The organism is Mesorhizobium sp. M0119, from assembly GCF_040322615.1.
Taxonomy (GTDB): domain Bacteria; phylum Pseudomonadota; class Alphaproteobacteria; order Rhizobiales; family Rhizobiaceae; genus Mesorhizobium.
The window spans coordinates 169,832-223,272 of record NZ_JAMYTU010000005.1 but is presented as its reverse complement, the minus strand read 5'-3'; the positions used below and the strand labels follow the sequence as shown (position 1 = coordinate 223,272).

Annotated in this window: 62 protein-coding genes and 1 tRNA gene (2 of these 63 running past the window's edge); 24 read left to right on the top strand and 39 right to left on the bottom strand. The window is 61.8% G+C overall.

Features of this window, described 5'->3' with window-relative positions:
- The 8 genes from NKJ40_RS07580 to NKJ40_RS07545 form a co-directional block, all read left to right on the top strand.
- Positions 1–1,100, top strand: the 3' portion of a protein-coding gene (locus NKJ40_RS07580; RefSeq protein ID WP_352465560.1) for a glycosyltransferase. 25 nt of this gene lie to the left of the window's left edge; only the last 1,100 of its 1,125 coding nucleotides appear in the window; the start codon falls outside the window, past its left edge; it ends in the stop codon at positions 1,098–1,100.
- A 122-nt stretch (positions 1,101–1,222) separates the two neighbouring features.
- Positions 1,223–2,758, top strand: a complete 1,536-nt coding sequence (locus NKJ40_RS07575; RefSeq protein WP_352465559.1) for an undecaprenyl-phosphate glucose phosphotransferase — start codon at positions 1,223–1,225, stop codon at positions 2,756–2,758.
- Positions 2,755–4,044, top strand: a complete 1,290-nt coding sequence (locus NKJ40_RS07570) for an O-antigen ligase family protein (RefSeq protein ID WP_352465558.1) — start codon at positions 2,755–2,757, stop codon at positions 4,042–4,044. The genes NKJ40_RS07575 and NKJ40_RS07570 overlap by 4 nt, the downstream gene beginning before the upstream one ends.
- Before the next feature lie 36 nt (positions 4,045–4,080).
- Positions 4,081–4,157, top strand: a tRNA-Pro gene (locus tag NKJ40_RS07565).
- Between the two features lie 389 nt (positions 4,158–4,546).
- The gene (locus NKJ40_RS07560; protein ID WP_352465557.1) at positions 4,547–4,807 is read left to right on the top strand and encodes a hypothetical protein; all 261 of its coding nucleotides are present in this window, start codon (positions 4,547–4,549) and stop codon (positions 4,805–4,807) included.
- 17 nt (positions 4,808–4,824) lie between these two features.
- Positions 4,825–5,022 carry a hypothetical protein gene (locus NKJ40_RS07555; protein WP_352465556.1) on the top strand — a complete coding sequence of 66 codons (198 nt, stop codon included), beginning with the start codon at positions 4,825–4,827 and terminating at the stop codon, positions 5,020–5,022.
- Between the two features lie 596 nt (positions 5,023–5,618).
- On the top strand, positions 5,619–5,849 hold the full coding sequence (locus tag NKJ40_RS07550) for a hypothetical protein (RefSeq protein ID WP_352465555.1): 231 nt from the start codon (positions 5,619–5,621) through the stop codon (positions 5,847–5,849).
- Between the two features lie 147 nt (positions 5,850–5,996).
- Entirely contained in the window at positions 5,997–6,191 is a 195-nt protein-coding gene (locus NKJ40_RS07545; protein ID WP_352465554.1) for a hypothetical protein, read from the top strand.
- Positions 6,192–6,228: 37 nt separating this feature from the next.
- Here NKJ40_RS07545 and NKJ40_RS07540 read toward each other — a convergent pair whose 3' ends face one another.
- Both NKJ40_RS07540 and NKJ40_RS07535 read right to left on the bottom strand, forming a co-directional pair.
- Entirely contained in the window at positions 6,229–6,687 is a 459-nt protein-coding gene (locus tag NKJ40_RS07540; RefSeq protein WP_292658621.1) for a YbaK/EbsC family protein, read from the bottom strand.
- A gap of 119 nt (positions 6,688–6,806) precedes the next feature.
- On the bottom strand, positions 6,807–7,085 hold the full coding sequence (locus tag NKJ40_RS07535) for a helix-turn-helix domain-containing protein (RefSeq protein ID WP_352465553.1): 279 nt from the start codon (positions 7,083–7,085) through the stop codon (positions 6,807–6,809).
- Between the two features lie 317 nt (positions 7,086–7,402).
- On the opposite strand from NKJ40_RS07535, the gene NKJ40_RS07530 reads away from it, so the two are divergent.
- A complete protein-coding gene (locus NKJ40_RS07530) occupies positions 7,403–7,594 on the top strand; it encodes a hypothetical protein (RefSeq protein ID WP_352465552.1) in 192 nt (63 codons plus the stop codon).
- Between the two features lie 124 nt (positions 7,595–7,718).
- Here NKJ40_RS07530 and NKJ40_RS07525 read toward each other — a convergent pair whose 3' ends face one another.
- The 7 genes from NKJ40_RS07525 to NKJ40_RS07495 all read right to left on the bottom strand — a co-directional run bounded on the left by NKJ40_RS07525 (position 7,719) and on the right by NKJ40_RS07495 (position 12,653).
- Complete coding sequence (locus tag NKJ40_RS07525) at positions 7,719–8,060, bottom strand: hypothetical protein (RefSeq protein WP_352465551.1); 342 nt, start codon at positions 8,058–8,060, stop codon at positions 7,719–7,721.
- Between the two features lie 74 nt (positions 8,061–8,134).
- Positions 8,135–8,677 carry a MerR family transcriptional regulator gene (locus tag NKJ40_RS07520; RefSeq protein ID WP_292658631.1) on the bottom strand — a complete coding sequence of 181 codons (543 nt, stop codon included), beginning with the start codon at positions 8,675–8,677 and terminating at the stop codon, positions 8,135–8,137.
- A gap of 244 nt (positions 8,678–8,921) precedes the next feature.
- On the bottom strand, positions 8,922–9,245 hold the full coding sequence (locus NKJ40_RS07515) for an integration host factor subunit alpha (RefSeq protein ID WP_023717292.1): 324 nt from the start codon (positions 9,243–9,245) through the stop codon (positions 8,922–8,924).
- 104 nt (positions 9,246–9,349) lie between these two features.
- A complete protein-coding gene (locus NKJ40_RS07510) occupies positions 9,350–10,321 on the bottom strand; it encodes a beta-ketoacyl-ACP synthase III (protein ID WP_292658633.1) in 972 nt (323 codons plus the stop codon).
- Positions 10,322–10,330: 9 nt separating this feature from the next.
- Entirely contained in the window at positions 10,331–11,401 is a 1,071-nt protein-coding gene (gene plsX / locus NKJ40_RS07505) for a phosphate acyltransferase PlsX (protein WP_352465550.1), read from the bottom strand.
- A 123-nt stretch (positions 11,402–11,524) separates the two neighbouring features.
- Positions 11,525–12,073 carry a YceD family protein gene (locus tag NKJ40_RS07500; protein WP_352465549.1) on the bottom strand — a complete coding sequence of 183 codons (549 nt, stop codon included), beginning with the start codon at positions 12,071–12,073 and terminating at the stop codon, positions 11,525–11,527.
- Between the two features lie 22 nt (positions 12,074–12,095).
- Positions 12,096–12,653, bottom strand: a complete 558-nt coding sequence (locus NKJ40_RS07495; protein ID WP_352465548.1) for a ubiquinol-cytochrome C chaperone family protein — start codon at positions 12,651–12,653, stop codon at positions 12,096–12,098.
- A 114-nt stretch (positions 12,654–12,767) separates the two neighbouring features.
- Here NKJ40_RS07495 and NKJ40_RS07490 point away from each other — a divergent pair, with 114 nt between their 5' ends.
- A complete protein-coding gene (locus NKJ40_RS07490; protein WP_352465547.1) occupies positions 12,768–13,301 on the top strand; it encodes an outer membrane protein assembly factor BamE in 534 nt (177 codons plus the stop codon).
- A 121-nt stretch (positions 13,302–13,422) separates the two neighbouring features.
- Here NKJ40_RS07490 and NKJ40_RS07485 read toward each other — a convergent pair whose 3' ends face one another.
- On the bottom strand, positions 13,423–15,564 hold the full coding sequence (locus tag NKJ40_RS07485; RefSeq protein WP_352465546.1) for a sodium-translocating pyrophosphatase: 2,142 nt from the start codon (positions 15,562–15,564) through the stop codon (positions 13,423–13,425).
- Positions 15,565–15,817: 253 nt separating this feature from the next.
- Positions 15,818–16,315 (bottom strand): DUF2165 family protein, encoded by a 498-nt coding sequence (locus NKJ40_RS07480; RefSeq protein ID WP_352465545.1) that lies wholly within the window; start codon positions 16,313–16,315, stop codon positions 15,818–15,820.
- An 88-nt stretch (positions 16,316–16,403) separates the two neighbouring features.
- Between NKJ40_RS07480 and NKJ40_RS07475 the strand changes: the two genes are divergently transcribed.
- A complete protein-coding gene (locus NKJ40_RS07475; protein WP_352465544.1) occupies positions 16,404–16,628 on the top strand; it encodes a hypothetical protein in 225 nt (74 codons plus the stop codon).
- A gap of 24 nt (positions 16,629–16,652) precedes the next feature.
- Here the strand turns inward: NKJ40_RS07475 and NKJ40_RS07470 are convergent, their stop codons facing one another.
- The 15 genes from NKJ40_RS07470 to NKJ40_RS07400 all read right to left on the bottom strand — a co-directional run bounded on the left by NKJ40_RS07470 (position 16,653) and on the right by NKJ40_RS07400 (position 30,396).
- Positions 16,653–17,402, bottom strand: a complete 750-nt coding sequence (locus tag NKJ40_RS07470) for an ABC transporter permease (RefSeq protein WP_352465543.1) — start codon at positions 17,400–17,402, stop codon at positions 16,653–16,655.
- Positions 17,399–18,337: an ABC transporter ATP-binding protein gene (locus NKJ40_RS07465; protein WP_352465542.1), complete on the bottom strand. Its 939-nt coding sequence runs from the start codon at positions 18,335–18,337 to the stop codon at positions 17,399–17,401. Before NKJ40_RS07465 ends, NKJ40_RS07470 begins: the two co-directional genes overlap by 4 nt.
- Positions 18,334–19,509 carry an ABC transporter permease gene (locus NKJ40_RS07460; protein WP_352465541.1) on the bottom strand — a complete coding sequence of 392 codons (1,176 nt, stop codon included), beginning with the start codon at positions 19,507–19,509 and terminating at the stop codon, positions 18,334–18,336. The genes NKJ40_RS07465 and NKJ40_RS07460 overlap by 4 nt, the downstream gene beginning before the upstream one ends.
- Before the next feature lie 43 nt (positions 19,510–19,552).
- The gene (gene osmF / locus NKJ40_RS07455; protein WP_352465540.1) at positions 19,553–20,464 is read right to left on the bottom strand and encodes a glycine betaine ABC transporter substrate-binding protein OsmF; all 912 of its coding nucleotides are present in this window, start codon (positions 20,462–20,464) and stop codon (positions 19,553–19,555) included.
- A 159-nt stretch (positions 20,465–20,623) separates the two neighbouring features.
- Positions 20,624–21,841, bottom strand: a complete 1,218-nt coding sequence (locus NKJ40_RS07450; protein ID WP_352465539.1) for an MFS transporter — start codon at positions 21,839–21,841, stop codon at positions 20,624–20,626.
- Complete coding sequence (nusB, locus tag NKJ40_RS07445; protein ID WP_352465538.1) at positions 21,838–22,338, bottom strand: transcription antitermination factor NusB; 501 nt, start codon at positions 22,336–22,338, stop codon at positions 21,838–21,840. The genes NKJ40_RS07450 and nusB overlap by 4 nt, the downstream gene beginning before the upstream one ends.
- A complete protein-coding gene (gene ribH, locus NKJ40_RS07440) occupies positions 22,335–22,829 on the bottom strand; it encodes a 6,7-dimethyl-8-ribityllumazine synthase (protein WP_352465537.1) in 495 nt (164 codons plus the stop codon). Before ribH ends, nusB begins: the two co-directional genes overlap by 4 nt.
- A gap of 130 nt (positions 22,830–22,959) precedes the next feature.
- Positions 22,960–23,577 carry a riboflavin synthase gene (locus NKJ40_RS07435; protein ID WP_352465536.1) on the bottom strand — a complete coding sequence of 206 codons (618 nt, stop codon included), beginning with the start codon at positions 23,575–23,577 and terminating at the stop codon, positions 22,960–22,962.
- A 30-nt stretch (positions 23,578–23,607) separates the two neighbouring features.
- A complete protein-coding gene (gene ribD / locus NKJ40_RS07430) occupies positions 23,608–24,738 on the bottom strand; it encodes a bifunctional diaminohydroxyphosphoribosylaminopyrimidine deaminase/5-amino-6-(5-phosphoribosylamino)uracil reductase RibD (protein WP_352465535.1) in 1,131 nt (376 codons plus the stop codon).
- A gap of 2 nt (positions 24,739–24,740) precedes the next feature.
- Positions 24,741–25,250 (bottom strand): transcriptional regulator NrdR, encoded by a 510-nt coding sequence (gene nrdR / locus NKJ40_RS07425; RefSeq protein ID WP_292658679.1) that lies wholly within the window; start codon positions 25,248–25,250, stop codon positions 24,741–24,743.
- A gap of 153 nt (positions 25,251–25,403) precedes the next feature.
- On the bottom strand, positions 25,404–25,985 hold the full coding sequence (locus NKJ40_RS07420) for a hypothetical protein (protein WP_352465534.1): 582 nt from the start codon (positions 25,983–25,985) through the stop codon (positions 25,404–25,406).
- Between the two features lie 69 nt (positions 25,986–26,054).
- Positions 26,055–27,368 (bottom strand): serine hydroxymethyltransferase, encoded by a 1,314-nt coding sequence (gene glyA / locus NKJ40_RS07415; protein WP_352465533.1) that lies wholly within the window; start codon positions 27,366–27,368, stop codon positions 26,055–26,057.
- A gap of 299 nt (positions 27,369–27,667) precedes the next feature.
- Positions 27,668–28,921: a L,D-transpeptidase family protein gene (locus NKJ40_RS07410; RefSeq protein WP_352465532.1), complete on the bottom strand. Its 1,254-nt coding sequence runs from the start codon at positions 28,919–28,921 to the stop codon at positions 27,668–27,670.
- A gap of 338 nt (positions 28,922–29,259) precedes the next feature.
- A complete protein-coding gene (locus NKJ40_RS07405; RefSeq protein WP_352465531.1) occupies positions 29,260–29,778 on the bottom strand; it encodes a hypothetical protein in 519 nt (172 codons plus the stop codon).
- A gap of 27 nt (positions 29,779–29,805) precedes the next feature.
- Positions 29,806–30,396: a hypothetical protein gene (locus NKJ40_RS07400; protein WP_352465530.1), complete on the bottom strand. Its 591-nt coding sequence runs from the start codon at positions 30,394–30,396 to the stop codon at positions 29,806–29,808.
- Positions 30,397–31,222: 826 nt separating this feature from the next.
- On the opposite strand from NKJ40_RS07400, the gene NKJ40_RS07395 reads away from it, so the two are divergent.
- Positions 31,223–31,930, top strand: coding sequence for a hypothetical protein (locus NKJ40_RS07395; RefSeq protein WP_352465529.1), 708 nt, complete (start codon positions 31,223–31,225; stop codon positions 31,928–31,930).
- A gap of 170 nt (positions 31,931–32,100) precedes the next feature.
- Here the strand turns inward: NKJ40_RS07395 and NKJ40_RS07390 are convergent, their stop codons facing one another.
- The 4 genes from NKJ40_RS07390 to NKJ40_RS07375 form a co-directional block, all read right to left on the bottom strand.
- On the bottom strand, positions 32,101–32,751 hold the full coding sequence (locus NKJ40_RS07390) for a hypothetical protein (protein ID WP_352465528.1): 651 nt from the start codon (positions 32,749–32,751) through the stop codon (positions 32,101–32,103).
- A gap of 142 nt (positions 32,752–32,893) precedes the next feature.
- Positions 32,894–33,409, bottom strand: coding sequence for a transcriptional regulator LdtR (gene ldtR / locus NKJ40_RS07385; protein WP_023674486.1), 516 nt, complete (start codon positions 33,407–33,409; stop codon positions 32,894–32,896).
- A gap of 202 nt (positions 33,410–33,611) precedes the next feature.
- Entirely contained in the window at positions 33,612–34,034 is a 423-nt protein-coding gene (locus tag NKJ40_RS07380; protein ID WP_352465527.1) for a DUF6163 family protein, read from the bottom strand.
- Positions 34,031–35,074, bottom strand: a complete 1,044-nt coding sequence (locus NKJ40_RS07375) for an enoyl-CoA hydratase/isomerase family protein (protein ID WP_352465526.1) — start codon at positions 35,072–35,074, stop codon at positions 34,031–34,033. The genes NKJ40_RS07380 and NKJ40_RS07375 overlap by 4 nt, the downstream gene beginning before the upstream one ends.
- A 145-nt stretch (positions 35,075–35,219) precedes the next feature.
- Between NKJ40_RS07375 and NKJ40_RS07370 the strand changes: the two genes are divergently transcribed.
- The 3 genes from NKJ40_RS07370 to NKJ40_RS07360 all read left to right on the top strand — a co-directional run bounded on the left by NKJ40_RS07370 (position 35,220) and on the right by NKJ40_RS07360 (position 38,212).
- Entirely contained in the window at positions 35,220–36,044 is an 825-nt protein-coding gene (locus NKJ40_RS07370) for a DUF8605 domain-containing protein (RefSeq protein WP_352465525.1), read from the top strand.
- Between the two features lie 86 nt (positions 36,045–36,130).
- On the top strand, positions 36,131–37,162 hold the full coding sequence (gene hemB, locus NKJ40_RS07365) for a porphobilinogen synthase (protein WP_352465524.1): 1,032 nt from the start codon (positions 36,131–36,133) through the stop codon (positions 37,160–37,162).
- A 402-nt stretch (positions 37,163–37,564) separates the two neighbouring features.
- Positions 37,565–38,212, top strand: coding sequence for a dihydrofolate reductase family protein (locus NKJ40_RS07360; protein ID WP_352465523.1), 648 nt, complete (start codon positions 37,565–37,567; stop codon positions 38,210–38,212).
- A gap of 48 nt (positions 38,213–38,260) precedes the next feature.
- Here the strand turns inward: NKJ40_RS07360 and ppk2 are convergent, their stop codons facing one another.
- Positions 38,261–39,181: a polyphosphate kinase 2 gene (gene ppk2, locus NKJ40_RS07355; protein ID WP_352465522.1), complete on the bottom strand. Its 921-nt coding sequence runs from the start codon at positions 39,179–39,181 to the stop codon at positions 38,261–38,263.
- 280 nt (positions 39,182–39,461) lie between these two features.
- On the opposite strand from ppk2, the gene NKJ40_RS07350 reads away from it, so the two are divergent.
- Both NKJ40_RS07350 and NKJ40_RS07345 read left to right on the top strand, forming a co-directional pair.
- Entirely contained in the window at positions 39,462–40,505 is a 1,044-nt protein-coding gene (locus NKJ40_RS07350; RefSeq protein WP_352465521.1) for an aldo/keto reductase, read from the top strand.
- Between the two features lie 123 nt (positions 40,506–40,628).
- Entirely contained in the window at positions 40,629–40,790 is a 162-nt protein-coding gene (locus NKJ40_RS07345) for a hypothetical protein (RefSeq protein WP_352465520.1), read from the top strand.
- Between the two features lie 48 nt (positions 40,791–40,838).
- On the opposite strand, the gene NKJ40_RS07340 is transcribed toward NKJ40_RS07345, so the two are convergent.
- Positions 40,839–41,096, bottom strand: coding sequence for a DUF982 domain-containing protein (locus tag NKJ40_RS07340; protein ID WP_023674477.1), 258 nt, complete (start codon positions 41,094–41,096; stop codon positions 40,839–40,841).
- A 97-nt stretch (positions 41,097–41,193) separates the two neighbouring features.
- Positions 41,194–41,856: a GntR family transcriptional regulator gene (locus NKJ40_RS07335; protein ID WP_352465519.1), complete on the bottom strand. Its 663-nt coding sequence runs from the start codon at positions 41,854–41,856 to the stop codon at positions 41,194–41,196.
- A gap of 197 nt (positions 41,857–42,053) precedes the next feature.
- Here NKJ40_RS07335 and NKJ40_RS07330 point away from each other — a divergent pair, with 197 nt between their 5' ends.
- Together NKJ40_RS07330 and NKJ40_RS07325 are read left to right on the top strand one after the other, a co-directional pair.
- Complete coding sequence (locus NKJ40_RS07330; RefSeq protein WP_352465518.1) at positions 42,054–43,304, top strand: multidrug efflux MFS transporter; 1,251 nt, start codon at positions 42,054–42,056, stop codon at positions 43,302–43,304.
- 53 nt (positions 43,305–43,357) lie between these two features.
- On the top strand, positions 43,358–43,729 hold the full coding sequence (locus NKJ40_RS07325) for a DUF423 domain-containing protein (RefSeq protein WP_352465517.1): 372 nt from the start codon (positions 43,358–43,360) through the stop codon (positions 43,727–43,729).
- A 69-nt stretch (positions 43,730–43,798) separates the two neighbouring features.
- Here NKJ40_RS07325 and NKJ40_RS07320 read toward each other — a convergent pair whose 3' ends face one another.
- Together NKJ40_RS07320 and NKJ40_RS07315 are read right to left on the bottom strand one after the other, a co-directional pair.
- Positions 43,799–43,942, bottom strand: coding sequence for a hypothetical protein (locus NKJ40_RS07320; protein ID WP_352465516.1), 144 nt, complete (start codon positions 43,940–43,942; stop codon positions 43,799–43,801).
- A gap of 57 nt (positions 43,943–43,999) precedes the next feature.
- A complete protein-coding gene (locus NKJ40_RS07315; protein ID WP_352465515.1) occupies positions 44,000–44,143 on the bottom strand; it encodes a hypothetical protein in 144 nt (47 codons plus the stop codon).
- Between the two features lie 166 nt (positions 44,144–44,309).
- Here NKJ40_RS07315 and NKJ40_RS07310 point away from each other — a divergent pair, with 166 nt between their 5' ends.
- On the top strand, positions 44,310–45,392 hold the full coding sequence (locus NKJ40_RS07310) for a LacI family DNA-binding transcriptional regulator (RefSeq protein WP_352465514.1): 1,083 nt from the start codon (positions 44,310–44,312) through the stop codon (positions 45,390–45,392).
- Positions 45,393–45,416: 24 nt separating this feature from the next.
- On the opposite strand, the gene NKJ40_RS07305 is transcribed toward NKJ40_RS07310, so the two are convergent.
- Positions 45,417–46,592 (bottom strand): OpgC family protein, encoded by a 1,176-nt coding sequence (locus tag NKJ40_RS07305; RefSeq protein WP_352465513.1) that lies wholly within the window; start codon positions 46,590–46,592, stop codon positions 45,417–45,419.
- A 28-nt stretch (positions 46,593–46,620) separates the two neighbouring features.
- On the opposite strand from NKJ40_RS07305, the gene NKJ40_RS07300 reads away from it, so the two are divergent.
- On the top strand, positions 46,621–47,472 hold the full coding sequence (locus tag NKJ40_RS07300) for an alpha/beta hydrolase (protein WP_352465512.1): 852 nt from the start codon (positions 46,621–46,623) through the stop codon (positions 47,470–47,472).
- Between the two features lie 9 nt (positions 47,473–47,481).
- Here the strand turns inward: NKJ40_RS07300 and sthA are convergent, their stop codons facing one another.
- Positions 47,482–48,870, bottom strand: coding sequence for a Si-specific NAD(P)(+) transhydrogenase (gene sthA / locus NKJ40_RS07295; protein ID WP_352465511.1), 1,389 nt, complete (start codon positions 48,868–48,870; stop codon positions 47,482–47,484).
- Positions 48,871–49,082: 212 nt separating this feature from the next.
- On the opposite strand from sthA, the gene NKJ40_RS07290 reads away from it, so the two are divergent.
- The 3 genes from NKJ40_RS07290 (at position 49,083) to NKJ40_RS07280 (ending at position 51,476) form a co-directional block, all read left to right on the top strand.
- Entirely contained in the window at positions 49,083–49,553 is a 471-nt protein-coding gene (locus NKJ40_RS07290; protein WP_352465510.1) for an RDD family protein, read from the top strand.
- A 138-nt stretch (positions 49,554–49,691) separates the two neighbouring features.
- A complete protein-coding gene (locus tag NKJ40_RS07285; RefSeq protein ID WP_023717252.1) occupies positions 49,692–50,456 on the top strand; it encodes an arginyltransferase in 765 nt (254 codons plus the stop codon).
- A gap of 123 nt (positions 50,457–50,579) precedes the next feature.
- On the top strand, positions 50,580–51,476 hold the full coding sequence (locus tag NKJ40_RS07280; RefSeq protein ID WP_352465509.1) for a DMT family transporter: 897 nt from the start codon (positions 50,580–50,582) through the stop codon (positions 51,474–51,476).
- On the opposite strand, the gene NKJ40_RS07275 is transcribed toward NKJ40_RS07280, so the two are convergent.
- Both NKJ40_RS07275 and parC read right to left on the bottom strand, forming a co-directional pair.
- A complete protein-coding gene (locus tag NKJ40_RS07275) occupies positions 51,464–52,684 on the bottom strand; it encodes an AI-2E family transporter (protein WP_352465508.1) in 1,221 nt (406 codons plus the stop codon). The genes NKJ40_RS07280 and NKJ40_RS07275 overlap by 13 nt on opposite strands.
- 249 nt (positions 52,685–52,933) lie before the next feature.
- On the bottom strand, positions 52,934–53,441 hold the end of the coding sequence (gene parC, locus NKJ40_RS07270) for a DNA topoisomerase IV subunit A (protein ID WP_352465507.1). Its footprint extends 1,745 nt past the window's final position; only the last 508 of its 2,253 coding nucleotides appear in the window; its start codon lies beyond the right edge, outside the window; its stop codon occupies positions 52,934–52,936.

Sequence of the window (53,441 nt, the reverse complement as noted above, 5' to 3'; positions counted from 1 at the left end):
ACTGCTTTCGCTCACCGGTCGGAGGCATCTTCCGGCATGTGCGCGACCTGACCGAGGCTCAGGTTGCCGCCGGCCATGCCGTCGGCATCGTCTGCGATTCGACGACTGGGGGCGATTTCGAGGAACGGCTGTTCGAACAGATGAAAGACAGCCTGGCGCTCGGTATTCACCGAACGCCGATGCAGCGGCATGTCGGGCCAGGCGATCTCGCCTCGGCCCGGCGCACCTATAGGATCATAAAAGAATTGCGGCCGGACGTGCTGCACGGGCATGGCGCCAAAGGTGGCGCCTATGCCCGTCTGTTCGGCTCATTGTTGCGGGTATCCAGGTCTCGCGTAGCCCGCCTTTATTCGCCGCATGGCGGCTCGCTCCACTATGACGAGACCACCGCCATGGGGAAGCTGTTCTTCGCGCTCGAGCGCTTCATGGCTCGCTTCACCGATTGCCTGTTGTTTGTTTCCGATTATGAGCGGCGGACTTATCGCAGGAAGGTCGGCGAGCCGCCCATTCCGAACGCTCTCGTCCACAACGGCCTGCGCGCCGCCGAGTTCGAGCCGGTGCGGACCGAGCACAATGCGGTTGACCTCCTCTATATCGGCATGATGCGAGACCTCAAAGGCCCGGACATCTTCATCGATGCGCTGGGGATAGCCGCAACGGGGCTCGGCCGCCCATTGAAGGCGCTGATGGTCGGCGATGGCGACGACCTGCCGCGCTATCGCGCCCAGGTGAATCAGCGCGGCCTGGACGTCGGCTTCCTGCCGCCGATGCCAGCCCGGCTCGCCTTCGCGCTGGCCAAGCTGGTCGTCGTTCCCTCGCGTGCGGAAGCCATGCCCTACATCGTTCTGGAAGCACTCGCCGCCGGCAAGCCGATCATCGCGACGTCGGTCGGGGGCATACCGGAAATCTTCGACACCGGCTCGCCTTCCCTGATCCAGCCCGACCCACGCGAACTTGGCGACAAGATAAGCACTGCACTGGCCGATCTCGACGCCTACAAGGGCCTGATGCCCGGCGCCGCCAACCTCAAGGCACGCTTCGGCGCCGATGTAATGGCCGCTGAAATCGAAAAAGCTTATTTCGCCGCGCTCAAACAATAGAGCAACTGGTTCCACTCGGCTGCAAAACGCCCTCGGTGAAAGCGTCTCCAAAGCCATCTGTTGTTTCAAGGGTTTCTTAGCTCTCTTTTGCTATTCACGTGAGGGAAACCTACGGACGCCCCATGAACGAAATCGACCCCGCGCGCCGTTTTTCGCTAGACGCGGTGCGCAAATTCGACGCCCCTGCCGAGAACAACACGGCCGGCGGCATGAACGACGTCGCCCGCCAGGTCGCCTCGCAATACCGGCGCGATACGATGTCGCCGATCATGGTGAGCGGCGTCCTGCGCATGGTGGAATTCGCGCTGCTGTTGGTGTCAGGTCTTGCCGTCTATTTCTATTACGTCGGCTTTTTCAACTATCTTGCCTGGCAATACTCACTGACGATCGCCGCCACCTCGTTCCTCGCGGTCGTTCTGCTCGACGTCACCGACTGCTACCAGATCGTCGCGCTGATGCGGCCGATCGCCAATTTCGGCCGGCTCCTGCTCGTCTGGGCCGGAACCTTCGCCTTGATGGCGCTCACCGCCTTCACCATGAAAATGTCGGAAGACTATTCGCGCCTGCTCTTCGGCACGTGGTTCATCGTCGGTTTCGTGCTGATACTGGGTCTCCGCCTGGTGATGTCGAAGCTGATTCGGCGATGGGCGCGCGACGGGCGGATGGAGCGCCGCGCCGTCATCGTCGGCGGCGGCAAGGCGGCGGAGGTGCTGATCCGCTCGGTCGAAAGGCAGCCCTACAACGACATTCGCATCTGCGGCATCTTCGACGACCGCGGCGACAAGCGGTCGCCGCCGGTTGTCGCCGGTTATCCGAAGCTCGGCACAATTTCCGAACTCATCGAATTTGCCCGCATCGCGCGCATCGACATGCTGATCGTATCGCTGCCGCTGACCGCCGAATCGCGCGTGCTGCAGTTATTGAAGAAGCTGTGGGTGCTGCCGGTCGACATCCGGCTATCGGCGCATTCAAACGCGCTGCAGTTCAGGCCGCGCGCCTATTCCTACATCGGCTCGGTGCCGATGCTCGATATCTTCGACAAACCGATCAACGACTGGGATTCGGTCGCCAAGCGCGCCTTCGACATTGTCTTTTCGATCATCGGCATCATCGTGTTCTCGCCGGTGATGCTGGCGACCGCAATCGCGGTCAAACTCGACAGCAAGGGGCCGGTGCTGTTCCACCAGAAACGACACGGCTTCAACAACGAGATCATCGAGGTCTACAAGTTCCGGTCGATGTACACCGACAAGGCGGACCCGACGGCGAAGCAGACCGTGACCAAGAACGATCCACGCGTCACCCGCGTCGGCCGCTTCATCCGCAAGACCTCGATCGACGAATTGCCGCAGTTCTTCAATTCGCTGTTCGGTTCGCTGTCGCTGGTCGGGCCGCGCCCGCACGCCATTGCCGCGCAGTCGCACAACCTCCTCTACAATGAAGTGGTCGACGGCTATTTCGCCCGCCACAAAGTCAAGCCCGGTGTGACCGGCTGGGCGCAGATCAATGGCTGGCGCGGCGAGATGGACACCAACGAGAAGATTCGCATGCGGACGGAATACGACCTCTATTACATCGAGAACTGGTCGCTCCTGTTCGACCTCAGAATCCTGTTCCTGACGCCGATCCGTCTGCTCAATACGGAAAACGCGTATTGAGCGCGACGGCCTACGAATTGCCGGCGGCGGCGGTCAACGCCAAGCTGATTGCACTGATTGCGTCGGGGGCGGTTTTCCTCGGCGTCTTCCTGTCCGGCTTCGTCATTGCCGAGCCCGCGCCGTACGACCTCTATATGATCGGGCTGATCGTGGTGTGGCCCTTGTTCGGCATGCGCATACAGCGCGCGGCGGTGCCGCTGCTGGTGCTGCTGGTTATCATGAACATCGGCGGTATGATCTCGATGACGCAGATGTCGGACCTCGCCGGCACGCCGCTCTATCTCGCCGTCTCGCTGTTCCTGGCTCTGACCGCGGTTTTCTTCGCTTCGGTAACGGCCGTCCAGCCCAGTCTCTATCGGGTGATCTTCGTCGCCTACGTGGTGTCGGCAGTGCTGACCTCGCTGGTCGGCATAGCCGGCTATTTCCATGCCTTTCCAGGAGCGGAGATCTTCACCAAATACGACCGCGCCGCCGGCGCCTTCCAGGACCCGAACGTGTTCGGGCCTTTCCTGGTGCTGCCGGGCATCTACCTGCTCTATCTGCTGCTTACCGGCTCGGTCGCGCGCATGCCGCTATTGGCGGTGCCGCTGCTGATCATCACCGCCGGCATCTTCTTTTCCTTTTCGCGCGGCGCCTGGGGCATGTTCGCCGTTTCGGCGATCCTGCTGACCGGTGCCTTGTTCCTGCAGAGCGCCAGCGGCAAGTTCCGGCTGCGCGTCGTCGTCATGACCATCGCCGCCGTCGGACTGCTGGTCATCGCGACGATCGTCATTCTGCAACTGCCGGGCGTCGCGGAGATGTTCTCGAACCGCGCACAGCTCGAACAAAGCTACGACACCGCCCGCCTCGGCCGCTTCGCCCGCTACACGATCGGCTTTCAGATGGCGCTGGAGCATCCGTTCGGCATCGGCCCGCTCGTCTTCGGCAAGATGTTCGGCGAGGACACGCACGACATCTGGCTGAAGATGCTGATGGATTACGGCTGGCTCGGCTTCGTGTCGTTCCTGACGCTGACGTGCTGGACGATCGCCGCCGGCTTCCGCATTCTGCTGCGCGACCGGCCGTGGCAGCCTTATCTTCTATGCGCCTACGTCGCCTTCATCGGCAATGTCGGGCTCGGCACCTTCATCGACATCGACCACTGGCGCCATGTCTACCTGCTGCTCGGCCTGATCTGGGGTGCCATCGCGCTCGAATACCGCCACCAGTGGCAGTTGCGGGCGGCGCAGCGACCGGCAATCCCCGTTGCTGTTACTTCAGGCAGGACAGCGACCGAATTCGGTTGACCGGAGCCGGTCTATCACGATACATCGCGACCGGTCCGGAGTGTAGCGCAGCCCGGTAGCGCACTTGACTGGGGGTCAAGGGGTCGTCGGTTCGAATCCGGCCACTCCGACCATTAAAATCCAAAGGCTTAGTTTCCCCCCAAACTGGCTATGCAGTCAGTAGCCGCATGGCACCGCCCAGCCGATGGGCCGCGGACGCGGTTTCGGCGGCCTTGATGTTGCGCTGACTGGGCCAGGAGGCGATGGCGCCCGGCTTTCAGACGATCACCGATTGCATGACCGAGGCCGGCTCGACGTGGGGAGATCATGCGGTCCCTCAGTCGGCTGATCGCGGCCGACAAGAGGCGGCCGGCGCCGGTACTTGCAATTTTACGCACACGGGAGAGCCCTAGGTGCAAAGACTATATTAGCCAGAGCGAACACAACCATTTCCGCGTTGATGCCGCAACGAAAGCTGCTTGCCCACGTTGCCATTGATCCGAAGCTCCACCAGGAGGACCACATGGCCGACGACAAGAGCACGCGCGACCGAGACCGCCTGGGGTCCAGCCAGGACTACGACGTGGAGCATTTCGCGCGGCAGAATGGCATCGCCGTGGACCAGGTCCCCGAACTGATCCGGGCCAATGACAACGACCGCGCGGGCGTTGCGGAAGCCACCAAGGCGCTCCGGCGGGCGGCCGGCCGGAGCGATCGGACGGCAAGGGAGATCCGCCAGGAAAGAGCACGAATGCACCTCGGCGAAGCGAAAGCTGATTGCTAAAAAAGGTGATTGTCACCATGGGCGAGGATGAGACCGACCGCGAGCGTATCAAGTATCTTCATGCGCGGCTGCTCGCCGATGAGACCGGCATAACGGAAGCGCAGGCGCGCGATCTCATCGAAATGATTGGAATTGATCACGCATCACTCGTGCGCGAGGCACGGATCCTGAAGTCAAGCCAGAAGCCCGCCGAGAAACCGCGCGGTAGTGGCTAGGTAAGGTTTGCCAACCTTCACCGCGAGCCTGTGCTCCACCTTCAATAAAAAAGGTCCCGCCGCACATGCCAGAACGGCGGGACTCGATCAGGCGCCTTGCATCAGGCAGGGGTGACTCGGGGGTTGGGCATGCCCGGTGCGCGCGGATCGTAGTGAACCCTAGGCGCATCAGCTGCAATGCGTCCACCAACCGTCGGTTGGAAAGGACTAGTTGAACGCCGGCGGCTGGCCTGGCCTGAACAGGCGCGCGCTCAAGGCTTAGTTTCTTCCCGGGGAGGAGCTTTTTGGTCAGGACAATCAGGATAGGGCAATTCTTCACACGGAGAGGGCCTGTCGCCAACCCTGCCATAATGTTCCACGAGTTTTGCGAAACCGTACGCGAAGGCGAAAAGAAGCGCGAGGACAACCGCTATTCGGACGGCCATACCGTATTGTAGCAGGATCCTCACATTGGAGCGCGGGCGGCGTTTTTAATACGTTCGAATGTTGAGTTCGAAAAAGATTGGCTCTAGTTGAATTGCCGTCGTCCGCAGTTGTAAGGGCGAGCGGACGCTTCGAAGATGACACGCCCTTTCGCCCTTTTCGGGAGAGATGCAATGTCGCTTCAAGGAGCTACCTGTCCTGCCGAGCTGACCATGTTGACCAAAGCACTTGATGCCCGATTCCGTGAACTAGGCCTCGCTGACGGCGATCCAGGCAGAGAAGTGCTCGGCCGCAGGGTGATGGATTTGTTCGAAAGTGGTCAGCTCAGCGCCGAAGATTTGAGACTGGTTCTGAGCGGCGAGATTTTTAACGCCAATCCTCCGGCCGGAGCCAGTGGGCTTTGATACGGCAAGCGGCTATCCGCGCAACCATTTGAATTGTTGGTCCAGCGTAGGCTTCCGTACACGCAAGAGCGCGTGTGAACAAATGTGATTTTGCGGTCGGTGCCAGACGGGCTAACTTTACCCATCGAACGAAAGAGGAGAATGATCATGAAGACATTCCTCGCAACAGCCGCGGCACTGACCATGTCCATATCAGCTGCCTCTGCGGATTGCCCCGCGCATTCCAAGGTCCAGGCATCGGTCGACACACAGACGAGGACAGCGAGCGTCGAGAAGGCCGATATGTCGACTGCCACGGACGCTCAGACGATCAAGAAAGAAGAACCACAGAAGACCGAATAGCGGTAACGCTCAGCGGTCCCACGCCCCGGATAAGGGGCTACTGGCACACATCCACCCATTCGGCGCCAACGAGTTCCGCCATGCGTTGCGGGCTGAGCCGCACGGCGGCGTTGGTTGCGCCTGCGGCGGGGACGACTTCGTCAAAGGCGCGCAGCGAGACGTCGCAATAGACCGGCAGCGGTGATGGCAGGCCGAACGGACATACGCCGCCGACGGGATGACCGGTCGCGGCGAACACCTGCTCGGCATCCAGCATTCGCGCCTTGCCGCCGAACCGGTCCTTGAACTTGCGGTTGTCCAGCCTGGAGACCCCGCCGGCCACGATCAGCATCGTCTGGTCGCCGGCGCGCAAGCAGATCGTCTTGGCAATCTGCGCCGGCGCTACGCCATGCGCTTCGGCGGCCAGAGGCACCGTCGCCGAGCTTGCCTCCGTGACAATGACGTCAATGTCGGGCGCGTGGGCGGCGAAGAAGGCGCGAACGGATTCGAGGCTCATCTCCAGCAATTTCCGTCTGGCGTCGCCGTGGCGGCCGGCAAGTCCACTACGTGGCCGGAAAAACGAAGCCCGCCAGGGCGACCCATGGCGAGCTCGTGGAACAAAAGCATGGTACGCCGCTACGACACGGATCGCCTTTTGGCAGGCAACACGGCTTCGTCAAACAGAGCGCTTTCCGGAAGTTGAAGCGCGGAGGCAATACGCCGACGTTTCGAAGGATCGGCATCCTTGCCGCTTTCAAGGTCGGCGATCTCATAGGCTGCCAGCCCGCACGCCAGGGACAGCTCTTCGATGCTGTATCCACGGGCTTCCCGGGCGGTTCGGACGGCACTGCGTTCAGGCGTAACCGCGCTCGCCGCCAGTTCGGAGTAAGGTTCGCGTTTTGCTATTTGGGGCATTGGCAACTCCGTGGGATGAAAGAGTTAGATCAAATCATGTTGTTGCCTGAGACGATCGGGAGAATGCCCGCTCGCCGGTGATTTGCCAAGCATCAAAGATAGCGTCACGGCATCGTGAACCGACGCCGGAATGAATGGCGGATGCCGGCGAGCTGACATCTGGCCGGATCGTCAGCAAACACAGTTCGGAAACAAAATTCTACAGGCCGGAAAAACTGCCGAAAAACTCCAAGGCGATAGTCCCAACCGCAGCGCTCGCGTCACCGACCTGAATCAGTGACGCTCAAATTCCGCCTGCGCAAAAAGGAAACGATGTCATGAACAAGCCGCTTCTCTCCGCCCTTGGACTTGCAATCGCACTTGCCCTCTCAATGCCGATCATCGGCGCAAGCAGCGCGAATGCAACGACGATGCACACCACCGTCAAGAAGCATCACCGCCATCACTACCATCACCGCGTCCACCACCATTACCGCCACCATCACAAGGTTGTGGCGAAGAAGTACTGAAAACATCCTCGGGCGAACAACCGGCAATCAGGCGTTGTGGTCCTTGATCAAGGCGGCGCGCTTGCCGGGCTTTCCGTGTCGGCGAAAAATGGCGGCGGTCCGCTGACCACGCCATTTGCTTATCTCAACGTGCCGATCTTGAACGCCCTCGCGGTGCTTGTTGCTGCCGGCCGCCGAGGAACAGACTGGCGACCAGCCCGACCAGAACCAGCCCGACAGCGGCCGCCGTCGCCGGATGATCTCGGGCGGTCTTCTCGATCGCCCGGCCTTGCCTTCTGATTGCCGGCAAGGCGTCGCCGAGGCGCTCAGTGATATCCGAATAATAATCCGACGCGGTATCGCGCCCGTCTTCGTAAAGGGCGCCGCCCTGCTTTAACACGGCTTTCTTCAAGGTGGCCAGTTCCCTGGTCAAGGCCGCGACCTGCTTGTTCAGATCGGTGTCGGAGATGCTCGAAAGCGATGCCATGACGTGCTTCCTTCATCTGTAGAAGGAAGCCTAACGCATGACCCTGAAGACCGTTCCGGTCAGCCCGGCGGGCTCTAGCGAACCTGATCGAGCAGGCGCTTGCATTCAAGTAGATCGAACAGCGCCTCCTGCAGCAATGCGCGATTGTCACGGGAAAGTTTTGACGTGTCCGGCGGAACCGGACCTTCCTCGTCGGTCTTGCCGATGCCGAAAAAACGACGGCTGGGTTTCACCCTCGGCTGGCCGACCAGCATTTCGTCGTCCGGGCCGCGCGGCTGCGCCGCTTGCGTCAGCGGTACCGTGTCAGCCTGTCGGCGCTGCGAGATCGCCTCGACCGCCGCCATGTCGCCACTGCCGAGGGCGATCAGAAACTGGTTGCCGTTCTCGCGCAACAGCTTCTGCACGCCCTTGATCGTATAGCCCTGATCGTAGAGCATATGGCGAATACCCTTGATCAGTTCGACGTCCTGCGGCCGGTAGTAGCGGCGGCCGCCGCCGCGCTTCATCGGCTTGATCTGGTTGAAACGCGTCTCCCAGAAGCGCAGCACGTGCTGCGGCAAATCCAGATCCTCCGCGACCTCGCTGATGGTGCGGAAGGCATCAGGGCTCTTGTCCATGGGCGAATCCTCACGCTAGAGCATGATCGCGAAAGGCGGGAACCGGGTTCGGGCGACATCACACTTAACAAGGCGAGCAGCTTTCCGTCCCGCCGGAGCGGATCACACCCAAATACCAATCCGGCCTACCGAATCGCATCTTATTTCAGCGGTTTATGAAACAATATTCAAGCCCGGCGCAAAAGCAGGGTTCGTTTTTCAACCGAAGTCTGGAGCATGATTCTCGGCAAAGTGGATCGGGCGTCTACTTGCTGCCCTTGGCTTTGCTGTTTTGATGGGAGCGCAGGATACGGTTCTTCAGCACGTTCGACGACTTGAAGGTCATCACCCGGCGCGGCAGGATCGGCACTTCCTCACCGGTCTTGGGATTGCGCCCGATGCGCTCGTTTTTGGAGCGGACGTGGAAGGTCGCGAAGGACGACAGCTTCACCGTCTCGCCGCGAACGATCGCCTCGCAGATCTCATTCAGCACCGCCTCGACAAGCTCGGCCGATTCAGTACGCGACAGCCCAACCTTGCGGTAAACGGCTTCGGCGAGGTCGGCGCGCGTAAGTGTCTTTCCCCCCATACGAACCGTCCCATCAGCTCAAAAACATAAATCGATACAAGCAACGGCAGAACCTAAGTAATTGATCCGTCAAGGTCAAGGACCCGAACCCGATAGTTCGGCACTTACCAGCGGAGCAGGACGGCGCCCCAGGTGAAGCCGCCGCCCATCGCCTCAAGTAGTACTAGGTCACCCTTTTTGATGCGACCGTCGGCGACGGCCGCGGACAGTGCCAGCGGCACGGAAGCAGCCGAGGTATTACCGTGCAAATCGACGGTCACCACCACCTTCCGCTCCTCTATCCCGAGCTTTTTGGCCGAAGCGTCAATAATTCGTTTATTGGCTTGATGCGGCACGAACCAGTCGAGATCGGCGGCGCTGATGCCGGCCTGTGCGAACGTCGCCTCGATGACGTCGGTGATCATGCCGACCGCATGCTTGAACACTTCGCGGCCTTCCATCCTGAGGTGCCCGACCGTTCCGGTGGTCGACGGCCCACCGTCGACGAAAAGCTTGTCCTTGTGGATGCCGTCGGAGCGCAGGCTGGCCGCCAGAACGCCTCGGTCGGCGATGCCGCCTGCCCCCGTGTCTGCTTCCAGCACCATCGCGCCGGCGCCGTCGCCGAACAAAACGCAGGTCGAGCGGTCGTTCCAGTCGAGAATGCGCGAAAACGTTTCCGAGCCGATCACCAGCACCCGTCTGGCCAAGCCGCCGCGGATATAGAGGTCGGCGGTCGCCACTGCATAGACGAAGCCGGAGCAGACCGCCTGCAGGTCGAAGGCAAAACCGTGGTGCATGCCGAGCCGGTTCTGGATCTCGACCGCGGTCGCGGGAAAGGTGTTGTTGGGCGTTGAGGTCGCCAGCACGATCAGGTCGATGTCGTCAGCCGTCAAGCCGGCGCTGTCGAGGGCTGCGCGCGCTGCCGCCTCGCCCAGCGAGGCCGTCGTCTCGTCGTCGGCCGCGATGTGGCGCTGGCGAATGCCGGTGCGCTGGACGATCCACTCGTCCGACGTCTCGACCATGCCTTCGAAATCGGCATTCTTCATAATGCGGCGGGGCAGCGCGGCGCCCGTGCCGCGCACGACTGATCTGATCAATGCTCTTTCCTATTCCTTTGCGTCGATGACGACGTCGGATTTCCGGATTGTCTGGGCATTCGGATTGCGGGCATGGAACAGGTCGAGATCGGCTTCGATGCGGTCAAGTAGATTGTTGCGCACCATGTCGTAGCCAAGCTCGATCGCCGCCGCGAAGCCATCCGAATCAGCCCCGCCATGGCTTTTCACCACGATGCCGTTCAATCCGAGGAAGACGCCGCCATTGGAACGGCCGACATCCATCTTCTCGCGCAGGCGATCGAAGGCGGACTTGGCGAAGATATAGCCGATCCTGGCCATCAGCGTCCGGTTCATCGCCGCGCGCAGATAGCCGGCGATCTGCCTGACCGTGCCTTCCGCCGTCTTGAGCGCGATATTGCCGGCAAATCCTTCGGTAACGACGACGTCGACACTGCCCTTGCCGATGTCGTCACCCTCGACAAAGCCATGGTAGTTCATCGAGGCCATGTTGGCCTCGCGCAGCATACGGCCCGCCTCCTTGACCTCCTCCTGGCCCTTGATCTCCTCGACGCCGACATTCAGCAGCCCGACACTCGGCCGTTCGATGCCGAAAACCGAGCGCGCCATGCCGGTGCCAAGAATGGCAAAATCAACCAGTTGATGCGCATCCGCGCCGATGGTAGCGCCGACGTCCAGTACCACGCTTTCGCCGCGCAAGGTCGGCCAGAGCGCCGCGATTGCCGGGCGGTCGATGGTCGCCATGGTGCGAAGGCAGAATCTGGACATCGCCATCAGCGCGCCGGTATTGCCGGCCGAGATGCAGGCATCGGCAGTGCCTGCCTTGACCGCCTCGACGGCCTTCCACATCGATGATTTCCAGCGACCATGGCGCAGCGCCTGGCTCGGCTTGTCGTCCATCCGGACTGCGATCTCGCAGTGGATGAACTCGCTCACTTCCGCCAGCTTGGGGAATTTGGCGAGTTCGGGCCGTACCACTTCTTCACGCCCATAAATGACGAAGCGTATATCCGGACGGCGGGTGGCGACAGTCATGAGCGCCGGGATGACCACGCTTGGCCCGTGATCGCCGCCCATGGCATCAATGGAAATCCTGATCACGCGGTGTTCATCTCACGGTTGCTTGGCCAGCGGGCTTGCCAAGGTACGGGGCTCGCGAAGGTTCGGCGAAAATAACGGTTTTGGGCTGCCGCACAACCAACTTTTCTCAAATTGGGTCAGCTATCAGGATTTTCCCAGCAGTGATCTGAGCTTCTGCTGGAATTCATTCTCCACAGGCTCGGCATCGCCGGCTACCTCCAGCGACACACCCGGCTTGCGCGGATAGGGATCGATCGCCAAGCCAAAGAACTGCTCGGCAAGCGCCCCGACGTCGATCGCGTCGCCGGAAAAGGTTTCCGGGCTGTCCGGCCCTTCGGCGTCGAGCAGGATCTCACCGCCGCCGTCGAAACCTTGCCGTCCGAGCTTGGATTGCTCCGGCAGGAACAGCGCCTCGACCGGCTCGTCGATATGCGCCTCGACCGGGTCGAGGGTGACGATGCAGGCCTGCGTTATATCGGCCTCGACATGGCCGCTGACTTTCACCCCGTTGCGCTTCCAGGGCTCGACCAGGAGTTCGGCGCGATAGTTCTCGACCGAAAGCAGCTCGTGCTCGACGGCCAGCAGGGCGCGCTGCCCGGCGTCGGCATCGATCACCACCGGCAGCCCCTTTTGCGGCAGCCGGGCGACATTTGCCAGGAATGACACTGGGCTGTGGGAATCAGGATGTTTCATCTTCGCCTCCACTTCGCCGCCTTCACTCGGCCCGCCATCGCTCAGAGTTGGCCACGGGAAATGCCACCGTGCCGGAAACGATCGATTCGGTCGGCTGTTCCGTGAGTTGCCTTGATGCATCGGCGGCATAGAGTGCCAGTTGCGACGCTTGCGGCCAGGCGCCGGCGTCGGGCCTGACATTGCGGGCAAGGGCGGCGGCAAGTGCATCATGGTCATTTCGTTGCAGCGCATCGTCATAGGCGGCGGTGCGGCCATAGAACATCTTCGCCAGTTTCCGCATGCGCTTCGGCACGCCGACGTCGCCAATGCCCAATTCCCGCAACGAATGTTCGACATCCATGAAGAACTCGTCGATCAGCACCTGCGCAACCTCTGCCGCAGCACCACCCTCGCCGCGCAACCGGTGCTGGAACAGGAACATGTGCAACGACAACATCTCGAAGCGGCCGAGCGGCGTGTCCGGCACGTTCCAGGCGGAATAAAACACCGTTTGCCGCGCCGCCGCCACGATTTGTGCGTAAAGCGCCTCGGTGATGGCGCGGTTGGCATGTCGTTCGCGGCCAAAGAGGCGCTGGAACATTTGAGGGTGGTCTCCCGGGACCGTTTGTTGAAGTGGCCTTGTTGCATCGGCAAGCAAGCTGGTTTACCGGTTTTGCGGCCCAGCGCAAGTTGCGGCCAGCTTATGGAGTTGTAGTTGCGCGCGCTGAAATTCAAGTCGACTTTCCTGCCCAGGCCCGCCGGTGCGGTTTCGCTGCTGGTGATCGCCGCGGCGCTTTCCGCCTGCAATTCGTCCAAGATGATCGGCGATCTCAATCCGAGCGAGACGCTGACGCAGGGCTACGTCATCGACCAGCAGGCGATCGACTTGGTGCCGGTCGGCTCAAGTCGCGAACAGGTGCTGCTGGCGCTCGGCACTCCCTCGACGAAGGCGACCTTCGACAACGAGGCCTTTTATTACATTTCGCAGACGCGCAAGCGCTATGTCGCCTTCGACAAGCCGCGGCTGATCGACCAGCATGTGCTGGCGGTCTATTTTGGCGATGACGGGCGCGTCACCCAGATCGCCAATTACGGCCTGAAGGACGGCAAGGTGTTCGACTTCATCTCGCGCACCACGCCGACCGGCGGCAAGGACCAGAACTTCCTCAGCCAGATCATCAGTGGCGCCAGCAAGCTGGCGCCTGGTGTTCCGGGCGCCAGCGGCGGCAGCACGCTCGGCGGCACCTGATCCACCCCGGCGGTATCGGCTTTCGTTCCTTTCGCTTCCCTGAAAGCGGCACATCTCAGGAAATGAAAAACCCGCGGGAGCGATCCCGCGGGTTTTTGTCTTAACGCCATAGAGACCGAGCTTAGCCGTGCGCGAGAACGGCCAGCAACAGCAGCGCGACGATGTTGGTGATCTTGATCGCCGGATTGACCGCCGGGCCGGCAGTATCCTTGTAGGGATCGCCGACCGTGTCGCCGGTCACCGAGGCCTTGTGCGCTTCGGAGCCCTTGAGGTGCTTGAGGCCGTCCTTGTCGACGAAACCGTCTTCGAACGACTTCTTGGCGTTGTCCCAGGCACCGCCGCCGGAGGTCATCGAGATGGCAACGAACAGGCCGTTGACGATGACGCCGAGCAGCGAGGCGCCGAGCGCGGCAAAGGCGGATGCCTTCGAACCGGAGATCAGGAGGACGCCGAAATAGACCACCAGCGGCGCCAGCACCGGCAGCAATGACGGAACGATCATCTCCCGGATCGCTGCCTTGGTCAGAAGGTCGACGGCGCGCGCATAGTTCGGCTTCGAGGTGCCGGCCATGATGCCCGGATCCTCGCGGAACTGCTTGCGCACCTCCTGGACGATAGCACCCGCGGCGCGGCCGACGGCGGTCATGGCGATGCCGCCGAACAGATACGGGATCAGGCCACCGAAGATCAGGCCGGCGACGACGTAAGGATTGGAGAGGTCGAAGGAGACGTCGCCCATGCCCTGGAAGTAGGGGTATTTGTCGCCATTGGCGGCAAAGAACTTGAGGTCGTTGGAGTAGGCCGCGAACAGCACCAGCGCGCCGAGACCGGCCGAACCGATGGCGTAGCCCTTGGTTACCGCTTTGGTGGTGTTGCCGACCGCGTCGAGCGCGTCGGTGGACTGGCGCACTTCCTTTGGCAGGCCGGCCATTTCGGCAATGCCGCCGGCATTGTCGGTGACCGGGCCGAAAGCGTCGAGCGCGACGATCATGCCGGCGAGGCCAAGCATCGTCGTCACCGCGATCGCCGTGCCGTAGAGGCCGGCAAGCTGGTATGTCGAGATGATGCCGCCGACGATGACGATCGCCGGCAACGCCGTCGATTCCAGCGAGACCGCTAGGCCCTGGATGACGTTGGTGCCGTGACCGGTGACCGAGGCCTGGGCGATCGAGTTCACCGGGCGCTTGTTGGTGCCGGTATAATATTCGGTGATCACCACGATCAGGCCGGTTACCAAAAGGCCGACCAGGCCGCAGATGAACAGGTTCGTGCCGGTGATGGCCATGCCGGCGACGGTGCCGATCTCGCCCCAGCCGATACATGCCGAAGTGGCGACGGCAAGGCCGACGATCGACAGCAGGCCGGTGACGATCAGGCCCTTGTAGAGCGCGCCCATGATCGAGCCACTGGAACCGAGCTTGACGAAGAAGGTGCCGACGATCGAGGTCAGGATGCAGGCGCCGCAGATGGCCAGCGGATAGAGCATAGCCGAGCTGAGAACGGCGGTGCCGCCGAAGAAGATGGCGGCGAGCACCATGGTGGCGACGACGGTTACCGCATAGGTCTCGAACAGGTCGGCGGCCATGCCTGCGCAATCGCCGACATTATCGCCGACATTGTCGGCGATGGTGGCCGGATTGCGTGGATCGTCTTCGGGAATGCCGGCTTCAACCTTGCCGACGAGATCGCCGCCGACGTCGGCTCCCTTGGTGAAGATGCCGCCGCCGAGACGGGCGAAGATCGAAATCAGCGAGGCGCCGAAGCCGAGCGAAACCAGCGAGTCGATGACGACACGGTCATCGGGCTGAAGGCCCATGAATTGGGTCAGGATCAAATAGTAGATCGAAACGCCAAGCAGGGCCAGGCCAGCAACCAGCATGCCGGTGATGGCGCCCGACTTGAAGGCGATCTCGAGGCCGGCAGCGAGGCTGTTGGAAGCGGCTTGCGCGGTGCGCACATTGGCGCGCACCGAGACGTGCATGCCGATGAAGCCAGCGGCACCCGATAGAACGGCGCCAATCAGGAAGCCGATGGCGGCGGTGATCGAAAGCAGCCACCAGGCGAGCAGCAGGACCACAACGCCGACGATGGCGATGGTGGTGTACTGGCGCGCCAGATAAGCCTGAGCGCCTTCGCGGATGGCCGCGGAAATTTCCTGCATGCGTGCATTGCCCTGATCGGCCGCGAGGACCGAACGTGTCGCCCAGATGGCGTAAAGGACTGAAAGCAGACCGCAGGCGATGACAGCAGAAATTATGGTCATTGCCGAATTTTCCTCGATTGGTGGCCCAAAAGAACCCCTCCCCGGGCCGTTGAGACAGGGGACGAATTTTCCGCAACCGGAATCCGTCCCTTCGCAGCGGCTTATGCGAAACAGGGCTCGGAACGTCAAGATATTGTTCGGTTCTTGTCCGGCTTTCGCCCAAAAGATCCCGGGTTTCGTCCAAAAGGCTGGACGGCAGTGCGCCTGTCGACACTGCCGTCCGGTTAGATCGATCGAAATCGGCGAACGGCCTTCAGGCTTTGCGCGGGTCGCCGTCCGGCTGGACGACGAAGACCAGCACCACCAGCATGGTCATGTAGAATTTGAACGCCGCCTCCTGACCATTCCAAGTCGAAGACTGCCACATAGCGAACCACTCGCCGCCAACCATGAAGCCGAAATACCAAACGAGGAAGCCCATGGTGGCGGCAATGATGGCGAACTTCTTGGCATCGTTGAAAGCCTGTCCGCTGGCGTTGCGCGCCTGCCAGAGTTGCCAGGCGGCGATCAAGTAGAGCAGGCAGGTCAGCGCCTCGCCAAGGATGATCAGCCAGTAGCCTGCCGTCCACAAGGCCGGGTTGGTGATCGAGCGGTACATCAGTGCGTTGCCGGGAAAGGTCGTGTCCATGCTCAGCACATGCTGGACAAAGGCGAAGTTTGAGCCGTAATCGGTGATGTTGCCGAAGGCGACGAGGAAGGCGAAAGCCGCCAGACACAAACACATGACGATCTTGGAGAAACGCGCGGTCATGGCAAGAACTCCTGCTGAAAGATCGGGGCATCGCACTCATCAATCACCGAGTCCCGAAGATCGCGCAACGGGTGGGCCAGTGATCATCATGCTCACAGCCATTGCGAGACATTATGCCGGCAAGCAAGACATTGCCGAGACTGTCGAAGCCCTCGATCTCGACAGTGATTGCGCAGTCGGCGACTTGGTCTCTGTGGTTAGAGCCGGCACACAGCACGATTTCGCCATCATCCGCCGCCGCTGGATGGCCAGCGAGACGGGCGCCACGCTCGAACTGACGCTCGATCATCCAGCGCGTTCAACGGGCCGCTGAAAGAAACGAACTTCGCCCGAGAGGTTACTCGGCCTCGCGTCCCATGCGCCGAGCCGTGTAGCGCTCGACCGCTGACAGCCCATCATAGATCAGCACGGCAAGGACTGCGACGATCAGGCCGCCCTGCAGGATGAAGGCGAGGTTGTTCGACAGCAGGCCTGCGATGATCACCTCGCCCAATGTCCTCGCCGCCACCGTCGAGCCGATGGTCGCAGTGGCGAGGCTGATCACCACCGACAGCCGGATACCGCCGAGAATGATCGGCGCGCTGAGCGGCAGCTCGACCTTGACCAGCCTTTGCCAGCCAGTCATGCCAGCGCCACGCGCCGCCTCGACGACGTTGGCCGGCAGCGTCGTCAGGCCGGTCAGCGTGTTCTCGAAGATCGGCAGCAAGCCATAGAGAAACAGCGCAATCAGCGTCGGCTTTTCGCCGAAGCCGACCGCCGGCACGGCAAGCGCCAGCACCGCCACCGGTGGAAAGGTCTGGCCTATATTGACCAGGCTGCGCGACAGGGGCAGGAATTCGGCGCCGGCTGGCCTGGTGACCAGAATGGCGAGTGCGACCGCAACGATTGTCGCGGCAACCGTTGCTATCAGCACGGTCCGCAGATGCAGCAGCGTTAGCGTCAACAGGCTGCCCTGATTGTAGATTGCCGGCGCATTGTTCTCTGTCAGCGGCTTCAGCAGCGGTTCGAACCAGCCGGGATTGGTGACGAAGGCAATCAGCACCACCACCAGGGCAAGCCTGAGCAGCGAGGGAAGCCAAGCCTTCATGCCGGCCTCGCCGCTCGCTTAACCAGCCCGTCCACCGTGACACGGCCAAGCGGCTTGCCGTCGGTATCTTTCACCGGCAGCGCCGGGCGGCCCGACCACAGGAGTTCGGCGAGCGCGTCGCGCTGGCTGGCTTCACCGGGGATCGCCTCGCCTTCGGCGGTGCCTTTTTCCACCGCGTCGCGGACCCGGCCAAGCGACAACAGCCGGAACGGTTTTTCGCTCGCACCTACCAGGGTTTCGACAAACGCACTGGCCGGTTTTGCCAGTATCTCGGCCGGCCCGGCATATTGCACCACTTTGCCGCCATCCATCACTGCGATCTTGTCGCCCATGTGAACAGCCTCTTCCATGTCATGGGTGACAAGGATGATGGTGGTGCCGAAGCGCTTCTGGATCGCCAGCAGATCCTCCTGCGCCTTGTTGCGGATGATCGGATCGAGCGCGCCGAACGGCTCATCCATCAACAGCACGTTGGGTTCCGCGGCAAGCGCGCGGGCGACGCCGACGCGCTGCTGCTGGCCGCCGGAAAGCTCATGCGGATAGCGTGGCCCGTAGGCTTCGGGGTCGAGTTGGTAGAGCGTCATCAGCTCGTCGACGCGGGCCTTGATGCGGTTGGCATCCCAGCCAAGCAATACCGGCACAGTGGCGATGTTCTGCGCCACCGTGCGATGCGGAAACAGGCCGTGGCCCTGGATGGCATAGCCGATGCTGCGACGCAGCTCGTAATCCGGCACCGAGCGGTTGTCTACGCCGTCGAGCTTGATCACGCCCGATGTCGGCTCGACCAGCCGGTTGATCATGCGAAGCAGCGTCGTCTTGCCGGAGCCGGAGGTGCCGACGATGACGGCGATGCTGCGCGGCTCGATTACTATCGACACGTCGTCGACGACTGTCGTCTCGCCGTAGCGTTTGGTAATGCCTTCGATCTCGATCATGCCGTTTCAACCCTGCGCTTGCCGGCGGTCATTTCGATCACTGCATCGAGGATGATAGCGGCGGCGAAGGCCAGCGCCACCGTGGGCACGGCACCGAGCAGCACCAGGTCCATCGCCGTCTGGCCGACGCCCTGGAACACGAACACGCCAAAGCCGCCGCCGCCGATCAGCGCCGCAATCGTAGCGAGACCGATATTCTGCACCAGCACGATGCGGATGCCGGTGAGGATCACCGGGAAGGCCAGCGGAAACTCGACGCCGAACAGCCGCTGGCGGTCGGTCATGCCCATGCCGCGCGCTGCGTCGTTGGCGGCACGCGGCACACCAGCAAGGCCGACCACGGTGTTGGCCACAACCGGCAGCAGCGAATAGAGGAACAGGGCGACGAAAGCCGGCGCCGTACCGATGCCGCGAATGCCGAGCGCGGCAGCACCCGGCACATGCGAAGCGACCCAGCCGAGCGGTGCTATCAAGAGGCCGAACAGCGCGATCGAAGGAATGGTCTGAATGATGTTCAGCACGTTGAGCACGCCGGCCCGCAATTTCTCAACGCGGTGGCAGAGGATGCCAAGCGGCAAGCCGATAATCACTGCTGCCGCCAGTGAACCCAGCGCCAACGTCACGTGCTTGGAGCCTTCCGCCCAAAAGCTATCGGCGCGATTGAAATATTCCTTGAGGATCGACAGGCTGTTCCAGCTCCCCGAGACCAGCAGCAGGCCGATCGCCGCTGCGGCGACAACAAGCACGCCGACCCGTGCCTGCGGCGACAGGTTCAGCCTTGTAAGCACGTCGGCGAGCAGAAGCGTGAAGGCGAAGATAAGCAGCCAGAAGCCCGAAGCCGGCGAGATACGGGCGAAGGTGTTGCCGGCGGGCGTCAGGAAGCTGCCGGCAACGCCGATCAGCAGCGCCAGCGCCCCAAGTGCAACCACACTGGCGGCGAGGCGTAGAGCAAGCGGCGTTTTCAGCAGCGCAATGAGCGCCGGTGCGACAACAATCGCCATCAATAGCGGACCGACCGTCGCAGGCAAAGATTCGAGGATCGAGCGCGCCTCGCCGGGTACGATGCGATTGGCGCGGAACGTGGCGAATGGTGCCGCAAAAGCCGCATAGGCTGATATCGCCGCGATGACCACGCCGAGCTTGTCGAACCGGATGCGCACGCCCTCCCCCATCGGCCGATCCGGCGCACCTCGAAAGCGGCGCGCCGGAATCGCCTTACTTCAGGAAGCCGTTCTTTTTCAAAAAGTCCTCAGCGACGCCCTTGACCGGCTCGCCGCCAACCTGCACGCGGCCATTCAACTCCTGCAGCGTGACGAGATCGAGCTTGGCGAAGACCGGCTTCAGCAGCGTCTCGATTTCGGGATGCTCCTTCAGCACCGCCTCGCGGATGATCGGCGCCGGCTGATAGACCGGCTGCACACCCTTGTCGTCTTCAAGCACGACGAGGCCGGAAGGCGCGATGCCGCCGTCGGTGCCATAGACCATGGCGGCGTTGGCGCCGTTAGTCTGGTTGGCCGCAGCGGCAATGGTCGCCGCCGTGTCGCCGCCCGAGAGCGTGATCAACTGGTCCGGCTTCAGTGTGAAGCCATAGGTCGTCTGGAAAGCGGGCAGCGCGGCCGCCGAATTGACGAACTCGGCGGAGGCCGCCAGCACCACCTTGCCGCTGCCCGAAACGTATTTGCCGAAGTCGGACAGCGTCACAAGCTTGTTGGTCTCGGCGACCTCCTTGCGCAGGGCGATCGCCCAGGTGTTGTTGGCCGGTGACGGGGACAGCCAGACGATCTTGTTGGCGTCGTAGTCGAGCTTCTTGGCAGTCTCGTACGCCTTGGCGGCATCTTTCCAGACCGGATCGTCGGCCTTCTCGAAGAAGAAGGCGGCGTTGCCGGTGTATTCCGGATAGATGTCGATCTCGCCGGCTGTAATCGCCTTGCGTACCACGGGCGTGCCGCCGAGCTGGATGCGGTCGGTGGTCTGGATATTGTTGGCGTTCAGCACCAGCTGGATGATGTTGCCGAGCACACCGCCCTCGGTGTCGATCTTCGACGACACCACCACCTGGGCGCTTGCCGAGGCTGCCGTGATGCCGAGCGCCAGTACAGCACCGGCCAGAACCTTGATTGAAAACATCTCACAAATCCCTTGCTGTGAACCGGAATACGGCTGCCGCATATGAGCATGGCTTCGATGCCCCGTCGGGGTACACGGTTTCATAAGAAGAGGGATGGGCGCAATAATTTTGTTCGAATGCGAGTGACTCCGCTGCCGCGCCGTCCCGACAGCGTGACGTCAGTTGGCCGCGCGCAAGCCCGTCATCTTCAACACGCCCAGTGCCACGAAGCACAGCACGACGACCGGGAAAATCATCCAGTTCAGCATCTCCCAGCCCCAGGCATTGTAGACCGCCCCCGACATCAGTGAGGCGAAGGCGACGGAGCCGAACAGGACGAAATCGTGGAACCCCTGGACCTTGCCTTTTTCGGACGGCTGGTAGCTGTCGGCCACCATGGCGGTGGCGCCGATGAAGCTGAAGTTCCAGCCGAGGCCGAGCAGGATCAGCGTCGTCCAGAACTGCCACAGTGCCAACCCCGACAGCGCGACTATACCGCAGCCAATGAGCAGCACCAGGCCGATGGCCACGATCCGCTCCGCGCCAAAACGATGGATCAGCGACCCCGTAAAGAAGCTCGGCGCGAACATCGCCATGACGTGCCAGGAAATGCCGAGCGTGGCGTCGTCGGTCGACAGGCCGCAGCCGACCATGGCCAGCGGCGCTCCGGTCATGACGAAGCTCATCAGCGCGTAGCTGCCGACGGCGCAAAACAGCGCCGCGACGAAGCGCGGCCTGGTGACGATTTCTGAGAGCGGCCGGGCGTCGCTGTCGGCGATTTCCACCTTGTCGGTTGCCTTGGCCGGGATGCGCAACAAAGAGAGAATGGCGGCGCCGACCGCCGCCAGCACCAGGATGGACGCAAACGAGCCGGCAAACTTCACCGGCGAGAACAGATCGCCGGTGAAGATGACGATCTGCGGCCCAAGGATGGCGGTGACGATGCCGCCGGCCAGCACGAAGGAGATGGCGCGCGCCTTGAATTCAGGCGGCGCATTGTCGGCGGCGGCAAAGCGGAACTGCTGGACGAAGGCGCCGCCGATCCCGATCACGGCCAAGCCGAAAGCGAACAGCCAGAAGCTGGCATGAAACAGCGCCAGCGTGGCGACCAGGCCGCCAAGTGCTGTCACCGCCGTGCCGGTCATGAAACCGTCGCGCTGGCCGAGCCGGCGGATGATTGCCGCGGCCGGCAGGGAACCGAGTGCCACGCCAACATTGAAACCGGTGATCGGCGCGGTTGCCAGCGACTTGTCAGCATCGAGCAGGTACTGCCCGGCCAATCCGCCCATGGAAATGGCGATGGGTGCGGCCGAGCCGATGATCGCCTGCGAGGCTGCAAGGATGAAGGCGGTGCGACGCGCTTCCTTGCCCGCCTCAACGGCGACGATGGCAGTCATAGGGCGTCCTTGCCGCGGCCCTCGCCGCGCACCCGGCGCGACACGCGATCAAGCACCGCATTGACCAGTTTCGGCTCGTCTTCCTCGTAAAATGCCTTGGCGATGTCGACATATTCGGAAACGATGACCGCCACCGGCACGTCCTCGCGCTGCATCAGCTCGTAGACGCCGGCGCGCAATATGGCGCGCAATGTGGAATCGAGCCTCGACAGAGGCCAGTCCTCGGTCAGCGCCTGTCGGATGACTGGATCGATCGTCTTCTGGTGCTCGACAACGCCGGCAAGAATGGCGCGGAACCATTGCGCATCGGCTTCGCGATAGAGCGCGCCGTCGACTTCCTTGCCGAGCCTGAACGCCTCGTATTCGGCGGTGATCTCAAACACACCGCTGCCGGCGACGTCCATCTGGTAGAGCGCCTGCACGGCGGCCAGACGGGCAGCACCGCGCTTGTTGGCATGGCGAACCGCAGGCTGGCCGGGCGAAGCGGGTTCGCTCACGTTCGCTCTCCCAGCTGTTCCTTTAGAGCGATCATGGTCAGCGCCGCACGGGCCGCAAAGCCGCCTTTGTCGCCTTCCGAACGCTTGGCCCGTGTCCAGGCCTGTTCGTCGTTTTCGGTGGTCAGGATGCCGTTGCCGATGCAGACCGCATCCTGCACGGACAGGTCCATCAGGGCACGGCTGGATTCATTGGCGACGATATCGAAATGATAGGTGTCGCCGCGGACCACCGTGCCGAGGGCGACGAAACCGTCATAGTTCGTCCCGCCTTCGGAGGCACCGTCGAGCGCGAAGGAAATCACCGCCGGGATTTCGAGCGAGCCCGGAACGGTGACGACATCGTATGTCGCGCCCGCTTCGTCGAGCGCGCTGGTCGCGCCTTCGAGCAACGCGTCCGCAAGGTCGTCGTGAAAGCGCGCCTCGACGACAAGAAGGTGGGCCTTCTTCTTCGGACGGATGAACGCTTTGCCGTGTTGGGATGTGCCTGCCATAGATGTCTCCGGGGATCGCCGGTGACTTAGGCCGAAGCCGGTTTGATCGCAAGCGGAAGATTGCTGAAGGAACGTTCAAGGCCAACCCGGTGGCGGTCGCATCAGGGAATGGGCTTTATAGACGACCGCCTCAAAGTCCCTCCTTCGCCGCCTCCGCCAGGCGCGCCGCGTAGCGGGCCATGGTGTCGATCTCGAGATTGACGCGATCGCCGACCTGGCGTTCGCCCCAGGTGGTGACGGTCAGCGAATGATGGATCAACAGCACGTCGAACCGGGTGCCTTCGACCTTGTTGACGGTGAGCGAAGTGCCGTCGAGTGCGACTGATCCCTTGGGGGCGATGAATTTGGCCAGATCTCGCGGTGCTTCCAGGGTAAAGCGCACGGCGTCACCCTCTTCCTTGCGGGCCACGATCTCGGCCATGCCGTCGACGTGGCCTGACACGATATGGCCGCCAAGCTCGTCGCCGATCTTCAGCGCCCGCTCCAGGTTGATCCGCGTGCCGGATTTCCAGCCCATCGCCGTCGTTAGCCTGAGCGCCTCTTCCCAGGCCTCGACCTCGAACCAGCGTGCGTTGGTGCCGTCTTCCGGCAACCCCGTCACCGTCAGGCAGACACCGCCGCAGGAAATCGAGGCGCCGATGGCAATGGTCTGCGGATCGTAGGCGGTGTCGATACGCAAACCGACGCCTTCCCTGAGCGGCTTCACGGCAGCGACGGTGCCGACATCGGTGACAATTCCAGTGAACATTAGTCTGACCCCGCGAACATCAGTTCGGTCCTAGATGTCTCTTATCCATTCCGCATACGTATCTTCGCCGAAACGCATGTTGCGCAATTTGCGAAATCCCGGCGGGATAGTGTTGGCATCGATCGGCGATACAATGCCGCCCTCGCCGATCGCGTCCGGCCCCTGAAACAGCACGATACGATCGACCAGTTGTTCGTCGAGGAACGCCTTGGCCACCCTGGCGCCGCCCTCGACCAGGACGCTGGCCATGCCGAGCGCCGCCAGATCCTCAAGCAGTTCCGGCAGCGCAATATCGCCTTCATACGTCTCAGTGCCGATGAAGCGAACGCCGGCGCGTTCGAGCGCGGCGCGCCGGTGCGGATCGGCCTCGGCGCAGGCAGCGATATAGAGCGGCACACGGTCGACGCCGGCGACCAGTTTCGAAGTCTCGGGTAGCCTGATCTGACGGTCGAGCACGATGCGCGCCGGCGAACGGCTCTCCAGTCCCGGAAGCCTAACCGTCAGCGCCGGATCGTCCTCCAGTGCCGTGCCGATGCCGATCAATATGCCATCGGCTTCGGCGCGCATCAGATAGACTTCGCGCCGGGCGATGTCGCCGGTGATGGAGACCTGCCCCTCGCCTTTCACGCCGATCTTGTTGTCGCTCGAAAGCGCAAGCTTCAGAATCACTTCCGGACGTTTTTTCAGAGATCGAATCAAATAGCCGGCCATCTGCTCCGCGGCCTCGGCCGCCAGCACTTTTTCCACCACCTCGACGCCAGCGGCATGCAAGATTGCATAGCCCTTGCCGGAAACACGCGGGTCCGGATCGCTGGCAGCGCCAACCACACGCGAAACGCCGGCACTGACCAGCGCATTGGCGCAAGGCGGCGTGCGGCCGTGATGGGCGCAAGGCTCCAGCGTTACATAGGCGGTGGCGCCGCGCGCCAGTTCGCCGGCCTCCGCCAAAGCCTCGGTCTCGGCATGCGGCCGGCCGCCGACCGCCGTGACGCCGCTGCCGACGATCATCGGCCCGTCGCCGTCGTCGCGTACGATCAGCGTGCCGACGGAAGGATTGGTCGAGGTCCGGCCGGCATTCTTGCGCGACAGCCTAAGGGCTGCCGCCATATAGCGGCGATCGAGGACCTCTTGCTCCGCCTTGCTGCGCTCGGACCCTGCCATGCTCAGCCGGCGTCCTCTTCGCTCTTCAGCTCTTCGCCCCTAGGCTCGTCAGTTTTGAGCTCGTCGCCCTTGAGCTCACCCAACACGTCGTGGAAATCCTTGGCCTCGCGGAAATTACGGTAGACGGAGGCAAAGCGCACATAGGCGACATCATCGAGTGACTTCAGTGCCTCCATGACCAGCCGGCCGACTTCGCCGGATGCGACTTCGGTCTCGCCCGAGCTCTCGAGCTGGCGCACGATGCCGGTCACCGCGCGGTCGATGCGCTCGGGATCGACATTGCGCTTGCGTACCGCGATTTCGACCGAGCGCAGCAGCTTGTCGCGGTCGAACGGCACCTTGCGTCCAGACTTCTTCACCACGACGAGGTCGCGCAATTGTACGCGCTCGAAAGTGGTGAAGCGGCCGCCGCAATCTGGGCAGACGCGCCGCCTGCGGATCGCAGCGCCGTCTTCGGCGGGGCGCGAATCCTTCACCTGCGTATCTTCGGACTGGCAGTAGGGACAGCGCATGGAGAGCCTTCGGTTCGCGATTCTCGTGGAGCGACAGGCTTAGAGGTTTTTGCCAGGATGGCAAAGTATGGCCGATGACCGATCGCGCCTCAGAGATAGCGAGGCACGAGGAGAATTGCGAGAGCGGCAATCAGTTGGACGGCAATACGCCAATCAGGGAGCGACGTCGCCGGTCGGGAAGCCGCAGGACGTGCCGAGATAGCGATAGGCCTTGGTGAAGCCGTCCATCGATATGGTCGCGACCGGCTTGTCGGCGAAGCTAACATCGAGGGCGCTGGTACGGCGCATGGCACGCAGTATGGCAAGCGTGGTCTCGGGCTTGTTGTTCATTATCCACTGGCCGTCGGCGATAAGATGAAAACCAGCCTTGATCTTGTCGTTGACGTCGCGGAACACGGCCGGGATGTTGTCACCCTTGGGCAAGTCACTGTTTTTCACGGCGATGATGAGGCTCGGATAGCCCTCGGGTGGCAGTACGTCGCCATTCGAGATGGCCAGCGTGAGGGTGCCACTGGTCCCGTTAGCGTCGAAAAAGACCGTCGAGGCGGCGCAGGTTTTGCGCACATCCTCGCCGGTGTTGACCTCGTCCACCGTGGTGGACCACCTGCCGAAGGTCTCTGTCTTGGGTGCTGCTGGCGTCGGCTCGGTCTGCGCCAAGGCGGCGTCGGACTGCTGCGAGATGGCTAAGGTGAGCAAGGCGCCAACGCTGGCGAAACGGAAAATTCGCATCATCATCAAGCCTCTCCGAGATGCCGCCGTGCCCAGTTGATCGGCGCCGTCACAGTTGGGGAACGACGCCCTGCGTCAACCAAGATACGGGTAAAGCGGAAAACGGTTCGTCATTGCCGCCACCTTGGTCTTCACGGCTGCCTCGACGGCCGCATTGCCCTCGTCGGAATTGGCGACTTTCAGTCCATCCAGCACTTCGGCGATCAGCTTGCCAATCTCGCGGAACTCGGCCTGGCCGAAGCCGCGCGTGGTGCCGGCGGGCGTGCCGAGCCGAACGCCGGAGGTGACGAAAGGCTTTTCCGGGTCGAAGGGGATGCCGTTCTTGTTGCAGGTGATGTTGGCGCGGCCAAGGGCAGCCTCGGCGCGCTTGCCGGTGGCGTTCTTGGGGCGCAGGTCGACCAGCATCAGATGGTTGTCGGTGCCGCCGGAGACGATGTCGAGACCGGTTTCCTGCAGACTGGAGGCCAGCGCCTTGGCATTGGCGACGACGCTCTCGGCATAGATCTTGAAGCTCGGCTTCAGCGCCTCGCCCAGAGCCACCGCCTTGGCGGCGATGACATGCATCAGCGGTCCACCCTGCAGGCCGGGGAAGACGGCCGAATTCATCTTTTTGGCAATATCCTCGTCGTTGCAAAGGATCATGCCGCCGCGCGGGCCGCGCAGCGATTTGTGCGTCGTGGTGGTGACCACGTGGGCATGCGGCAGCGGCGAAGGATGCATGCCGCCGGCAACCAGGCCGGCGATGTGGGCCATGTCGACCATCAGATAGGCACCGATCGAATCGGCGATCTCGCGAAAACGCTTCCAGTCCCAGACGCGTGAATAGGCGGTGCCGCCAGCCAGGATCAGCTTCGGCCTGGTCTCATGGGCGGTCTTCTCGATCGCGTCCATGTCGAGCAGATGATCTTCCCTGCGCACGCCATAGGAGACAACCTTGAACCATTTGCCGCTCATATTGACCGGCGAGCCATGCGTCAGGTGCCCGCCGGAATTGAGGTCGAGGCCCATGAAGGTGTCGCCGGGCTGCAGCAGCGCCAGGAACACCGCCTGGTTCATCTGGCTGCCGGAATTCGGCTGGACGTTGGCGAAGTTGCAGCCGAACAGCTTTTTCGCGCGTTCAATGGCCAGTTCCTCGGCAACATCGACGAATTGGCAGCCGCCATAGTAGCGCTTGCCCGGATAGCCCTCGGCATATTTGTTGGTCATGATCGACCCTTGCGCCTCGAGCACGGCGCGCGAGACGATGTTTTCCGAGGCAATCAGCTCGATCTCGTGGCGCTGGCGGCCGAGTTCGTTGCGGATCGCGCCGAAAATCTCGGGGTCGGCATCGGCAAGCGTGGTTTCGAAGAAGGATTCGAATTTGTTCGACACTGCCGCTGCTGTTGCCATGGGCTGAAATCCTCAAGGTTCGGGGTCTGTCGCGCCATTAACACAGTTGCTTTCGCCCCGCCACGTTTGCAGCGCGAAATTTGCTGGCCGGATTGCGCCAGCCCCCCTGAAAGCACATTATTTCTTCGCCTGCCGGCCGGCAGGCAGGGCTTCGCGTGATCTCCTGAACAGCCCCGCATGGTTTGAATATGATCCGTGGCGAAAACCGATTTTCGGAATCATGCGCAAAGCTCAGAGCGCGCCGACGACAATAAAAAAGGCCGCCCTTCCGGCGGCCTTTTGCAAATGAACTCAGCTGCTTAGAGCGCGGATGTGATCTGCAGCTCGTTGGCCCCGTCGAGGCCGTAAATGTCGTCGCGGAACTGCACCACGCCCGGCCCCGTCGACCAGGCCGAGATGTAGAGGAAATAGACCGCCACCGGATTGGTGACCTGCACCGGGACGTTCTCGCCGCTCTTGATCGCCGCCTCGAAGTGCTGGCGATTCCAGTCCGGCGTGTCGCGCAAAATCCAGGTGACGAGATCGCGCACATTCTGGACGCGTACGCAGCCCGAGGAATCGAAGCGCATCATCTTGCCAAACAGGCTCTGCTGCGGCGTGTCGTGCATGTAGACGCCGTCCGGGCTGGGGAAATTGATCTTGACCGAGGCCATCGCGTTGCCAGCACCCGGATCCTGGCGGAAGCGGTACTTCTCGGCGTCGTCGGTCGACCAGTCGACGGTCAGCGGATCAACCTCGCTGCCATCCGGCGCGAACAGACGGATGTGGCTGTCCTTGAGATAGTTGGGGTCCTTCCGCATCAGCGGAATGATGTCCTTGCGTACGATCGAGACCGGCGCGTTCCAGTAGGGATTGACGATGATCTCGTTGATCTTGGAATTGACGATCGGCGTCTGGCGGTCGATCTTGCCGACGATCGCGGTATGGCGCAGCACGACGCGATCGTTCTCCACCGCCTCGATCTGGGCGCCCGGGATGTCGACCAGCACGTAACGGTTGCCCAAAGTGCCGGCACGCTCGCGCAGCCGCTGCAGATTGGTCTGCAACTGGCCGAGCCGAATTGGCGCCGAAACATTCATCGCGGCATAAGAATATTGGCCCAGCGTCCCGTCGGCAGGCAGGCCATGGCGCGCCTGGAAGCGCTTGACCGCGGAGTCGACATAGGAATCGAAGGCTGTCGAAATGCCGGCGCTCTGCGCCAGGTCGCCCGCAATCATCAGGCGCTTGCGCAGCGGGACCACGTCGGGATCGTCGACGCCGAGCTGCAATTTCTTGGTGTCGGGAACCGGCTCCCAGCCGCCCTGGGCGACAATGTTCTGGTATTGCGCGACTGCCTGTTCGGTAAACGAAACGGTCTGCAGGCTGAAGATGGGCAGCGTCGAGGCCACCTTGCCGCCCTGGCTGGGGCGCGCGTCGAACTGGTCGTCCCAATTGCCGCGGGCCGAGGATTTCAGGATATCCCCGATCACATCCTGCGCACTGGCGCGGCCGGCGACCATCGCGGCTGCGAGCGCGGAGGCTCCTGAAAGGAAGAAACGGCGGCTGGTTCTCATGGGCGTTCCAGACATTCTTGCTACAATTCAACCTACCGGGCGGTCTCGCCCGCACTCTAGAGTTGGCTTCTTAACAATTAGCCAACCATGGCCCGCATCACTTCGGTGTAAAAACACATGAAAAGTGATTTGGGCACAGGACAAATGCACGGCTTTGGCCCCAGCATCACCCGCATCTTCGGTTCCACTGGAATATGGCGGCAACGTGGCTGTTGCTCGAATTTGGATCGGCCGGCCTGACGAAACGAAAAGACCGGTGCTTTTCGGCACCGGCCTCGGACTGGCTGCTCCGGCCATATCTGAATCATGGGGGAAGTCGGAAAGTCTGGCAACAAGAACTAATGCAGCAGGCGCCACAGCCACCCCGTCAGATCGGCGTGGATTTCCCCGTTCCGGTAAACGTCGTTGTTGACGATGAGCCTGTTCGGCAGATCGAGAACCAGATGCACCCCCACCCGGTAGCCGTAGTGGTATAGGGGGTTCACGCTGTGATCCAACGTCATCAGCCTCAGTTTTCGAACGTCATCCTCGAAATCTGTGTTGCCCAGGCGCTTGGCTTCGACCACCAAAAGGTTCTCTTCCTTGTGCATGTGGTGGACGATAATGTCGGGGCGGATTTTCTTAAGCTTTTGCAAGCCCGCCTTGTCATTCCAGGCAACGCGCTTTTCCTCTGTCTCGCGTCGGGTCCACTCGGGGCTTACACGCCAACCGGGATAGTGGCGTTCCATTTTCATCGCCAAGTCCGCGGTGATGGAAAATTCCTCCGGCGCGGCTTTTATCAGGTCATCATCGTTCAGCAGCTCCCGCACAGAACGCGCGAACTGCATAAGAATGCCCTTGTCGGGGATTTCTGCCATTTCACCCTCACCTGCCGGTCGCGCCTGTCACTTCCGCTCCGACAACGGTATGCCCTTTTCGGCAAAAAGCTCATCCGTCGACGCATCCGCGAAGACCGTCACCACCCCGTGGCACCGCACCAAATCTTCGAAGGTGATCGCCATATCGGCGAACTTCTGGCGGTCCCTCCGTTCCGGGTATCGGAACCGGTCGCCGTTGGCGTCATGGACATGGATGTGCTGCAAAATCTCCTCCGTCCGCCACGTCCACTCGTGTTCGATCGGAATGCCAATGGCCACCACTTGATCACAGAGCTGCTTGAACAGACTCAGCAACTTGTGGCCGTCTAGGTCGACCGCGATACCGGTGTGCTCGGGAAACTCGACCAGCGCGGCTTTGAGCGAAAGCTCCATGGAGTGCCGGGCCAGCATGTAAAGCGGCAGGAGGTAAAGCTCCTTGTCTTGCACCTTGTCAGCCACAGCATCCGCCAGCGCTACCACTCCATGGGCGTAAGCGTAGTTGTAGTAATTCCAGGTTTCCCGGTCAGGGTCGCGGTTGTGGCGTCGGCTGAGGAACCTCTGAGCGGAATTCGGCAGCATTTCCACCTGGGCGTCAACGATGTCGTAGTAAGCTCCCATGCCCAGCTCCTAGCATGAGAACCCGCGTCAATGAGAGCGCCATCATCAGGATTCCTGTCGATCAGATTTTACGTCTCTTGCTGGCGGCCTTCGGAGCCACTATTTTGGTTGCCGTGGCCAATGTCAAAATCGCGGGCCGCCGCGAGCCACCTGATGTGCGATGTGATTGTTGTTATCTGACCCTGAGCTGAATCGAAAACGAACTTTGCTCCAGTCCTGAACCGAACTGTACCAGACCGACAAGTTTTCAAATTGAACCGACTTCAAAATTGAACCGAACTCATCGAAACGAGATTCAAATCTGAAGAAATTCATAGGTCGGGACAAGGTGATGTACACGCCCCTCGACCAGGCTTCGAAGCCGCAAACCCTTTAACTCGGGTTTTGTCGGTGCCTTCAGAACCCGGAACATGGAGGCAAAACATGCTCTCCTTCCGGTGTCAGATCGAAGTCCGTATCTCAGCACGCACAGTCTCGGCCGTGCTCTACATCGAAATGATGGTGCTGCGCTGGTACTTCGGTTGTTGAGCGAATGCCGCCCTTGGCGGTAGCCTGTAACTGGAGCGGGACGCCTAATAAGCGTCCCGTCTTCATTTTTGACTCAGCCAGCTAGCCCCAGCAGTCCCCTATTGCGATAACGACAGCCGCTATGAAGGCAACCGCCAACACGAGAAGAACGGAGCACATCGCAACGCTTTCATTGTTGTTGGCTCGCACGTCATTGGCGGCTGGTAGAAGCCGGGAGTGGGGCGAGTAGGAACCGAACCCCTTGAATAAGATTCGACAATAGGATTTTATTCTTGGCAACATAATTCGCGAGTCGCCTATGCCAGACACTTGGACTATCAATCGCTCGCTCAAGGGCTGCTTTATTCTAAGCAGCGCAACGCTTCAGCGAATTTACAATCATGTTGAAAAGGCTACGGGCAAAGCGCCGACGGTCCATGCCACGTTTGCTAACCAAAGGGCGGTTCACGTTGAGACGCTGCAATCCGTGCTCGATGACAGCTCTGTTTCGTTGACCCCTATAGATAGCATCTCGATTTCAAGTGGCACGCTCGACCAGCCCTACGTCTCTGTCAGGACATCGCACTACGATGACGGGCCAATCAGCATCGAAATCCGCGGAGAAAAGGAAAGGGCCATAGCTTTAGAGGAGGCCTTGGTAAACGAGAGCGTTGCAGCCAAGGCTTGGTACAGTGGTCTCAATCTTAATGGTTACGGGGTTGGGCCTGCATTTTTCGCGATTATCGTCCTCTTGTCCTTAGCCATATCGCTTTTGCTTTTGTGGATGTTCCCTATCGTTTTCTACAAAGCTCCCGCCCTCTTCTATATCATCATGGCCATCGGGATGTTTGGGTTCCCTTGGCTGACGCGAAGAGTGTTCCCTTCTATGGTCTACGATTTTGGGATTGGCGAAAAACGTTTCAACCGCTCGAAGGCATTTGCGGGCCTGTTTTTTGGAGCCATCATATTGGGAGTGGCAGTGAATCTACTCTCCAGCTATCTAGGGAAAGCCTTCCACATCGAATAGTAGTGACCTACCTAGATCTGCCTGCAGTCAGGTAAATCTGGTGGTTCGGGCTTGCTTGAAGGCATCCCACGCGTTTATTCCGTCACAATCCGCTGTGACGCTCGATTGCGAGGCTTTAATTTCCACCGCTGTCGGCGCTCTCTTTAGAAACTGCTCGGCGAAATCTTTATTCACGGAAGCGCCATCGACCGGGTTCGAGTAGGACAGGAAAAAAGTGTAACTCTGCAGGGAGACATGCCGGACGATTTTCCGCCCCACCCCTCAATCTTAACTTCGCTCAACCCTGCCCTATTCAACCGAGGTTCCCAGACCTCCGGAACTTCGTCGCCGCCCAGCTCGGCGCGCTCCTCCGCTGAAATGGGTCCCGGGTAAGAAAGCTGCAGGAACAGACGCACCGACCTGCCCAGGTGGTTGTTTTCGCCGCGGATGTAGGGAAGGACAGCTTTCAGGGCAAAAGTGTCCGCTGACGAATGAAGCCGCGCTGAATTGTACGCCATCTTCAGCAGCCACCGTTTCAGAGGGTGGAAGTCGTAATTGAACGTCACTTTCTCATAGTGCTGGCGAATTGTGGCGAACTGGCCGTCAAACTCCTGGCAGATGTAGTCATCCAGCTTTGCCATAAACCCGCTGTTGCACCATTCGCAGACATCCTTGATGGTCGGCTCACCCGCAACTTCCTTGTCGAGCCGCAGCAGCCAAAAGATATGCTTGGCATTGTTCGCTTCCTGCAGACGCCGGTGCAGAGCTTTAGGGAACAAATGTTCCTTGGTGCGCTGCGATGTCGTCGGGCCGCAATAGGCGCATTCCCAAATGTCTGCCATGTGAATACTTAATACCGGTCCGCGTCGGTCTATTGTAGCACCTTGTCAAAAGAAAAGGCCGATGCCTTTCGGCACCGGTCCTGATCAGAGGTCGATATTTCAGCCGCGCTTCTATGGCGCGGACAGATCTGATGCGGATGCCTTACATCCGATAGGCGATGGTATCGTTCCAGAACCGATCCAACCGCTGCAGGGCGCGGTTCATCTGCTTGAACTCTTCCGTGTTGATGCCGCCGACCTGCTCGATCGAGCCGACATGGCGCTCGTAAAGGCCGGCGACGACTTCCGCCACCTCATTGCCCTTCGGTGTCAGCGAAACCCGCACGGAACGGCGGTCGATGCGCGAGCGCTGGTGGTTGATGAAGCCGAGATCGACCAGCTTCTTCAGATTGTAGGAGACATTCGAGCCGAGATAATAGCCGCGCGAGCGCAGTTCGCCGGCGGTCAGCTCCGAATTGCCGATGTTGAACAGGAGCAGCGCCTGGATGGCGTTGATGTCGGAGCGGCCGTTGCGGTCGAATTCGTCCTTGATCACATCAAGCAGACGGCGATGCAGCCGCTCGACCAGCTGCAGCGATTCCATATACAGCGAACGGATCGCCTCGCGGCGGTCATCGGATACGTTGGCGGTCTTCGCCGCCGGACGCGAATTGATCATTGTCTTTGCCTCTCGTTTGTCGCCCGGTGATTTTTTGTTCTTCACCTTGATCGCGACACTATCGAATACTCATAAAATTCGACTTAAACGCCAAGGCTAACAAGAGCTTACCGGTAAGGGGTTTCGAAAGAGGCTTAACGGACGGTCACCCGAGCAAGGATAATTAACCTAAAGATTTAGCCAACGATCCTGGCCGGAATTGCTATCGCCGGGCTTGCCGTTTCTGGATCCAGATCACCACGCGGAACACGATGTAGAGCAGCGCCACCGCAACGTGCGAGGCGACGATCAGCGGCCGGTGGCCGAACAGCTCGGGGAAGCCGGCATACATAACGCTCTCGGTCACCGCGCAGATGAACCAGATCACCGGCCCCCAGGACGCCAGCATCCAGAGGCCGGCGGCAGCGAATGGAAAAAACACCGCCAGCACCACCGCCGCCACCTGCCAGTGCACCGGCATCAGGTCGAAGCGCCACAATGGGCCGGGGTAAAAGCCGATCAGCCGGATCCAGTACAAGATGCCGAACAGCAGGCAGTAGCCGGCGATGACGCGCTGGAACCAGGCGAAGATGACCTCGACCGTCGAGGGCTGCAGCACCACGCGTCTCGAGGCGACCTCGCTCACAGCTTCAGTTCCCGTTCGCCGAGCGGTGCGAAATAGGCGTCGACGTCGGCGGCGCTGACGTCATCGATGCCTGCCGGCCGCCATTGCGGCGTCGAGCCCTTATCGATGATGGCGGCGCGGATACCTTCATAGAAGTCGTGCCCGGCAAGCATGCGGTTGAGGATACGGAACTCCATTTTCATGCACTCGTCCATCGACAACGTCTGCCCGGCGCTGATCTGGCGCCATGCAACATGCAGGCTGGTCGGTGAACGGGTGCGGATGGTGGCCAGCGTCTTTGCCGCGAACTCATCGGCAGTGGCTGCCCGCTCCAGACTGGCGACGATATCGGCCAGCGACGGCTGCGCGAAATGCCGGGCGATGGCCTCCAGTGTCGGCCTGTCGGTCTCGCGCCTGGCCGGGATGAAGCAACCGCGCAGCACTGATTCCGGGTCGCCGCTTTCCGCCAGACGGTCGAGAAAGCCGGCCTGGTCCTCCGCCTTGATCGTATGGGTGGCGAGGCCCGACCACAAAGCGTCGCCATAGCGGATGCGGTTGCCGGTCAGCGCCAGATACATGCCGAAGCTGCCACCGAGATCCGGCAACAGATGGCTGGCGCCGACATCCGGGAAAAAGCCAATGCCGACCTCGGGCATGGCAAACTGGGCGTTCTCGGTCAGCACCCGCTGCGAGCCATGGAAGGAGATACCGACGCCGCCGCCCATGACGATGCCGTCGATCAGCGCGACATAGGGTTTCTTGATGCGGGCGATGCGGGCGTTCAGCCGGTATTCATCGACGAAGAAATCGACCGGAGGCTTTCCTGCGCGGCCGGCTTCGTAGATGTGGAGGATGTCGCCGCCTGCGGAAAACGCCCTGCCCTCGGCCTTGACGACGACAACGTCGACGCCGTCGTCGCGCTCCCAACTGCGCAGCGCCTTGTCCAGCGCCTTGACCATGCGGTGGGTCACGGCATTGAGCGCCTGCGGCCGCGTCAGCGTGACGACGCCGGCCCTGCCCAATCTTTCGAAGCGAATCTCGTCGCCTCCGCCAAAATCCATCGCCAGAGAATCCCTCCCCGCGCCCGCCGGGAGTGAAGTGCTAAAGCGTGGCGCATGGCCGCGTCAATGGCGGCGCCCAATCCGCTGCTTGGTCGTCGGCGTCACCCAGTGCTAATGCTGGCGCTTTGAACCGGAAGGTTGAACCATGCCTTGGTTGCCGCGCCTTGCTGTTGTGGTGGTCGGCCTGATCGCTGCGAACACTCCTCCCGTATCGGCCGAAACCGTCGACCAGCTCTATCAATCGCAGACCATCGTCACCGGCCAGGGCGAGGTCAACAGGCATATCGGTTTCAAGACCTGCCTCGATGCGGTGCTGGTTCGTGTGTCCGGCGATCAGCGGCTGCCGAAGAGAGCTGAGATGGCGGCGCTGCGCGACAAGGCCGGCAGCTTCGTTGCCGAATTCCGCTATCATGATCGTCTCGAAGGCATTCCGGTCCATGACGAACAGGGCACCCACGACCGACCGCACGATCTCACCTGCCTTTATAAGCCCGAAGTGATAGATCCCGTGCTTGCCGGGCTTGGCAGCAAGCCATGGCTTGCCGAGCGGCCACGCTTGGCGATTTTCCTCACCGCGGAGCAAGGCGCGAGACATTTCGCGCTGACCGCGGACGATCAGCGCGGAGCGGCGATGCGCGAATCCTTTGCCAATGCCACCGGTCCACTGGTCATGCGGATTGTGTTTCCCGCAGCGTCGCAGCTCTCCGCCTCAAAGCTGGACGACCGAAGCCTCAGCCATGCCGACATGGCGACATTGGACCAGCTTGCGAGGAAAGCCGGCGCCGACCAGGCGCTCGCCGGCAGCATCGTCTGGAGCGACAAGGAACTGGGCTGGATCGCCGATTGGCGGCTTGCCATGAAGGGCAAGAGCTACAAATGGCAAGTGCGCGGCGTCAGCTTCGACGAGGCATTCCGCGTCGCCATGCGGGGCGCGGCGCAGGTGTTGTCCGGCAACGGCGCGCCAGAGTAAGGTTTTGAACCAGCACTGGCACAATCGTGTCGCATTGGTCAGCGGGGAAGGCTCGTGGTAAAAGCCGCCGATCCGGAGTTTTTGCGATGAACAAATTCACCCCTGCAAAGCCTGCCGGCGCGCGCAGCGTCGACGAGATCACCGGCAGCCGGCGGCTGCGGCGCATGCGCAAGGCCGATTGGTCGCGCCGCCTTGTCCAGGAGAACCGGCTCTCGGTCGACGATCTGATCTGGCCGATCTTCGTCGTCGACGGCAGACAAGTGCGCGAACCGATCGCCGCCATGCCCGGCGTCTTCCGCCTGTCGCTCGACCTCGCCGTCAAGGAGGCCGAGCGCGCGGCCAAGCTTGGCATTCCGGCGATCGCCACTTTCCCCAATGTCGAGCTCGGCCTGCGCGATCAGACCGGTTCGCACATCCTCGATCCGGAAAACATCATCAACCGTGCCACCCGCGCCATCAAGCACGCAGTCCCGGAGATCGGCATCATCACCGACGCCGCGCTTGACCCGTTCACCTCGCATGGCCATGACGGCATCTTGCGCGAGGGCATTATCGTCAATGATGAAACGGTGGAGCAAATGACGGCGGCGGCCGTCATCCAGGCGGCGGCAGGGGCCGACATCATTGCCCCCTCGGACATGATGGACGGCCGGATCGGTGCCATCCGCGATGCGCTGGACGCCAATGGGTTTCAGGATGTAGCGATCATGTCCTATGCGACCAAGTTCGCATCCGCCTTTTACGGCCCCTATCGTGAGGCGGTCGGCACCGCCGGCCTGCTCAAGGGCGACAAGAAGACCTATTACATCGACCACGCCAATTCCGACGAAGCGGTGCGCGAGGCCGAGCAGGATCTCGCCGAGGGCGCCGACATGCTGATGGTCAAGCCCGGCCTGCCCTATCTCGACATCATCCGGCGGCTGAAGGACGAGTTGCAGATGCCGACCTTCGCCTATCAGGTCTCGGGCGAATATTCGATGATCAAGGCCGCCGCCGCCAATGGCTGGATCGATGGCGAAAAGGCGATGCTGGAATCGCTGCTCGCCTTCAAGCGCGCCGGCTGCGACGGCATCCTGACCTATTTCGCGCCTGAAGTGGCGGCGATGCTGAGGGGGTGATGCGCCTTTGTAGCGTCTACATCGAGTAGCGCTCCTTCGTCCAAAACGCGACATGGCCGCCGCAGGACAATCGCTTCAGGCTTACGCTGCCCCTCATTGCCCTGCCGGGCATTTCTCCCCGTAAAGTGACCGGGAGAAAGACGCGTTCGCAAAAGATTTCGCCAATCTCCAGCGTTGCAAAGCATCGCCGACGTTGCGGCCAGCCCCTTCGCCCCGTCACTATGCGGGGAGAAGCTGCCGGCAGGCGGATGAGGGGCGGCGCCGACATTGAGATTGGTTATTCCAACATGATTTGGAAGTGATCGCCCCACCGGCGATTCAAAATACCGCTTGCAAAATGCAATCAGTTAAGCTACCCCGATGACTGCTTGCATCTCACAATTGGTTATCGAGGAGGCTCTCATGTCCAAACTTCGCGTCAGCGCTTTCACCCTGTCGATCGACGGCTTCGGCGCCGGTCCCCACCAAGACCTGAAGAATCCGCTGGGTATTGGCGGGGAAGCCCTGCACGAATGGATGTTCGGCACCCGCACCTTCCGCACGATGGTCCTCGGCAAGGATGGCGGGACCACGGACACTGACGAGGCGTTCGCGGCACGCAGCTTCGAAAATGTCGGCGCATGGATCCTCGGCCGCAACATGTTTGGGCCGATCCGCGGCGAATGGCCGGATGACAGGTGGAAAGGCTGGTGGGGTGACAACCCACCCTACCATGTGCCGGTCTTCGTGCTCACGCACCATCCACGTGATCCCATTGTCATGGAGGGCGGCACGACCTTCTATTTCGTGACCGACGGCATCCACTCAGCGCTGCAAAAGGCGAAAGCAGCGGCTGACGGCAAGGACGTACGGCTCGGCGGCGGCGTCGCCACGATCCGGCAATATCTCCAGGAAAAGCTCATCGACGAAATGCATCTGGCGATCTCACCGGTCCTGCTAGGCGCCGGCGAGAGCCTTTTTGCCGGCATCGATATGCCCAAGCTCGGCTATCGCTGCAGCGAGCAGGTCGCGACGCCGAAGGCCACGCATGTCATCATCGAGCGCACCTAGCTTGTTGCAGGGCGCCGCCACGGAGGCAGCGCCCTCCTGCCGCTTTAGTCAGTACTTCTCCGGCACATACAGTTCGCGCGGCAGTACCTGGCGCTCGTATTCGGGATTGAAGACGCGCTCCGGCAGCGTGATCTCCTCGTGCGGCACCTCCTCATAGGGCATTTGCTTGAGGAGATGGTCAATGCAGTTCAGCCGTGCCCGCTTCTTGTCGTTGCCCTCGACGATGAACCACGGGGCTTCCGGGATATTGGTGCGGGCGAAGGTCTCTTCCTTGGCCTTGGTGTACTGCTCCCAGCGCACGCGCGACTGGAGGTCCATCGGTGATAGTTTCCATTGCTTCATCGGGTCGTGGATGCGCATCAAAAAGCGCATCTGCTGCTCCTCGTCGGTGATCGAAAACCAGTATTTGACGAGCGTAATGCCTGAGCGGACCAGCATGCGTTCGAAATCCGGAACGTCGCGGAAGAACTCCTCGACCTGATCCGGCTGGGCAAAGCCCATTACCCGCTCGACGCCCGAGCGGTTGTACCAGGAGTGGTCGAACAGCACGATCTCGCCGCCGGCCGGCAGATGCGGAACGTAGCGCTGGAAATACCATTGCGACTTCTCGCGCTCGGTCGGCGCCGGAAGTGCTGCGACGCGGCAGATGCGCGGATTAAGCCTCTGGGTGATGCGCTTGATAACGCCACCCTTGCCCGCCGAGTCGCGGCCCTCGAAGACCACGACGAGCTTCTTCTTGTGATAGGCGACCCAGGATTGCAGCTTGATCAATTCGGATTGCAACGTGATGAGATCGCGAAAATACTGCAGGCGGTCGATCGATGGCGGATGCGCATTCTTGTAGATCTTGGCGATCTCCATCGACAGCGCCGGCTCCGAGATTTCCAGCTCATAGTCTTCATCGAGCGTGTCGGCGAGTTCCGCTTCCAGCCAGTCCCTGGCCGGGGAATTCTGTTTTATCTCGGTCATTTGCGCTGCTCCGCTTACAGGCCTTGCCGGCCGCTGTCAGGCGCTCTGCCGCCCGGCCCGGCGGCCGGAAATCGAAGCGCTGGACCGATGTTAGTATAGGCCGGCAATGACGGTTTTATTGCAGCCACTACTGCGCTGGCTGTGCGTTCAATCCGGAAGATGTGATCGATGTTGCCCTGTAACACGGGGCGACAAGCGGAACGAATTATCCTACAAATGCCCGGTTCATTCAGGGCTGTCGTTTGCAACGCCCTTTCCCGATAAATCGTGAGGATACGACATGGAATACCGCACTCTCGGCCGTTCCGGGCTGAAGGTTTCGACGCTGACAATGGGCACCATGACGTTCGGCGGCGGCGGCGCGTTTTCGGCGGTCGGCAAGACCGATCTCGACGAGGCGCGCCGGATGATCGACCTTTGCATCGATGCCGGCGTCAATGTCATCGACACCGCCAACGTCTATTCGAACGGGGTGTCGGAAGAGATCATCGGCGAGGCGCTCGGCGGCAAGCGCAAGGGCGACGTGTTGATCGCCTCCAAGGCGCGCATGCGGATCGGCAAAGGCCCCAATGATGAAGGCCTGTCGCGCTACCATTTGGTCCGCGAATGCGAAAGGAGCCTTAAGCGGCTCAGGACGGATGTCATCGACATCTATTTCCTCCACGAGTGGGATGGCCTGACACCGCTTGAGGAAACCATCGCCGCGCTCGACACGCTGGTCGCGCAGGGCAAGGTCCGTTATGTCGGCTGCTCCAATTATTCCGGCTGGCAAGTTATGAAGGGGCTGGGGATCAGCGACCGTCATCACCAGCCGCGCTTCGTCACACAGCAGATCCATTACACGCTGGAAGCGCGCGAGGCCGAATATGAATTGTTGCCGATCTCGGTCGACCAGGGGCTCGGCGTGCTGGTCTGGAGCCCGCTTGCCGGCGGGTTGCTGTCCGGCAAATACCACCGTGACCAGCCGACTGCCCGCCAGCTCAGTGGCTGGTCGGAACCGCCGATCCGCGACGAGGACCGGCTGTGGCGGATCGTCGACGTGCTGATCGATATCGGCAAGAACCACGGCGTGTCGGCGGCGCAGGTGGCGCTTGCCTGGCTGCTTGGCCGGCCCGCCGTCAGTTCGCTGGTGATCGGCGGACGAACCGAAGCGCATTTCAAGGACAATATCGCCGCTGCAAGCCTGGTGCTCGGCGACGAGGAGCGCACACGCCTCGACGTGGTCAGCAGGCCGCCCGTGCTCTATCCCTACTGGCACCAGCAATTCACGGCAAAGGACCGGTTCGGGCCCGCCGATCTCGTCCTCGACCGGGACGGCGCCTGAAAAAACGCCCTGAAGCGGGGCTCGCCGGACTGCGCCGAGATATGGAGCCTATCGTGCCTTGCGGTGTTGTGTTTGCGGCCCAATGCTCCTAGGCAAAGGCCAAGCACAATGAAAGGAAACGATATGGCACGAGCACCGAACTACGGTCAGGAACGCAAGGAACGCGACCGGCAGAAGGCTGCCAAGAAGGCGGAAAAGCAGGCTGCCAAGGTCGCGGCCAAGGAGCGCTCGAAGCCCGAGGGCGAAAGCGAGCCCCAGACCAACACCGAAACGGCCGAGGGATGATATCAGGCCTGTCAGGCGGTCCGGGCCTCGGTCAAATCCCGCTATGCCTCAGGCGGGCGCCTTGTCGCTGACGAAGACGTTCACTTCACGAGCGGCGGCAATGAAGGCCCGTCTTGCGTTCATGGCCGGCTTGTCGCCGGCCAGCGCATCATGACAGGCTTGCAACGCTTCGCGGTGCTTGGGGCTGCGCTTGCCGGGCCAATTGTTGAGGAGGTAGTCGGAAGCCTCGCGGGCCGTACGCAAGAGCTGATTGCTTCCCGCCGCGCCCTTGACGGTCACGGGTGTGTCAAATCGGTTGTTTTCCATCGCCGCTCTTACGCCATCGGCATTTGCGAAGCGAGGCCGAAAGTAGCTTTCTTCGCTCATCTGCCCTTTTTCGTCATCAATGGCCGTGGATCCGAACTCAAGCGACGACGGCAAATCCCCTGGCGCGGAGGCCGCGCCGGTCGTTGCGCAGCGAGGTCACCAGCCGGTCGCGGCTGCCGATGATATGGGCTGAAAGCAGGCGGGCGGCGCTATCGGCATCGCCGGCCCGCACCGCCGACAGAATGGCATGGTGTTCGGCCCAGGCACGGCCGAGCGCTGCCTCGTCGCGAACCTCGAGCCAGCGGGCGCGCGACAGGCGGGTCATCGCGTCGCGAACCGCTCTGAACAGGAACTCGTTGCCGGATAGACGCGCCAACTCGATATGAAAATCCATGCCGACGCGATGCCATTCCTCGCGCGGCGTCTTGTCGTCGCAAGAATCGAGCATCGCCTCGATGATTTCGACGGCACTTCTGTCCTGCAAGGTGCAAGTTAGTCTGAGTGCCGCGACCTCGACCGCCTCGCGATAGACGGCGATCTGCTCGAGTTCAGCAAGATTGATGGGCGAGACCGTCCAGCCGCGGCCGTCGCGGCAGATCAGGCCTTCGGTCTCGAGCCGCAGCAATGCCGCCCTGACCGGCGTGCGCGAGGCGCCGAAGCGGCTTTCGACCCAGCGCTCCGTCAGCCGCTCGCCGGGACCGATCTCGAGCCCGAGGATCATCTCGCGAAGCCGCTTTTCGACGTTCTGCATCTGCGACATTGGCGTTCCGTTTAGGTCATTTGTTCCGGCAATCGGGTCACTGGCCAGCGTTGGCCGATCACGCCGGCCTTTGTCGATCATGTTTGAGAGGCCCGCATTGACAGCGACGGGGCTTGCGTTCATGACAGATACCAGCTTGGTATCCCAAATCGGTATCCGCAGCAAGTTTTATGCAGGCTGGCCGGACAGGACATGACATGTCGCAAGACGCCACCCTCGCCACGCACAACGTCCACTGGCGTCGCAATCTCGCCGTGTGTTTTGCCGGCTCGTTCAGCACGCTTGTAGCGATGACGCTGCTGTTGCCCTTCCTGCCGCTTTACGTCGAGCAGTTGGGCGCCGAGGGCCACGCGGCGATCGTCCAGTGGTCGGGCATTGCTTACGGCGCCACCTTCCTTGCTGCCGCGCTGGTCGCGCCCTTGTGGGGGCGGCTAGGCGACCGCTACGGCCGCAAACTGATGCTGGTGCGCGCCAGTTTCGGCATGGCGCTGTGCATGTCGCTGACCGGCATGGTGCAGACCGTCTGGCAATTGGTGCTCTTGCGCCTGCTGATCGGCTTTGCCGGCGGCTATTCTTCGGGCTCGACCATCCTGGTTGCCATGCAGACGCCGAAGGATCGCTCCGGCTGGGCGCTGGGCGTGCTGTCGGCCGGAATCACGGCCGGTGCCCTGGTCGGTCCGCTACTCGGCGGCGCGCTGCCGCCGCTGATTGGCATCCGGGCCACATTCCTGCTCGCCGGCGGCGTCATTTTCCTGGCCTTTCTGGCAACCACCTTGCTGATCAAGGAGGCCCCTCGCCCGGTTGCCGCCAAGGCCGCGTCAGAAGAAAAGGCGAAAGGCGGCTGGTCGCAGATTCCCGACAAGCGCCCCGTCGTCGCCATGCTGGCGACAGGCATGCTGTTGAGTTTCGCCACCATGTCGATCGAGCCGATCATCACCGTCTATGTCCAACAGCTCATCGAAGATCAGAGCCAGGTCACGCTTGTCTCCGGCATCGTCATGTCGGCGGCAGCGCTCGGCGCCATCCTGTCGGCGTCGCGGCTCGGCAAGCTCGCCGACCGTATCGGCCACTGGAACGTCATCGTTGCCTCACTCGCAGTCTCGGCGCTGCTCTTGATTCCGCAGGCCTTCGCCACGCAAGGCTGGCAGCTCGTCGGCCTGCGTTTCCTGATGGGCCTGGCGCTTGGCGGTCTTTTGCCCTGCATCACCAGCGTCATCCGCCACAATGTGCCCGACGGCGTCGGCGGCAATGTGCTGGGCTTGTCGATCTCGGCGCAATATGTCGGGCAGGTCGCCGGGCCGTTGCTCGGCGGCTTCGCCGGTGGCCATTTCGGTATGCGCTCGGTGTTTCTCGGCACATCCGTTCTGATGGCGGGCGGAGCGGCCTATAACTGGCTGGTCCAGTCGCGCCGCGAACGCGACATGCTGGCGGAAGCCGGCAAATCCTGACACGGTTCGCGGCACTATCTCAGGCGGTCGCCAGGAATCACGGAGGCGTGGAAATGAGCACGGATGAACACGCGGCAGGCGGCCGCATTCTGGTTCTTGCCGGCGGCCTATGCGGCGCAACCGGCGTGGCGCTTTCGGCGGCGGCGGCGCATCTCGGCGGCGCTTTCGTCGGTACGGCCGCGTCCTTCCTGCTCATGCATGCGCCGGTCTTCCTTGTCGTCGGGCTGCTCGGTGGAAATAGCATCCTGCAAACCGGAAGCCTCATCCTTCTCGTCGGGCTTCTGCTGTTCTCGGGAGATCTTCTGGCCCGCGACTTCCTTGGCTCGCGGCTGTTCCCGATGTCGGCGCCGATCGGCGGCACGTTGCTCATCGGCGGCTGGCTGGTGATGGCCGCCTCGGCGCTGGTAGGCCCGCGCCGCCATTGATGCGGCAACCAATGGCGGCCGCTGCTCTTTCGCCAGCCGCCCTCGATCCACGAGCTCTGTCTTGCCAGCTCAGTCTCGCGGACCTTCGGGCCGGACTTGGCCGTCGCGTTTGGTCGTCTTGACTACACGCCGTCGCTCCGGCCGTTCGGTGGCCGGCGATATGCCCCAATAATTGCGATAGATGTCTTCGAACAGATGCTTGATCGGGTGCATGGCTTAATCTCCTTTTTGAATCGATCCAATCAGCGGGCACAAAAAATAGGCCGCCGATCAGCTCCGCTTGCGTCCTACGAGGAAACGCAGGTCGCGAATCCACGGACCGGTCCTGTCGCGCCCCTTACGGGCCTCCGCGCTCGAGCGGATGATCCAGTCGTTCCGGTAAATGTCCTCGAACAGATAATTGACGGGGTGCATGGCACTCTCCTCTTGTATCGATCCAACCCGCAGCCGGAAAAACGCTCTTGGATCGATTCAAAGGATAGGCATCGCGCCATAGATGTCAAGCAAAAATTTGAATCGATCCAACGAAGGTGTTAGGTAATTAGCGATACTGTTGGACAGGAGTCCTGGAGACAAACAAATGGCATCACTCACCGAAGGCGGCAGGAGACCCATCCGGCTGGCGGACATCGCCAAAGCCGCGGGCGTATCGCACGGCACTGCCTCCAATGTCTTCAGCCGTCCCGAAATCGTGCGCGAGGAAGTCCGCGAGCGGGTCAAGGCGGCGGCCGACGCGCTGGGCTACGCCGGCCCGGATCCCAAGGGCCGCCTGCTGCGCGCCGGCAAGGTCAATGCAATCGGCGTCGCCACAACCGAGCCGCTGTCCTATTTCTTCGACGACCCCTTTGCCCGCGTGATGATGGCCGGCATCTCGGAAGCCTGCGACGCCACCGGCGCGGGAATAGCCCTCGTGTCGGCTGGCAACGAGGAAAAACTTGCCTGGAATATCCAGAGCGCCCTCGTCGACGGCTTCATCCTGTTCTGCATCGAGGGCGGTCCGCGTCTCGTTGAGCTGACGCGCGAACGAAAGCTCCCCTTCGTCGCGCTCGAGCTCGGCTCGCAGGACGACACGGTCTCCGCGATCAGTATCGACAATGTTGCCGGCGGCCGGCTCGCGGCGCGCCATCTGGCGGAACTTGGACATCGCCGCTTCGCGGTGTTGTCGCTGGCCTTCGCCGACGACAGCACCGGTCTTGTCTCGCCCGAGCAGGTCCGGACGGCAACCTATACCGGAACCCGTGACCGCCTCCTCGGCTATTTCGAAGAGCTTTCCCGGTTCGGTGTCGATACCGCCAAGGTGCCGGTCTACGAGACCGAAAACGACAAGGCGAGCACAAGGGCTGGTCTCGAAACCATCTTCGCCTCGGCGGAACCGCCGACCGCCATCCTGGCGATGTCGGACCGGATCGCAATGGTGGCATTGGAATGGCTCAACGCACGGGGCATCGCGGTTCCCCGCGATGTTTCCGTCGTCGGCTTCGACGGCGTGCCTGAAGCCGCAATTTGCGAGCCTCCGCTCACCACCATCGCCCAGCCGATCGCCGAGATCGGCCGCCGGGCGGCGCGAAGAATCCTCGACTTCGACGGCACGGTGCGGCGAGAAACGCTCGACGTCGAACTTGTCGTCAGGGCATCGTCCGGACCGCCGCCGAGCATAGCTTGAGGCCGGCAGATCGACCGTCCAGGTCTATCGGTTCGCTTGTGCGGCCATCGGCCCGATTTCAAAAGACGAGCGGGCCGCCTCGTTGCGGACCGGCTTGCCCTTGCCGGACCAGCCGATGGCGGACAGCCACTCCAGATAGAAGGCGAGCGCGAACTGCATGGCAATGCCGGCGGCGAGCAGCAGACTGTCATAGGCAATGCCGCCCGGGTTGATCAGCTTCATCACCTGCGCCGCCATGGCAATCACCGTGCCGGCAATGAAAACCGGCAGCGAGCGTTTGCCCAATATGGCGAGCGGATTGTCGCGGCCGGTGCGGAACAGGTTCGAGACGAAAGGCAAGGCGACGACCAGATAGCTCATCGCCAGGATGTGCAGCAGCCGCGGCAACGACAGGAACGTCTTGTCGAAACCGGTCAGCACCACCGGCAGGTCGAGCCACGACACATGCCCCCACAACGGGCTGTGCACCCAGACGAGCGCCGTCAGCACATAGGCGGCCGCCGCGCCGACCAGCCAGCGATTGACCGGGATGGTGCCGCCGCGCCGCACATGCAACACGCTGGCCATGCCGATATTGAACAGCAATTGCCATGACAGCGGATTGAGGAACCAAAACCCGGGCTCCGGGTAATTCGGCGGCGCGATCTGGTAGATTCCGGCGACCAGCCAAAGCGCTGCGGATGCGGCAAGCGCCGCCAGTGGCCGATAGCTGATGAACAGCAGGAAGGCCGGCGCCATCAACAGCAGCGCCGCATAGACCGGCAGTATGTTGTTGTAACCGAGCTGATGGCCGAGTGTGACGATACCGACCAGGACTTGTGGTGGGTTCCTGACGAGCGGCTCGATGTTGATCAGGGTCAGAAGGTCCGGCCGTCTCGCAAACACCGCCGCTGCGCAGAAGATAGCCATGACCACCATCGTCGTGACGATGTGGGTGACATAGAGCACGCCGGCGCGGCGCCACATCTTCAGCGTTGCAACCAGCCGGTTTCCTGGCTGGAATTTGGTGCCGTAGGCAAGAGCGACGGACATGCCGGAGATCAGCACGAAGGCCTCGGCCGCATCCGAAAACCCGAAATTCTTGTAGGTGAGGGTTTCGAAAACGGTGCCCGGCACATGGTCGATGAATATGGTCAGGAGGGCGAGAGCCCGGAACACGTCAATACGCGTATCGCGTCCCGGCGAAACTGGCATGGTCATCGATAAAAGGCCTTAAAGCTGGTTGTTGATGCTCGGCAATGCGACCACCCGGCGCACACTGCTTCGATCCCTCCCGCGGGGATTATATCGGCAAAGAAACGGACTGAAATGCGCCCGGTTCAATCAACTTTCGCGGAGCTTGAAAATATTCCGTTTTGAAGCCGGCAAATTAATGAAAGTAACGCGAAATCAAAAGGATGTGGCTATGGCCGAGGAGAGCCTCGAAGCCGGTATTTTGCAGGAAAATTCAGGCTTTTTCTACCGGCTCCTTAGACCCGCCAATTTACCCGGTGACTGGCTGTTCCTGTTGCATGGATCGGGTGTAGACGAGACGACCTTGCTGCCGCTTGGTCGGCAAATCGCGCCGCACGCGGCACTGGTTGCGGTCCGTGGCCGCATTCCTCAGGAGGACGGGTTCCGTTGGTTTACGCGAATCACCCCGACGCGTTTCGAACAGGCCAGCATCCGTGCTGAGGCGGACGCATTCGCGGGCTTCGTCGACGGCATCGCGAAGCGCCGCCGCTTCGATCTCAGCCGCGCGACCTTTCTCGGTTATTCGAACGGCGCCAACCTTGTCTCAAGCGTCATGCTGCTGCATCCAGGCCTGATCCAGCGCGCCGCATTGCTGCGTCCGATGCCGGTGCTCGACTCGGTGCCGCCGACCGACCTGTCGAAGGCGCGGGCGTTGATCATCGCCGGCGCCGCCGACCTGACCTACGCGCCTTTTGCGCCGGTGTTGGCTGCTCTACTGACCTCGCATGGCGCCAAGGTCGAGGCCCACACCATTGCCTCTGGCCATGAAATCGGCGATCCGGACGCCGAGATCGTCAGGCAATGGCTGGCGGATCCTGCAGTCGCCGTTGCAGCGTCAGATCGATGAGCCTCGAGGCTACCCTCGCCCCATGCGGTTCCAGGCGTCCAGCCCGGCGATCTTGTAGGCTTCGGCCAGCGTCGGATAGTTGAAGGTGTTGTTGACGAAGAAGTCGACAGTGCCGCCGAGATTGATCACCGCCTGACCGATGTGGATGAGCTCGGTCGCGCCCTCGCCGACAATATGGGCGCCGAGCAGACGGCGTGTTTCGATCGAGAACAGAAGCTTCAGGAAGCCGGTGTTGACGCCCATTATGTGGCCGCGCGATGTCTCGCGAAACCGCGCCACGCCGACCTCGTAGGCAGCACCACTCTCGCGCACCTGCTCCTCGGATTGGCCGACGGTGGAGATTTCCGGCACGGCGTAGATGCCATAGGGAAAGGTTTCGGGCGGCGGCGGCAAGGGCACGCCGAAGGCATGGCAGGCGGCCACCCTGCCCTGCTCCATCGAGGTCGAAGCCAGGCTCGGGAAGCCGATGACATCGCCGGCGGCATAGATGTTGGGCGCGCTGGTCTGGAAGGTGTGCGGATCGACCTTGATGCGGCCCCTGGGATCGGCCTCGATGCCGACCGCTTCCAACCCCAGGCTGCCGACATTGCCGGTACGCCCTGCAGCGTAGAGCACGATCTCGGAACGGATGGTGCGGCCGTCGGCCAGCGTCACCTCGGCGCAATCGGGTTTCGAGGCGATCTCCTTGACGGCACTGCCTAATCTGATCGTCATGCCGCGATCGCGCATCTGATGGATGAAGTCGTCGACGATCTCGCGGTCGACGAAATCCAACATTGTGTTGCGCGGCTCGACCAGCGTCACTGGAACGTCGAGCGCCGAAAAGATCGTCGCATATTCGACGCCGATAACGCCGGCGCCGATCACCGTCAGCGTGCGCGGCAGGCGGTCGAGTTCCAGCATCTCGTCGCTGTCGAAGATCCGTGTCTTGTCGAACGGCACGTCGCGCGGCCGGTGCGGCCGGGTGCCGACCGCGATCAGCGCATGGGCGAAGCCAACCTCGCTGTAGTCGCCGGTGTCGGTGGTCAGGCTGACCTTGTTGGGGCCGAGGAATTTTACCGCGGCGCGCGCGCTCTTGACCGTGTTGCGCATGAACTGGTGCTGCAGCACCTCGACCTCATGGTCGAGCGTCTTGTGCAGGCGCTCGACCAGATCGCCGACCGAAATATCCTGCTTGACCCGGTAGCCGCGTCCATAAAAGCCGCGCTCACGCCAGCCTGAGAGGTTGAGCACCGTCTCGCGCAACGTCTTCGACGGTATGGTGCCGGTGTGCACCGACACGCCGCCGAGACGCCGGCCTCTGTCGACCACCAGCACCGATTTGCCGAGCTTGGCCGACTGCACCGCGGCGCGGCGCCCGGATGGGCCGCTGCCGATGACCAGCATGTCGTAGTCCATGTCGCCCCGTCCCCTCGGCTCGGCGCCCTTTGTTGCGCCGCAGCAAGCTAACGCTATCCGCGCCATGAATTCAACAAGTCAGACTGCACCAGGCACTCCATCACCATCTACACGGCGGCGAAAGGCTCGATCTTGATTCCGCCGCGAACCTTCACCATTTCACCAAGAAGCGGCCCCGTGCATTAACCCGGGTTCGACTACGAGGAAATGACATGAACGCTCGCGTTCTCGACGGCGAAATCATCACCAGCAGGCTCGAAGATGTCCGCGCCTATGAGGGCGTGCGCACGCGGCGCATTCTCGCCTTCGTCATCGATTATTTCATCGTCGCGCTGCTCACCATTCCATTCGCGATCCTGGTGTTCTTGTTGGGGCTGTTGACGCTCGGCCTCGGCTGGATGCTGTTTTCCATTCTCGTGCCGGCCGTCGCCATCCTCTACATCTGGAATACGCTCGGCAGTAAAGACCAGGCCACCACCGGCATGAAGATGATGGGCATCCGGCTCGACCGGCTCGACGGCAGCCCCATCGACGGGCTGACCGCCGTTGTGCATTCGGTGCTGTTTTGGGCCGGCAATGTCATCCTCTCGCCGCTGGTCCTGCTGGTGAGCCTGTTTTCCGATCGCAAGCGCACGCTGCACGACCTGCTGCTCGGCACCGTCGTCAGCCGCAGCGGCCGCTGAGCAGACTTTTGAAGCGCGGCCGCAGCCTTTGCGCACAAATGTGAAGACATCCAATTACCCAGGCTTTCACAATCCTGTTGAATTTTTCGGCGTCCGCGCCAAAGGTAGAACGATTCGCAGGAGTGTTTCCAAGGCTCGATGACGCAGCACCCGACCCAGTCGCCGCAGTTCTTTCTGACCGCGCCCTCGCCGTGTCCCTATCTCGAGGGCCAGTTCGAGCGAAAGGTGTTCACACACCTGGTCGGCGACAAGGCCCCGGAGATGAACGATCTGTTGACGCAGGGCGGGTTCAGGCGGTCGCAGAACATCGCCTACAGGCCGGCTTGCGAGACCTGCCGCGCCTGTGTGTCGGTGCGCATCCTGGCGCAGGAATTCACCGCCAGCCGCAACATGAAACGGGTCATACAGCATAATTCGGATCTGGTCGGCGCCATGCACGACGCCGAACCCTCCACCGAACAGTATTCCCTGTTCCGCAGCTATCTCGACGCCCGCCATCGCCGTGGCGGCATGTCCGATATGACCGTGCTCGACTACGCCATGATGGTCGAGGATACCCATGTAGACACAAAGGTCATCGAATACCGTCGCCGCGGACCCGACAGCTTCATCACCGGCAAGGGCCAGGGCGAGCTGATCGCCGTGGCGCTTACCGACAAGATGGCCGATGGCCTGTCGATGGTCTATTCCTACTTCAACCCGGATTTCGAGGACCGTTCGCTCGGCACCTTCATGATCCTCGACCACATCGCCCGCGCCAGGGCGATGGGCCTGCCCCATGTCTACCTAGGCTACTGGGTCAACGGCTCGCGCAAGATGAATTATAAGATGCGCTTCCAGCCGCAGGAGCATCTCGGCCCGAAAGGCTGGGAACGCTACAATCACGAAGCGGTTTCGCGCTGATTCCTGCTTTCGGTATTCACTCTTAAATTGTTTCGACGAGGATGCCGCTGGGTTTCTGGCCGATTGGCTGGAAGCCCGGGCGGGTCAATTTTGCGCCTCCAAGCCCATCGCGAGAATTGCCGCATGTCTTCTCACAACGACCACCAGAGAGGCCTTCTGATCACCGCCATCGGTGGGCTGACGCTGACCGTCGACATTCCGCTGATCCGGCTCGCCGACGGCGAGGCATGGACGATCCTGCTGTTGCGCACCGGCACGACCTTCGTCGCCACGCTGATCATCTGGGCCGTCTGGCGTTCGCTGAGCGCAAAGGCACCGCAGCTTGTGCCGGGCTGGTCAGGGCTCATCGTTGCCGGCCTCTACGGGCTCGGCTCGATCGCCTTCATCACCGGCGTCTACAACACCTCGACCGCCAACCTCGTTTTCATCCTGGCCTTCACAACCATGTTCGCGGCCCTTTTGTCATGGCTGTTCCTGAAGGAGAGGCCACGGCCGCTGACGCTTGCCGCGCTGGCATTGATGATCGTCGGCGTCACGATCATTGTCGGCGATTCCGTTGGAACCGGACATCTCTTCGGCGACTTGATGGCGCTATGCTCGGCTTTCATGATCGCCGCGGCCATCACCATCTCGCGCGCCAGCGGCAAGGATATGGGTTTCACGGCGCTGATCGGAGTGGTCCTGCCGCTGGCCGTCGCCGCCCTGATGGTTTCCAAGGTGGGTTTTCACGTCAACGCACCCTGGTGGATCATCTTCAACGGTGCCGTCATCATGCCGATCTCGTTCTTTTGCCTCGCCAACGGCCCGAAATACATCTCCGGGCCGGAAGTGGCGATGTTCTACCTGCTCGAAACCGTGCTGGCGCCGGTCTGGGTGTGGATGATCTTCGCCGAAACACCGTCGCGCAATAGCCTGATCGGGGGCGCGATCCTCATCGTCACCTTGATCGGCCATTCGCTCTGGCAGTTGCACGAGGGGCGCAAGCGCCGCGCCATGTTCGCCGTCAGTCACCCGGCCTGATTCTTTTTCGCGGCGGCGCGTTCGGCGACAATTTCGATCTGCGGCGGTGCGTCATCCTGCTCCGCCGGTTCGGCGGCAGCGAGTTCATCGGTCAGTTCCACCTCGCGCAGCCACTCGCGCCAGATTGCGACCAGCAGCGCCATCAGCACCGGGCCGATGAACAGGCCGAGAAAGCCCATCGTCTTGACTCCGCCGATCAGGCCGAAAAAGGTTGGCAGGAAGGGCAGCTTTATCGGCCCGCCGACCAGCTTCGGGCGCAATGTCTTGTCGACGATGAAGAGTTCGACCGCGCCCCAGATGAACAGTGCCAGCCCGGCCATCGGCGAGCCGCTGGCCGCGAGATAGATCGAGACAAGCGTGAAGGACAGCGGCGCGCCGCCGGGGATCAGCGCCATGATGCCGGTCAGCGCGCCGAGCGTCACCGGCGACGGCACCCCGGCCAACCAGTAAGCGATACCCAGCACCAGCCCTTCGCCGATGGCGATAACGGTCATGCCGGTCACCGTCGAGGAGATCGTCGCCGGCACCACGCGTGAAATCCGTTCCCATCTGGCCGGCAGGATGCGTTCGCCGAGGCGATCGACCTGTCCAGCGAAATGCTCGCCGTCGCGATAGGCGAAGAACAGCGCGATCATCATGAACAGCAGCGTCAGCAAAAGGCCGAAGGCGCTGCCGCCGGCGGCAAGCACGCCGCGATAGATGCTGCCGATATTGGCGCCGCTGATCAGCTGGATCAGTTCGCCGATACCGCCGGGGTGGCCAACGTTGACCGTCCATTGTTCATTGAGCCATTCGCCCACCACGGGCATGGTGGCGATCCAGTGCGGCGTCGGCGCACCATAGCGATTGGTCTCGATGGCCCAGCTGACCCATTCGCGCACCTCATTGATGGCGTAGGTGCCGGCAAGCGCGATCGGCACCACCAGGAAGGTCAGGATGAACAAGATCGCAAGCGTCGCGGCGATGGTGCGGTTGCCGCCGACGCCAGCGAGCAACCGCCGATAGAGCGGCCAACTGGCGAAAGCGATCACCAGGGCGGCAAGGACCGGGAACAGGAAGCCGTGGAAGAAATAAACGCCAGCGGCGACGATCAGCACCAGGAGCCAGCGCGCCGCCGACAGCGGCGGAATGACAGCGGCCCTGAGCGGCGTCGACAGGCCAAACAGGCGCTGCTGCCGCTCCGGCTTCTGTATCCCGACTTCCTTCAAGCGCCCAACTCTCCCTGGCCCATCGCATCGCTTATGCACTGATATAGTGCAGCAATCGTGACGACATTCCAAATGTTTGGGTGGAGCTGCTAATCTCCCCCCTTGAGGAGAGATGTCGCCGAAGGCGACAGAGGGGGTCGGGTCGTCCTGACGCTACCCTTACCACGAACAAAGGAGGCTGGCGCTTCATGCGCGGGGACCCCCTCTGGCCTGCCGGCCATCTCCCCCTCAAGGGGGGAGATTACCGCTTCACCCGAACTTGCCAGTTCTCGGGAAACCCTTCGGCACCATGCGACCGGCCGAGGCGCGGGCACCGATCCATTCGGCAAGCTCGTCACGCGATTTGGTGAAGGTGCGGTCTGCCGAATCCTGCCAGGACAGGCCACTTGCGAGCGTGAAGGTCTTGAGGTCGAGGACACCGCCATCCTTGTACTTCTGCAGGCGCACGCCCTTGCCGCGCCCCATCTCCGGGATCTCGGCCAGCGGGAACACCAGCATCTTGCGGTTCTCGCCGACAATGGCGAGATGGTCGCCGGCGACGCTCACGCAGCGCTGGGCCTCGTCGGGCGCCTTGACGTTCATCACCTGCTTGCCCTTGCGGGTGTTGGCGACGACTTCTTCTTCCGGCACGATGAAACCGTTGCCGTCATGCGACACCAGCAGCAGCTTGCGCTTTGGATCATGGACGAAGGCGGTGACGATATCCTGGTCGTTGTCCATGTCGACGATGATGCGGATCGGCTCGCCATGGCCACGC

What these genes read in the sequence shown, in the direction of transcription:
- NKJ40_RS07575 (WP_352465559.1), top strand. Translation starts at nt 1,223, where the DNA reads ATGAACGAAATCGACCCCGCGCGCCGTTTTTCGCTAGACGCGGTGCGC.
- NKJ40_RS07560 (WP_352465557.1), top strand. Translation starts at nt 4,547, where the DNA reads ATGGCCGACGACAAGAGCACGCGCGACCGAGACCGCCTGGGGTCCAGC.
- NKJ40_RS07555 (WP_352465556.1), top strand. Translation starts at nt 4,825, where the DNA reads ATGGGCGAGGATGAGACCGACCGCGAGCGTATCAAGTATCTTCATGCG.
- NKJ40_RS07550 (WP_352465555.1), top strand. Translation starts at nt 5,619, where the DNA reads ATGTCGCTTCAAGGAGCTACCTGTCCTGCCGAGCTGACCATGTTGACC.
- NKJ40_RS07545 (WP_352465554.1), top strand. Translation starts at nt 5,997, where the DNA reads ATGAAGACATTCCTCGCAACAGCCGCGGCACTGACCATGTCCATATCA.
- NKJ40_RS07540 (WP_292658621.1), bottom strand. Translation starts at nt 6,687, where the DNA reads ATGAGCCTCGAATCCGTTCGCGCCTTCTTCGCCGCCCACGCGCCCGAC.
- NKJ40_RS07535 (WP_352465553.1), bottom strand. Translation starts at nt 7,085, where the DNA reads ATGCCCCAAATAGCAAAACGCGAACCTTACTCCGAACTGGCGGCGAGC.
- NKJ40_RS07530 (WP_352465552.1), top strand. Translation starts at nt 7,403, where the DNA reads ATGAACAAGCCGCTTCTCTCCGCCCTTGGACTTGCAATCGCACTTGCC.
- NKJ40_RS07525 (WP_352465551.1), bottom strand. Translation starts at nt 8,060, where the DNA reads ATGGCATCGCTTTCGAGCATCTCCGACACCGATCTGAACAAGCAGGTC.
- NKJ40_RS07520 (WP_292658631.1), bottom strand. Translation starts at nt 8,677, where the DNA reads ATGGACAAGAGCCCTGATGCCTTCCGCACCATCAGCGAGGTCGCGGAG.
- NKJ40_RS07515 (WP_023717292.1), bottom strand. Translation starts at nt 9,245, where the DNA reads ATGGGGGGAAAGACACTTACGCGCGCCGACCTCGCCGAAGCCGTTTAC.
- NKJ40_RS07500 (WP_352465549.1), bottom strand. Translation starts at nt 12,073, where the DNA reads ATGAAACATCCTGATTCCCACAGCCCAGTGTCATTCCTGGCAAATGTC.
- NKJ40_RS07495 (WP_352465548.1), bottom strand. Translation starts at nt 12,653, where the DNA reads ATGTTCCAGCGCCTCTTTGGCCGCGAACGACATGCCAACCGCGCCATC.
- NKJ40_RS07485 (WP_352465546.1), bottom strand. Translation starts at nt 15,564, where the DNA reads ATGACCATAATTTCTGCTGTCATCGCCTGCGGTCTGCTTTCAGTCCTT.
- NKJ40_RS07480 (WP_352465545.1), bottom strand. Translation starts at nt 16,315, where the DNA reads ATGACCGCGCGTTTCTCCAAGATCGTCATGTGTTTGTGTCTGGCGGCT.
- NKJ40_RS07475 (WP_352465544.1), top strand. Translation starts at nt 16,404, where the DNA reads ATGCTCACAGCCATTGCGAGACATTATGCCGGCAAGCAAGACATTGCC.
- NKJ40_RS07470 (WP_352465543.1), bottom strand. Translation starts at nt 17,402, where the DNA reads ATGAAGGCTTGGCTTCCCTCGCTGCTCAGGCTTGCCCTGGTGGTGGTG.
- NKJ40_RS07465 (WP_352465542.1), bottom strand. Translation starts at nt 18,337, where the DNA reads ATGATCGAGATCGAAGGCATTACCAAACGCTACGGCGAGACGACAGTC.
- NKJ40_RS07460 (WP_352465541.1), bottom strand. Translation starts at nt 19,509, where the DNA reads ATGGGGGAGGGCGTGCGCATCCGGTTCGACAAGCTCGGCGTGGTCATC.
- osmF (WP_352465540.1), bottom strand. Translation starts at nt 20,464, where the DNA reads ATGTTTTCAATCAAGGTTCTGGCCGGTGCTGTACTGGCGCTCGGCATC.
- NKJ40_RS07450 (WP_352465539.1), bottom strand. Translation starts at nt 21,841, where the DNA reads ATGACTGCCATCGTCGCCGTTGAGGCGGGCAAGGAAGCGCGTCGCACC.
- ribH (WP_352465537.1), bottom strand. Translation starts at nt 22,829, where the DNA reads ATGGCAGGCACATCCCAACACGGCAAAGCGTTCATCCGTCCGAAGAAG.
- NKJ40_RS07435 (WP_352465536.1), bottom strand. Translation starts at nt 23,577, where the DNA reads ATGTTCACTGGAATTGTCACCGATGTCGGCACCGTCGCTGCCGTGAAG.
- ribD (WP_352465535.1), bottom strand. Translation starts at nt 24,738, where the DNA reads ATGGCAGGGTCCGAGCGCAGCAAGGCGGAGCAAGAGGTCCTCGATCGC.
- nrdR (WP_292658679.1), bottom strand. Translation starts at nt 25,250, where the DNA reads ATGCGCTGTCCCTACTGCCAGTCCGAAGATACGCAGGTGAAGGATTCG.
- NKJ40_RS07420 (WP_352465534.1), bottom strand. Translation starts at nt 25,985, where the DNA reads ATGATGATGCGAATTTTCCGTTTCGCCAGCGTTGGCGCCTTGCTCACC.
- glyA (WP_352465533.1), bottom strand. Translation starts at nt 27,368, where the DNA reads ATGGCAACAGCAGCGGCAGTGTCGAACAAATTCGAATCCTTCTTCGAA.
- NKJ40_RS07410 (WP_352465532.1), bottom strand. Translation starts at nt 28,921, where the DNA reads ATGAGAACCAGCCGCCGTTTCTTCCTTTCAGGAGCCTCCGCGCTCGCA.
- NKJ40_RS07405 (WP_352465531.1), bottom strand. Translation starts at nt 29,778, where the DNA reads ATGGCAGAAATCCCCGACAAGGGCATTCTTATGCAGTTCGCGCGTTCT.
- NKJ40_RS07400 (WP_352465530.1), bottom strand. Translation starts at nt 30,396, where the DNA reads ATGGGAGCTTACTACGACATCGTTGACGCCCAGGTGGAAATGCTGCCG.
- NKJ40_RS07395 (WP_352465529.1), top strand. Translation starts at nt 31,223, where the DNA reads ATGCCAGACACTTGGACTATCAATCGCTCGCTCAAGGGCTGCTTTATT.
- NKJ40_RS07390 (WP_352465528.1), bottom strand. Translation starts at nt 32,751, where the DNA reads ATGGCAGACATTTGGGAATGCGCCTATTGCGGCCCGACGACATCGCAG.
- ldtR (WP_023674486.1), bottom strand. Translation starts at nt 33,409, where the DNA reads ATGATCAATTCGCGTCCGGCGGCGAAGACCGCCAACGTATCCGATGAC.
- NKJ40_RS07375 (WP_352465526.1), bottom strand. Translation starts at nt 35,074, where the DNA reads ATGGATTTTGGCGGAGGCGACGAGATTCGCTTCGAAAGATTGGGCAGG.
- NKJ40_RS07370 (WP_352465525.1), top strand. Translation starts at nt 35,220, where the DNA reads ATGCCTTGGTTGCCGCGCCTTGCTGTTGTGGTGGTCGGCCTGATCGCT.
- hemB (WP_352465524.1), top strand. Translation starts at nt 36,131, where the DNA reads ATGAACAAATTCACCCCTGCAAAGCCTGCCGGCGCGCGCAGCGTCGAC.
- NKJ40_RS07360 (WP_352465523.1), top strand. Translation starts at nt 37,565, where the DNA reads ATGTCCAAACTTCGCGTCAGCGCTTTCACCCTGTCGATCGACGGCTTC.
- ppk2 (WP_352465522.1), bottom strand. Translation starts at nt 39,181, where the DNA reads ATGACCGAGATAAAACAGAATTCCCCGGCCAGGGACTGGCTGGAAGCG.
- NKJ40_RS07350 (WP_352465521.1), top strand. Translation starts at nt 39,462, where the DNA reads ATGGAATACCGCACTCTCGGCCGTTCCGGGCTGAAGGTTTCGACGCTG.
- NKJ40_RS07345 (WP_352465520.1), top strand. Translation starts at nt 40,629, where the DNA reads ATGGCACGAGCACCGAACTACGGTCAGGAACGCAAGGAACGCGACCGG.
- NKJ40_RS07340 (WP_023674477.1), bottom strand. Translation starts at nt 41,096, where the DNA reads ATGGAAAACAACCGATTTGACACACCCGTGACCGTCAAGGGCGCGGCG.
- NKJ40_RS07335 (WP_352465519.1), bottom strand. Translation starts at nt 41,856, where the DNA reads ATGTCGCAGATGCAGAACGTCGAAAAGCGGCTTCGCGAGATGATCCTC.
- NKJ40_RS07330 (WP_352465518.1), top strand. Translation starts at nt 42,054, where the DNA reads ATGTCGCAAGACGCCACCCTCGCCACGCACAACGTCCACTGGCGTCGC.
- NKJ40_RS07325 (WP_352465517.1), top strand. Translation starts at nt 43,358, where the DNA reads ATGAGCACGGATGAACACGCGGCAGGCGGCCGCATTCTGGTTCTTGCC.
- NKJ40_RS07320 (WP_352465516.1), bottom strand. Translation starts at nt 43,942, where the DNA reads ATGCACCCGATCAAGCATCTGTTCGAAGACATCTATCGCAATTATTGG.
- NKJ40_RS07315 (WP_352465515.1), bottom strand. Translation starts at nt 44,143, where the DNA reads ATGCACCCCGTCAATTATCTGTTCGAGGACATTTACCGGAACGACTGG.
- NKJ40_RS07310 (WP_352465514.1), top strand. Translation starts at nt 44,310, where the DNA reads ATGGCATCACTCACCGAAGGCGGCAGGAGACCCATCCGGCTGGCGGAC.
- NKJ40_RS07305 (WP_352465513.1), bottom strand. Translation starts at nt 46,592, where the DNA reads ATGACCATGCCAGTTTCGCCGGGACGCGATACGCGTATTGACGTGTTC.
- NKJ40_RS07300 (WP_352465512.1), top strand. Translation starts at nt 46,621, where the DNA reads ATGCTCGGCAATGCGACCACCCGGCGCACACTGCTTCGATCCCTCCCG.
- sthA (WP_352465511.1), bottom strand. Translation starts at nt 48,870, where the DNA reads ATGGACTACGACATGCTGGTCATCGGCAGCGGCCCATCCGGGCGCCGC.
- NKJ40_RS07290 (WP_352465510.1), top strand. Translation starts at nt 49,083, where the DNA reads ATGAACGCTCGCGTTCTCGACGGCGAAATCATCACCAGCAGGCTCGAA.
- NKJ40_RS07285 (WP_023717252.1), top strand. Translation starts at nt 49,692, where the DNA reads ATGACGCAGCACCCGACCCAGTCGCCGCAGTTCTTTCTGACCGCGCCC.
- NKJ40_RS07280 (WP_352465509.1), top strand. Translation starts at nt 50,580, where the DNA reads ATGTCTTCTCACAACGACCACCAGAGAGGCCTTCTGATCACCGCCATC.